47 protein-coding genes and 2 pseudogenes are annotated in these 49619 nt (G+C 42.4%); 27 read left to right on the top strand and 22 right to left on the bottom strand.

Annotated elements, in window-relative coordinates; genetic code table 11:
• Positions 1-226: 226 nt before the first annotated feature.
• Positions 227-475 (top strand): hypothetical protein, encoded by a 249-nt coding sequence (locus tag V7K62_RS31430; RefSeq protein WP_334871135.1) that lies wholly within the window; start codon positions 227-229, stop codon positions 473-475.
• Between the two features lie 244 nt (positions 476-719).
• Here V7K62_RS31430 and V7K62_RS31425 read toward each other — a convergent pair whose 3' ends face one another.
• Together V7K62_RS31425 and V7K62_RS31420 are read right to left on the bottom strand one after the other, a co-directional pair.
• The gene (locus V7K62_RS31425; protein WP_334871133.1) at positions 720-1595 is read right to left on the bottom strand and encodes an SMP-30/gluconolactonase/LRE family protein; all 876 of its coding nucleotides are present in this window, start codon (positions 1593-1595) and stop codon (positions 720-722) included.
• 114 nt (positions 1596-1709) lie between these two features.
• Entirely contained in the window at positions 1710-2315 is a 606-nt protein-coding gene (locus V7K62_RS31420; protein ID WP_334871131.1) for an SMI1/KNR4 family protein, read from the bottom strand.
• Between the two features lie 81 nt (positions 2316-2396).
• Between V7K62_RS31420 and V7K62_RS31415 the strand changes: the two genes are divergently transcribed.
• Entirely contained in the window at positions 2397-3122 is a 726-nt protein-coding gene (locus V7K62_RS31415; RefSeq protein WP_334871130.1) for a Uma2 family endonuclease, read from the top strand.
• A gap of 264 nt (positions 3123-3386) precedes the next feature.
• Here the strand turns inward: V7K62_RS31415 and V7K62_RS31410 are convergent, their stop codons facing one another.
• Positions 3387-4325, bottom strand: a complete 939-nt coding sequence (locus V7K62_RS31410; RefSeq protein ID WP_334871129.1) for an NAD-dependent epimerase/dehydratase family protein — start codon at positions 4323-4325, stop codon at positions 3387-3389.
• Between the two features lie 246 nt (positions 4326-4571).
• On the opposite strand from V7K62_RS31410, the gene V7K62_RS31405 reads away from it, so the two are divergent.
• The 6 genes from V7K62_RS31405 to V7K62_RS31380 all read left to right on the top strand — a co-directional run bounded on the left by V7K62_RS31405 (position 4572) and on the right by V7K62_RS31380 (position 10835).
• Complete coding sequence (locus tag V7K62_RS31405; RefSeq protein WP_334871127.1) at positions 4572-5714, top strand: glycosyltransferase; 1143 nt, start codon at positions 4572-4574, stop codon at positions 5712-5714.
• A 111-nt stretch (positions 5715-5825) separates the two neighbouring features.
• The gene (locus tag V7K62_RS31400; protein ID WP_334871157.1) at positions 5826-6581 is read left to right on the top strand and encodes a sugar transferase; all 756 of its coding nucleotides are present in this window, start codon (positions 5826-5828) and stop codon (positions 6579-6581) included.
• A gap of 504 nt (positions 6582-7085) precedes the next feature.
• A complete protein-coding gene (gene gmd / locus V7K62_RS31395) occupies positions 7086-8165 on the top strand; it encodes a GDP-mannose 4,6-dehydratase (protein WP_334871125.1) in 1080 nt (359 codons plus the stop codon).
• Between the two features lie 23 nt (positions 8166-8188).
• Positions 8189-9133 carry a GDP-L-fucose synthase family protein gene (locus tag V7K62_RS31390; RefSeq protein WP_334871123.1) on the top strand — a complete coding sequence of 315 codons (945 nt, stop codon included), beginning with the start codon at positions 8189-8191 and terminating at the stop codon, positions 9131-9133.
• A gap of 77 nt (positions 9134-9210) precedes the next feature.
• Complete coding sequence (locus V7K62_RS31385) at positions 9211-9786, top strand: 5-formyltetrahydrofolate cyclo-ligase (RefSeq protein ID WP_334871121.1); 576 nt, start codon at positions 9211-9213, stop codon at positions 9784-9786.
• 38 nt (positions 9787-9824) lie between these two features.
• Entirely contained in the window at positions 9825-10835 is a 1011-nt protein-coding gene (locus tag V7K62_RS31380; RefSeq protein WP_334871119.1) for a catalase family protein, read from the top strand.
• Positions 10836-11063: 228 nt separating this feature from the next.
• On the opposite strand, the gene lpxD is transcribed toward V7K62_RS31380, so the two are convergent.
• The 4 genes from lpxD to V7K62_RS31360 all read right to left on the bottom strand — a co-directional run bounded on the left by lpxD (position 11064) and on the right by V7K62_RS31360 (position 14410).
• Positions 11064-12116 (bottom strand): UDP-3-O-(3-hydroxymyristoyl)glucosamine N-acyltransferase, encoded by a 1053-nt coding sequence (gene lpxD / locus V7K62_RS31375; RefSeq protein WP_334871117.1) that lies wholly within the window; start codon positions 12114-12116, stop codon positions 11064-11066.
• Positions 12117-12596: 480 nt separating this feature from the next.
• Positions 12597-13835: an NAD(P)/FAD-dependent oxidoreductase gene (locus V7K62_RS31370; RefSeq protein WP_334871155.1), complete on the bottom strand. Its 1239-nt coding sequence runs from the start codon at positions 13833-13835 to the stop codon at positions 12597-12599.
• A 51-nt stretch (positions 13836-13886) separates the two neighbouring features.
• Positions 13887-14051 (bottom strand): rubredoxin, encoded by a 165-nt coding sequence (gene rd, locus V7K62_RS31365; protein WP_334871115.1) that lies wholly within the window; start codon positions 14049-14051, stop codon positions 13887-13889.
• Between the two features lie 164 nt (positions 14052-14215).
• Positions 14216-14410 carry a hypothetical protein gene (locus V7K62_RS31360; protein WP_334871113.1) on the bottom strand — a complete coding sequence of 65 codons (195 nt, stop codon included), beginning with the start codon at positions 14408-14410 and terminating at the stop codon, positions 14216-14218.
• A gap of 420 nt (positions 14411-14830) precedes the next feature.
• Here V7K62_RS31360 and V7K62_RS31355 point away from each other — a divergent pair, with 420 nt between their 5' ends.
• Entirely contained in the window at positions 14831-15388 is a 558-nt protein-coding gene (locus tag V7K62_RS31355) for an SRPBCC family protein (RefSeq protein WP_334871111.1), read from the top strand.
• A gap of 104 nt (positions 15389-15492) precedes the next feature.
• Here V7K62_RS31355 and clpB read toward each other — a convergent pair whose 3' ends face one another.
• The 4 genes and pseudogenes from clpB to V7K62_RS31335 all read right to left on the bottom strand — a co-directional run bounded on the left by clpB (position 15493) and on the right by V7K62_RS31335 (position 19070).
• On the bottom strand, positions 15493-18111 hold the full coding sequence (gene clpB / locus V7K62_RS31350) for an ATP-dependent chaperone ClpB (protein ID WP_334871109.1): 2619 nt from the start codon (positions 18109-18111) through the stop codon (positions 15493-15495).
• Between the two features lie 198 nt (positions 18112-18309).
• Complete coding sequence (locus V7K62_RS31345; protein ID WP_334871107.1) at positions 18310-18510, bottom strand: hypothetical protein; 201 nt, start codon at positions 18508-18510, stop codon at positions 18310-18312.
• 21 nt (positions 18511-18531) lie between these two features.
• A pseudogene (locus tag V7K62_RS31340) lies at positions 18532-18654 on the bottom strand (HNH endonuclease); the annotation flags it as partial.
• Between the two features lie 53 nt (positions 18655-18707).
• Positions 18708-19070, bottom strand: coding sequence for a hypothetical protein (locus V7K62_RS31335; protein WP_334871105.1), 363 nt, complete (start codon positions 19068-19070; stop codon positions 18708-18710).
• 169 nt (positions 19071-19239) lie between these two features.
• On the opposite strand from V7K62_RS31335, the gene V7K62_RS31330 reads away from it, so the two are divergent.
• From V7K62_RS31330 to V7K62_RS31285, 10 genes and pseudogenes are all read left to right on the top strand, one after another.
• On the top strand, positions 19240-19623 hold the full coding sequence (locus V7K62_RS31330; protein WP_334871103.1) for a hypothetical protein: 384 nt from the start codon (positions 19240-19242) through the stop codon (positions 19621-19623).
• A 37-nt stretch (positions 19624-19660) separates the two neighbouring features.
• A complete protein-coding gene (locus V7K62_RS31325; protein WP_334871101.1) occupies positions 19661-19915 on the top strand; it encodes a TIGR02450 family Trp-rich protein in 255 nt (84 codons plus the stop codon).
• Positions 19916-20599: 684 nt separating this feature from the next.
• The gene (gene bchL / locus V7K62_RS31320; protein WP_196528135.1) at positions 20600-21466 is read left to right on the top strand and encodes a ferredoxin:protochlorophyllide reductase (ATP-dependent) iron-sulfur ATP-binding protein; all 867 of its coding nucleotides are present in this window, start codon (positions 20600-20602) and stop codon (positions 21464-21466) included.
• A 32-nt stretch (positions 21467-21498) separates the two neighbouring features.
• The gene (locus tag V7K62_RS31315; protein ID WP_334871099.1) at positions 21499-22287 is read left to right on the top strand and encodes a DUF5331 domain-containing protein; all 789 of its coding nucleotides are present in this window, start codon (positions 21499-21501) and stop codon (positions 22285-22287) included.
• A gap of 176 nt (positions 22288-22463) precedes the next feature.
• Entirely contained in the window at positions 22464-23867 is a 1404-nt protein-coding gene (locus tag V7K62_RS31310) for a ferredoxin:protochlorophyllide reductase (ATP-dependent) subunit N (protein WP_334871097.1), read from the top strand.
• A gap of 155 nt (positions 23868-24022) precedes the next feature.
• Positions 24023-24283 (top strand): annotated as a pseudogene (locus V7K62_RS31305) (DUF4160 domain-containing protein).
• Positions 24284-24286: 3 nt separating this feature from the next.
• On the top strand, positions 24287-24580 hold the full coding sequence (locus V7K62_RS31300) for a DUF2442 domain-containing protein (RefSeq protein ID WP_334871095.1): 294 nt from the start codon (positions 24287-24289) through the stop codon (positions 24578-24580).
• Positions 24561-24740, top strand: a complete 180-nt coding sequence (locus V7K62_RS31295) for a hypothetical protein (protein ID WP_334871093.1) — start codon at positions 24561-24563, stop codon at positions 24738-24740. The genes V7K62_RS31300 and V7K62_RS31295 overlap by 20 nt, the downstream gene beginning before the upstream one ends.
• A 75-nt stretch (positions 24741-24815) precedes the next feature.
• Positions 24816-25043 (top strand): hypothetical protein, encoded by a 228-nt coding sequence (locus V7K62_RS31290; RefSeq protein WP_094328416.1) that lies wholly within the window; start codon positions 24816-24818, stop codon positions 25041-25043.
• Positions 25033-25449, top strand: coding sequence for a putative toxin-antitoxin system toxin component, PIN family (locus V7K62_RS31285; RefSeq protein ID WP_334871090.1), 417 nt, complete (start codon positions 25033-25035; stop codon positions 25447-25449). Before V7K62_RS31290 ends, V7K62_RS31285 begins: the two co-directional genes overlap by 11 nt.
• A 24-nt stretch (positions 25450-25473) precedes the next feature.
• On the opposite strand, the gene V7K62_RS31280 is transcribed toward V7K62_RS31285, so the two are convergent.
• Positions 25474-26634 (bottom strand): hypothetical protein, encoded by a 1161-nt coding sequence (locus V7K62_RS31280; RefSeq protein ID WP_334871088.1) that lies wholly within the window; start codon positions 26632-26634, stop codon positions 25474-25476.
• Positions 26635-26760: 126 nt separating this feature from the next.
• Between V7K62_RS31280 and V7K62_RS31275 the strand changes: the two genes are divergently transcribed.
• Positions 26761-27051 (top strand): hypothetical protein, encoded by a 291-nt coding sequence (locus V7K62_RS31275; RefSeq protein ID WP_334871086.1) that lies wholly within the window; start codon positions 26761-26763, stop codon positions 27049-27051.
• Between the two features lie 169 nt (positions 27052-27220).
• On the opposite strand, the gene V7K62_RS31270 is transcribed toward V7K62_RS31275, so the two are convergent.
• Both V7K62_RS31270 and V7K62_RS31265 read right to left on the bottom strand, forming a co-directional pair.
• On the bottom strand, positions 27221-27553 hold the full coding sequence (locus V7K62_RS31270; protein ID WP_334871084.1) for a XisI protein: 333 nt from the start codon (positions 27551-27553) through the stop codon (positions 27221-27223).
• Positions 27541-27957, bottom strand: a complete 417-nt coding sequence (locus V7K62_RS31265) for an element excision factor XisH family protein (protein ID WP_334871082.1) — start codon at positions 27955-27957, stop codon at positions 27541-27543. The genes V7K62_RS31270 and V7K62_RS31265 overlap by 13 nt, the downstream gene beginning before the upstream one ends.
• A 242-nt stretch (positions 27958-28199) precedes the next feature.
• Between V7K62_RS31265 and V7K62_RS31260 the strand changes: the two genes are divergently transcribed.
• Complete coding sequence (locus V7K62_RS31260; RefSeq protein WP_334871080.1) at positions 28200-30812, top strand: U32 family peptidase; 2613 nt, start codon at positions 28200-28202, stop codon at positions 30810-30812.
• A 4-nt stretch (positions 30813-30816) separates the two neighbouring features.
• Here the strand turns inward: V7K62_RS31260 and V7K62_RS31255 are convergent, their stop codons facing one another.
• Positions 30817-31431, bottom strand: a complete 615-nt coding sequence (locus V7K62_RS31255) for a Uma2 family endonuclease (protein WP_334871078.1) — start codon at positions 31429-31431, stop codon at positions 30817-30819.
• Positions 31432-31867: 436 nt separating this feature from the next.
• On the opposite strand from V7K62_RS31255, the gene V7K62_RS31250 reads away from it, so the two are divergent.
• Both V7K62_RS31250 and V7K62_RS31245 read left to right on the top strand, forming a co-directional pair.
• A complete protein-coding gene (locus V7K62_RS31250; protein ID WP_334871077.1) occupies positions 31868-32644 on the top strand; it encodes a class I SAM-dependent methyltransferase in 777 nt (258 codons plus the stop codon).
• A gap of 54 nt (positions 32645-32698) precedes the next feature.
• Entirely contained in the window at positions 32699-33247 is a 549-nt protein-coding gene (locus V7K62_RS31245; protein WP_334871075.1) for a hypothetical protein, read from the top strand.
• Positions 33248-33326: 79 nt separating this feature from the next.
• On the opposite strand, the gene V7K62_RS31240 is transcribed toward V7K62_RS31245, so the two are convergent.
• On the bottom strand, positions 33327-34484 hold the full coding sequence (locus tag V7K62_RS31240) for an extracellular solute-binding protein (protein ID WP_334871073.1): 1158 nt from the start codon (positions 34482-34484) through the stop codon (positions 33327-33329).
• A gap of 356 nt (positions 34485-34840) precedes the next feature.
• Between V7K62_RS31240 and V7K62_RS31235 the strand changes: the two genes are divergently transcribed.
• A complete protein-coding gene (locus tag V7K62_RS31235; RefSeq protein ID WP_334871071.1) occupies positions 34841-35212 on the top strand; it encodes a hypothetical protein in 372 nt (123 codons plus the stop codon).
• Between the two features lie 347 nt (positions 35213-35559).
• A complete protein-coding gene (locus V7K62_RS31230) occupies positions 35560-37521 on the top strand; it encodes a di-heme oxidoredictase family protein (protein ID WP_334871069.1) in 1962 nt (653 codons plus the stop codon).
• A 139-nt stretch (positions 37522-37660) separates the two neighbouring features.
• Here V7K62_RS31230 and V7K62_RS31225 read toward each other — a convergent pair whose 3' ends face one another.
• The 4 genes from V7K62_RS31225 to V7K62_RS31210 all read right to left on the bottom strand — a co-directional run bounded on the left by V7K62_RS31225 (position 37661) and on the right by V7K62_RS31210 (position 41470).
• Positions 37661-38251 carry a PEP-CTERM sorting domain-containing protein gene (locus tag V7K62_RS31225; RefSeq protein WP_334871067.1) on the bottom strand — a complete coding sequence of 197 codons (591 nt, stop codon included), beginning with the start codon at positions 38249-38251 and terminating at the stop codon, positions 37661-37663.
• Positions 38252-38803: 552 nt separating this feature from the next.
• Positions 38804-39976, bottom strand: a complete 1173-nt coding sequence (gene cobT / locus V7K62_RS31220; RefSeq protein ID WP_334871065.1) for a nicotinate mononucleotide-dependent phosphoribosyltransferase CobT — start codon at positions 39974-39976, stop codon at positions 38804-38806.
• Between the two features lie 38 nt (positions 39977-40014).
• Positions 40015-40755: a DUF2232 domain-containing protein gene (locus V7K62_RS31215; protein ID WP_334871063.1), complete on the bottom strand. Its 741-nt coding sequence runs from the start codon at positions 40753-40755 to the stop codon at positions 40015-40017.
• Between the two features lie 13 nt (positions 40756-40768).
• Entirely contained in the window at positions 40769-41470 is a 702-nt protein-coding gene (locus V7K62_RS31210; RefSeq protein WP_334871061.1) for a Crp/Fnr family transcriptional regulator, read from the bottom strand.
• 772 nt (positions 41471-42242) lie between these two features.
• On the opposite strand from V7K62_RS31210, the gene V7K62_RS31205 reads away from it, so the two are divergent.
• Both V7K62_RS31205 and V7K62_RS31200 read left to right on the top strand, forming a co-directional pair.
• A complete protein-coding gene (locus V7K62_RS31205; RefSeq protein ID WP_334871059.1) occupies positions 42243-46328 on the top strand; it encodes a hypothetical protein in 4086 nt (1361 codons plus the stop codon).
• A 348-nt stretch (positions 46329-46676) separates the two neighbouring features.
• On the top strand, positions 46677-47330 hold the full coding sequence (locus tag V7K62_RS31200) for a sugar transferase (RefSeq protein ID WP_334871057.1): 654 nt from the start codon (positions 46677-46679) through the stop codon (positions 47328-47330).
• Between the two features lie 38 nt (positions 47331-47368).
• Here the strand turns inward: V7K62_RS31200 and V7K62_RS31195 are convergent, their stop codons facing one another.
• Both V7K62_RS31195 and V7K62_RS31190 read right to left on the bottom strand, forming a co-directional pair.
• Positions 47369-48205 (bottom strand): carbohydrate ABC transporter permease, encoded by an 837-nt coding sequence (locus V7K62_RS31195; protein WP_334871055.1) that lies wholly within the window; start codon positions 48203-48205, stop codon positions 47369-47371.
• A gap of 187 nt (positions 48206-48392) precedes the next feature.
• Positions 48393-49298, bottom strand: coding sequence for a CoB--CoM heterodisulfide reductase iron-sulfur subunit B family protein (locus tag V7K62_RS31190; protein ID WP_334871053.1), 906 nt, complete (start codon positions 49296-49298; stop codon positions 48393-48395).
• Positions 49299-49619: the final 321 nt, after the last annotated feature.

Here is a 49619-nt window from a genome sequence, read left to right as displayed (position 1 = left end):
ATAAGCATTAATTATATACTTAGTAGTATATAGTACTTTGAAGTACGTAAACTTGATTAGCGATCGCTCTTGGGAAAAAACTTTTTGGTTTACTGAGTATTGTAATTCAGTGGTCTGATGAAGATAAAAAGTACATTGTCAGCCTACCTGAGTTTGGCTCCTATGCACACACTCATGGAAATACCTACGCGGATGCTCTCAATAATGGTGAGGCAGTGCTGGAACTTTGGAAGTCTCTTTAAACTCGGAAGTTGCACCTTTGAACTCGGAAGTTGAGCCTCTGAACTCGGAAGTTGAGCCTTTGAACTCGGAAGTTGCACCTTTGAACTCGGAAGTTGAGCCTCTGAACTCGGAAGTTGAGCCTCTGAACTCGGAAGTTCCACCTTTGAACTCGGAAGTTGAGCCTCTGAACTCGGAAGTTCCACCTTTGAACTCGGAACTTCAAGAGCAAAAGTTCAAAACTCGGAATTTTTAGAATTCGCAAACAAATAAAGAGTCAAGTTGAACAAATATGAGAGGCAATTTAGAGGACGTTTGAAAAGTCCTCTTGTTGGTATCAAAACATTTTAGATCCCCCTAAATCCCCCTTAAAAAGGGGGACTTTGATTCCGGTTCCCCCCTTAAAAAGGGGGGTTAGGGGGGATCTAAAAGTGCCTAAATTCACACCAAAACACTTTTCAAACATCCTCTTAGCGCCTCACCTTGACACAGCTACTACTTTATTTCTCAAAATCATAGCTAGGTAATCCAGTAACGTCAGTTTGGAGAGCAAACAAATCACCTGAGTAGAAACTTTTTTCTATCTCCCCTTGGCTGAGTCCAACTGAAGCAGTGGTAATGTAGAGTGTTTGCAAATCTTCGCCGCCAAAAGTACAACTGGTTGGTAATTGCACAGGTAAATTTATCCTCAATATTTCTTCACCCTTAGGGTTAAAACGAATCACACACCATCCATCCCACATGGCTGACCAAATATTTCCTTGACTATCTATCGTCAAACCATCTGGATAGAAAGATTCATGAGTTAAATCAATAAAAATCCGGCGATTAGTCATGCTAGCCGTTACTGAATCAAAGTCGTAAGCATATATTTTCTGCTGAGGAGAATCACTCAAATAAAACGTTTTTTCATCGGGACTCCACCCCAGACCATTAGAGATAGTCAAACCCGTTTCCATTACATGCAATGAACCGTCACGATCGTAGCGATAGAGGCTAGCCTGGGGTTTTTCTAAAGAACACATTGAGCCGAACCAAAAACGTCCTTGAGAGTCACATTTGCCATCATTCAGACGGTTATCTGACAGATTTCCTTCAATTTCCAAAATAGGAGTAACTTCACCTGTCTGGGTGTTGAGGAATGCCAGGTGATGACGCAGTGCCATAATTAATCTATCTTTACCTGCTGTTGCGATCGCGCCTACCACATCTCCCACATCAAAAAACCTGTTTTCCCGCGTAGCAGGATTGAACTGATGCACTCGATAGTTAAAAATATCGACCCAGTACAGTAGTTTCCGGGTAGAATCCCACATTGGCCCTTCACCCAAGCGGGCACGAGCTTCTAGAACATTGTGGAGTGGATATTGTCCCATAAGTAGTTAATTTAAAGATTAATTATAAGTATATATTTTTACTTAGTCTCTGCTTAGTCTCTACTATTTAATTATTGGTTTAACTTAATAAATTCTGGATTTTATACTTTATTATCATTCTTTTGATTCTAAACCATTTTGATGATAATAATTCGGGTTGAAACTTACTATAATTTTTTCTTCTAAATCATAATTACATTCCAAATCTCTATCTTCATCTAAAAAATAAGCACTTTGTTTATAGCATTCCGTAACTATTAAAATAAAATCTTTAATACTTTGACAAATTATATATAAGACATCATCTTTAGGAGTCCATACAACTGATTGATCGTCTGACAAAGTTCTGACGCAATAGTAATCACCTCCGCTACCGTATAAAAAAGGAATCATATCTGGTTGCCATCCCCAACAGTCTGGATTTTTATGTACGCTATGCAAAAGATTTATAACGCTATCTACTTTATCAATTTCGATTAAATCGTATCCAGGAAGTAAATATGTAGGAAAATCAAAATTTTTAGGAAGTTCCAAATCATATCCTTTAACACATGAATATATGGCGATTAAACCTTCAGGAATTGGATGAGTTGTAATGCTATTCTGAATTTCATCATCTAGTAAACCTTCTTTTAAAACAGCAATGTATCCAGGTCTTTGTTTTTCAATAATTTCTAGGAGATTTCTGAAATATTGTTGAATATTTTCGCGAACGTTCATTTTCAAAAATTTGTCTTTTGATTTTAGCCAAACCTTTGCCCCGATCCGTTAACTTAAAGTTAGTCGGTCAGGATTCCCCTTATGTACCAAACAGACCCGCCGCGCCCTCCAAAAGAAACTCTACCTACAATGTACGATCTTCCCAGTGAATACCCGGAGGACTCTGGTTTGCCTGACGAATTTCACCTTTTTCAACCCCAACTTCTGCGCGAAACCTTCTATCCACCTAACTATCCAGCAGAGGAGGTTTTTGTTGCCACCGACTTAAACCTTTACTATGACCTCCGGCATACACTGTGGTACAAACGCCCGGACTGGTTTGCTGCTGTGGGAGTTTCGCGTCTCTACGAACAGCAAAACTTGCGTCTCAGTTATGTTATCTGGCAAGAAGGGGTTGCTCCTTTTGTAGTGGTAGAATTGCTTTCTCCTGGCACTGAAAAAGAAGACTTAGGACAAACTCTGCGGGAGATTAACCAACCGCCAACCAAATGGGAAGTTTATGAGCGGATTTTGCGAGTTCCTTACTACATTGTGTTTGACCGCTACACTGACAAACTCCAAGCATTCCAATTAGTTGCAGACCGTTACAGCGAATTGGATTTGAGTACCCCACGGGTCTGGATGCCGGGTTTGGAACTGGGCTTAGGGCTTTGGCAAGGTTCTTACCAACAAATTGAGCGATTGTGGCTACGTTGGTATGATGCATCTGGGAATTGGCTTCCCACTCCCGTCGAACGAGAAAGTCAACGCGCTAACAGATTAGCCGCACAACTGCGAGAGTTAGGCGTTAACCCTGATGAGTTATGAAGATGCAAAAAGCATCAGTCAACTTAAGAGGATGTTTGAAAAGTATTTGGCTGTGATTTTAGGCACTTTGATCCCCCCTAACCCCCCTTAAAAAGGGGGGAACCGGAGTCAAAGTCCCCCTTTATAAGGGGGATTTAGGGGGATCTAAAATATTTTGATACCGACAAGAGGACTTTTCAAACAACCTCTAAGCGAAACGGGCGAATTCTATTCGCCCTGGCTACTGCACAGCGATGTACCCTTAATACCCTTAAACATTTTTACTCACAACGCTTGTAAAATCTCGTCATCTACAGAGAAATCAACATCAGCTTTATCTTTTGCATTAGCCAAATAGTCATTTTGCAGAGAGTCTTGTAAACCAGAAATCAAATCATATTCAGGATGCCAGTTTAATTCTGTTTGCGCTTTATTCACCGAAGCAAAGAAATGCTGCACCCGCATCGGAAAAGCTTTACGCTTGCCAAAATCAAACTTTTTCGGGTCGTAATGAACGATTTTTACAGCATCGGGTGATTTACCAGCCGCCACAGCGCTAGCACGGGCTAAACCATCAAAAGTGACAAAGCGATCGCCAGAGATATTATAAATCTCTCCTATGGCTTGTTTATTGCCCAAAACCTGAGTCATTGCTAGTGCCAAGTCTTTTACATGACCTAGCTGGGTGATATGCAAGCCATTTCCGGGGATAGGAATGGGGCGATCGCGCACAATTCTGTCAAAAAACCAGCCTTCCAACTCATTATAATTACGAGGCCCGTAAATATAAGTAGGACGAATGGAAGTAAAAGGCAATCCCAATTGAGTCAGATAAGCTTCTGTTTCATGTTTACCCTTATGGCGACTTTTAGGATCTACCAGATCGCCTTCTATGTGGGGTAATTGGTCAGATTTGAGATACACTCCCGCAGAACTCATATACACAAAATGTTGCACTCGGTCTTGAAAAATCTCTGCTAGTGGTTGAGTATCAGTAATTTCCCGTCCATTATTGTCAAAAATGACATCAAAATTTTCTTGTGATAACTTTGCTTTTAATTGAGTAGCATCCGTGCGATCGCCTATAATTTGTCCTACTCCCTGTAAAGAAGGTGCTGGCCGATTCCCACGATTGAACAGCACCACCTCGTGTCCTTGTTCCACTAATAGCTGAGTCAAATAGACACCAATGAACCGAGTACCACCCATAATCAGAATTCGCATAAATTCACCCTTTCTATATCAGTTTTCATCAAGGGAGTAGGGACTGGGGACTAGGAGGATAAAGAGAATAACCCATACCCAATCCCCAATCCCCACCCAATCCCCAATCTGAGATTATCAGGTTGCAGCATCCATCTGGAACCTATGAGGAAAAGATTCCGTCCTATGTGGTAATCTGGGGCGCTTCCCTTTAATTAATCACGTCATCAAGTTAGCCTTTGTATTTTCCATTTATTCAAGTTAGCTGTGCCCTTGAAATATGCTCTGGTTCATGAGTGGTTGACACCCAAAGCCACCGGTGGTTCAGAACTCGTTGTCCGAGAAATTCTGAATCACATTGATGCTGATTTGTATGCTCTCATCGATTTTGAATCCAGCAATCCTGAAAGTTATCTATACAATCGTCAGATTGGCAAGACATTTCTCCAGGACTTTCCCTATGCCCGCAACGGTATACAAAAATACTTGCCTTTGTGGCCCTTGGCAATTGAACAATTTGATTTGCGGCATTATGACGTAATTCTGTCTTCATCCCATGCTGTTGCCAAAGGAATCCTTACCACTCCCGAACAGATGCATATTTGCTACTGTCACAGCCCGATGCGCTATGCCTGGGACTTAACCTTTGATTATCTGCGCCACAGCAAAGTGGGTAGTGGTTTTGCTGGGTGGGTGACGCGATATTTATTACATCGTTTGCGCCAGTGGGATGTATTGAGTGCCAATCGCGTTGATTACTTCATTGCCAACTCGCAGCATACAGCTCGGCGGATTTGGCGTTGCTATCGGCGAGAAGCAACAGTCATTTACCCACCCGTGAATATTGCGGAATTTCCATTTCTGTCTGAGAAAGAGGACTTTTACCTGACAGTTTCCCGATTAGTGAGTTATAAGCAAATATCCTTGATTGTCAAGGCTTTTAATCAACTAAAACGACCATTAGTAGTCATTGGTACAGGAGATGAAATGAACAAGATTCGCGAGATGGCAAACTCCAACATCCAAATACTGGGATGGCAACCCGATAATGTGGTAAAAAAATATATGTCTAGGGCTAAGGCGTTTGTGTATGCAGCTTGTGAAGATTTTGGGATTGCCCTAGTGGAAGCACAGGCTTGCGGCACGCCAGTAATTGCCTACGGTGCAGGAGGTGCTTTAGAAACCGTGCGAGATATCCGCTCTTGTGGGGATACAGGGACAGGTATATTTTTCAGGACGCAAACAGAGGCGGCTTTAGTGGAGGCAGTAGAAAAGTTTGAAGTTTATAAGGGTTCGTTCAGTTCTGAGTATATGCGATCGCACGCCGCGCAGTTCTCACCGCAAATTTTTGCAGATCGTTATTTAGATTTTGTAAACTTATGCAACGAAAAAAGACCATTTTTGCAATGATGGTCTTAATTAATGTCTTATTTTTTTAGGCTTTTGGCAATTTCCCCCAGAAGCACCTCATTTTGGCTTTAATATTGGGACTATGTGTGGTGTGGATTATTAAGGAGTATGATGACTGCCCAGAGCTCACTCCTCTCCGGCAAGCGAGGCGTAAGGCAAGACACTAGAGCGTCTACGCGTTTCTTAAAACGCGGTCAAAAAACAAAGACGCCAAAAGTTAAGCCCAAAGGTTTATCTTTTCAGGGTTTAAACGGAGAGTTTGCCAAACGACTGTTCGATATAGTGTTTTCGCTGTCGGTATTAATTTTGTTCTTCCCCGTCTACTTAATTTTGACCTTGCTGATTGCCTTTAGCTCAGAAGGGCCAATTTTTTATGTCCAGGAACGGGTAGGGAAAAATTACAAAGCGTTTAATTGTATTAAATTCCGAACAATGGTAAGCAATGCGGACGAAATCCTCATGCAAATGATGGAAACATCGCCCGAGTTGCGACAAGAATTTGAGAGCAGTTTTAAGCTGAAACAAGACCCCCGGATTACCAAAATTGGCCGATTTTTGCGAATTACTAGCTTAGACGAATTTCCCCAGTTCTGGAACGTTTTAAAAGGGGATATGAGTGTAGTCGGCCCTCGACCTCTGGTAGCAGAAGAACTGCCAAAATACGGTTATCACATTGATGAGATTTTAACAATCCGTCCAGGAATTACTGGTTTGTGGCAGGTGTCTGGGCGTAATGACATTCCTTACCCTCGGCGAGTCCAAATAGACCTGCATTATGTCAAATTTAGGAATTTATGGCTTGATTTATGGATCATCTTGAAAACTGTTGATGTGGTAATTCTGCCCAAAAATAACGGGGCATACTGAGTAACTACTTAGGGTGGATTCTGTGGGGCAGTTAATGCCCCTAAGTACCAATTCTTTCCCTAAGACTAAACAATTATTTATCTTTATTTATATAGTTATTTATAATTTGTGCCTTTCTACTTAACTCAAACTTCTCTGAGTGTATATCTGTAGTTCATTTTGCCTTGATGCGGGATTTTTGCCAGAAATCTAATTTCAAATACCGATTTTATTAAGTCTTCACAAAACCAGAGAGATATGAAGCTTTGACAAAAAAACAACGCACATAAAAATACTCTCGATCTATCTGGTAAAAAAGAAAATATACATAATTAAACAATCTTGAGCTATCTCAGGTTGGGCTTACGTGTTAAATTACTTTTTATTAAGTATATTTATTTACGAAAAAAGTCTTCTAACAATAATAACTCGTAGGTTTCCCATTAGGCAATTCAGCAATTAGTTGCTAGGTTGTATCAGATTAGCTGTAACTTTTTAATCAAAGACAATAAGGGATACTTGAGCATGACGCAACAGAAGCGAGCGTTGATTACTGGTATTACTGGACAAGATGGTTCATATCTAAGTGAGTTTTTGTTGGAACAAGGTTATGAGGTTCATGGGATTATTCGCCGGACTTCTACCTTCAACACAGACCGCATCGATCACATTTACGAAGACCCCCACAAAGAGGGAGTGCGGTTATTTCTTCACTACGGTGACTTGACTGATGGTACGACGTTGCGGCGCATTTTAGAAGAAGTTAAGCCAGTAGAGATTTACAACCTCGGCGCTCAATCCCATGTTAGAGTCAGCTTTGATTCACCAGAATACACGGTGGATACTGTAGGAATGGGAACGCTGCGTCTCTTGGAAGCAATTCGAGACTACCAACATCGTACCGGAATTCAGGTGCGATTTTACCAGGCGGGTTCTTCAGAAATGTACGGTTTAGTACAAGCAGTACCTCAAACTGAGACAACGCCCTTTTATCCCCGCAGCCCTTATGCTTGTGCGAAAGTTTACGCCCACTGGCAAACTATAAATTATCGTGAGTCTTATGGTTTGTTTGCTTGTAACGGTATACTTTTTAACCACGAGTCACCCCGCCGTGGTGAAACATTTGTAACCCGCAAAATTACTAGAGCAGTGGCTGGTATCGTTGCTGGTAAGCAGAAAAAAATTTACATGGGTAATTTAGACGCCAAACGAGATTGGGGCTATGCGAAGGATTATGTTAAAGCAATGTGGGCGATGTTGCAGAAAGACCAGCCAGACGATTACGTAATTGCTACTGGTGAAACCCACTCGGTGCGGGAGTTTTTGGAACTGGCATTTAGTTATGTGAATCTCAATTGGGAAAATTATGTAGAGTTTGATGAGCGTTACCTGCGTCCATCGGAGGTAGAGTTATTGATTGGCGATTCTACCAAAGCACGGCAGAATTTGGACTGGGCACCATCAATAACCTTTGAAGAATTAGTTTCCTTAATGGTAGAAGCAGACTTACAAGCATTGGGTCACACTTCACCCAATGGAAACGGTTCACAATTTCCAGATGATATTGCGACTATTCGTCAAAAACTGGGCGCTTTCCACTTCTGATTCGGATCACAGAGGATAAAAATATGACCGCCTTAGAACTAAAAAATAAACGCATTCTTGTCACTGGTGGGTCGGGGTTTCTAGGTCGTCAGGTGATAGATCAACTCTGTATTGCAGGGGCTGATCGTGAGAAGATTACCATACCGCGATCGCACGATTCCGATTTGCGTGTCTGGGAAAATAGCCAACGTGCAGTTGACCAACAAGACATAATTATTCACCTAGCAGCTCATGTCGGTGGTATCGGTTTAAACCGTGAAAAACCCGCAGAGTTGTTCTACGATAATTTGATCATGGGAACCCAGCTAATTCATGCTGCCTATCAAGCTGGAGTAGAAAAATTTGTTTGTGTTGGTACAATCTGCGCCTATCCTAAATTCACTCCAGTGCCATTCAAAGAAGATGATCTTTGGAATGGCTACCCAGAAGAAACCAACGCCCCTTACGGAATTGCAAAAAAAGCGCTTTTAGTCCAATTGCAATCTTACCGCCAGCAGTACGGTTTTAATGGGATTTATCTACTGCCAGTAAATTTATATGGCCCGGAAGATAACTTTGACCCTGAAAGTTCCCACGTGATTCCAGCATTAGTTCGCAAAGTTCACGAAGCCAAAATTAAAGCAGAAAAGCAACTTCCAGTTTGGGGTGATGGCAGTCCCACCCGTGAGTTTTTGTATTCAGAAGATGCCGCGCGGGGGATTGTTATGGCAACTCAATTATATAACGAATCGGAACCAGTTAACTTGGGAACTGGTTATGAAATCTCCATCCTTGATTTAGTAACTCTAATCTGCGAATTGATGGAGTTTAAGGGTGAAATCGTGTGGCAAACTGACAAGCCTAATGGTCAACCCCGCCGTTGTTTAGATACTGAACGCGCCCAGAAAGCCTTTAATTTCACAGCTCAGGTGAGCTTTGAGGAAGGGCTAAGGAATACCATTGAGTGGTATCGTCAACACGCTGCATAACAATGTACTGGTGAATATAAAGTGATACAAGCTGGGCGATACCCAGCTTATTTTTTTGACGATATAAATAAATTTTTATGGACAAAGTTAATCATCAACTAAATAAAGCACAACTGCGCCGCACTCTACTCAAAACACGTCAATCAATGTCCGTTGGAGAATGGAGAGAAAAAAGCGATCGCTTATGCTCTCATTTACAAAACTCTACTTTGTTCACCCAAGCAAAAACAATACTCGCTTATTTCAGCTTTCGTCAAGAACCTGACCTTAGTCCACTATTTGCCAACACCAAATACCGTTGGGGATTTCCTCGCTGCATTGATAAATCCTTATGTTGGCATATTTGGACACCTAACGATTCTGTCCAAAGCGGCGCTTATGGCATTACTGAACCCTACCCCGACGCTCCAATCTTAGATGCTGCTGAAGTAGATTTGATTCTTGTCCCCAGTGTAGCTTGCGACTATCAAGGATATCGCCTCGGTTATGGCGGTGGATATTACGATCGCTTGCTCAGTTTACCGCAGTGGCAGACAAAGCCGACTATCGGAATTGTCTTTGATTTTGCCTATTTGTCCCAAATACCTATTGAACCTTGGGATAAACCACTACAAGCTGTTTCTACAGAAACCGGATTGACTCGGAAAGGTTGAAGGATTCAGGATAATGAAGACATCTCATAAAATGTTTTATGACTAATCCAACCTCATCTACCACTGAGCAGGAAGCAATAATCGACGAGATTATAGCGAGTAGTCTCCAAGCTCAACAAAAAACAGGCCCAGACCTCCGCCAAATTCATAGCAAAAGTCATGGACTTCTTTGGGGAGAGTTCATTATTGAACCCAATCTTCCTGAAGACCTGAGAGTAGGTTTATTCAAAACGCCCCAAACCTATCCTGCGTGGATTCGCTTCTCTAGTGGTGGTTCGCCTGAAAAACGTGGTAAATTCCACTCCGATAGCCAGCCTGATGTTCGTGGTATCGCCATCAAGGTGATGAATGTGGACGGGCAAAAAGTGCTGGATGATGAAGAAAAAACTCAAGATTTTATACTCAACAATTATCCTACTTTCTTTACCAAAGACGTTCGTGATTATGCTGATATCTCCAAAGCAGGTAGTGGAGGACTTACCCCAGAACGGCTGGAAGAACTTGGTTACGCCTTTGTTATCTTGCAAAAAATTGTCAGCCACAAGGTAGGAAATCCACTTTTGATTCAATATTGGAGCATGGCTCCGTTTAAATTTGGTAGTCGTATTGTAAAATTATCTGTCAAATCTCAACAGCCTGAACAACCACCGGAAATACTTCCAGAATCAGAAAATTACCTCCGAGAAACGCTGGTAAAATATTTGACTGAAGAAGGTCGAGAAGCGTCTTTTGATTTCCTAATTCAGTTTTATGTAGACGATGAAAAAACGCCGATTGAAGACCACGTTCAGGAATGGCAAGAAGCAGATTCACCGTTTATTAAAGTTGCAACTGTTCGCATTCCTAGTCAGACATTTGACTTGGAAGAACGCAAACGCTTAGATGAGGGTTCGCTGTTTTCCCCTTGGCATACACTGTTAGAGCATGAGCCTGTTGGAAGTGTAAATCTCTCTCGCAAGAGGCTTTACAGCGAACTTGCAAAGTATCGACGAGAACAAATTGCCCAACGCTTGCGTGAACCACAGCCTTATGTAGCGGTTGAAGATTAGCTACTGTGAATTTGCTTAAAACAGCAAGATAAACTTTTGAAAGCTGTGTGTACAAAATCTGACTTTATACCAATTATATCTGATTAGTGAAAATTGAAAGACTAAGATTTCTGACTTTTTAAATAAGTCAGGAATCTGGTTTTTCAAGAAAACAGAATGGGACGTGCAAAATTCACGCCCCACAAGAGTTATTGTGAATTTGGTTATGCAATTTAGATAACTTTCAGCTTAATCATTGCTATTTTTTAATTTACGTTGCAATTGTTTTAGCGATTGATACATATCTGGTAGGCGACCATAAACAGCACATACCTTGAGATATAGTTTATGAGGAATGGCTGGAGTTCCAGAGACAATTTCTCCTGCTGCAACATCGTGTAAAATGCCAGTTCGAGCCGAAGCGATCGCCCCATCACCAATTTTCGCTTGATTGGCAATTCCTACTTGCCCAGCTAGGATTACCCGATTCCCAAGTTTTACAGCGCCTGCCATCCCAGCCTGACCGGCGATCGCACAGCCGGCACCAATTTGGCAACCATGAGCTATTTGCACTAAGTTATCAATTACTGTATTGCGACCTACCCGTGTTTCTCCGACGGCTGGACGGTCAATGGCGGTATTGCAGCCAACTTCCACGCCATCTTCTAAGACTGTATAGCCAGATTGTTCCATTTTGAACCAACCAGTCCGGGTAGGAACAAAACCAAAGCCTTCTGCACCAATGACAGCACCACTGTGAATGACGCAATCTGCACCGATGCGGGTGCGTTCGTGAATGGTACAGTTGGCGTGTAAGGTGGTGCGATCGCCGATTTTGGCATCTGGATAAATCACCACATTCGGATGAATGATTGCACTGTTGCCAATTTCCACCCCTTGTTGAATCACAGCATGGGGGCCAATATAAACATCACTACCAACTTTTGCGGTGGAGTGAATCACAGCGGTAGGATGAATTTCTGGGATGGGGCGATATGGTTGGTAAAAAAGTGCGATCGCTTTGGCAAACAACAGTCGCGGATCTGAGGTCGCTATCCAGACAATACCCCTTTCCTGTGCAAGCACCTGTAATTCTTCGTCTTGGGGCAAAATTAAAGCACTAGCATTAGTATTGCCGATAAAAGACGCAAATTTTGCACCTTCTACGTAGCTGATAGTACCGTTGCTAGCTTCATCAATGGCTGCTACCCCGGTAATTTCTGGGTCATGGTCTGGGTGGCTAGTCAGGCTATGATTGGTGGCGGTGTCACCAAATTGGCGGAGGATTTCGCTGAATTTCATTGTTGGGTGTGTTCAAAATTGATCTACAAAGGATGGTAGCTTTATTTTTGCCACTTTGTACTAGCGAGATAATTAGTAATTAAGATAGAGATTATTCATCATCCAGAAAATTCGACGTTTTGAAATGATTAATAATATACAAGAATTAAGAGAGCGCTTGCTCGGCTACTGAATTACCTAAAATTTTGTCTTCAACATTTCTCATCTTTGCCAGGATATCTGTTGGGTTGCTGAAGATGACGACAGAGGAGGGCATAATGCTCGTAATCTGAAAATTTCCTCAAATAAGCATAATTCCTATCTTTACGAAACAAGGTTGGAGACAATTGTACGGCAAACTCAAGAATTAGATACTCTGTTTGATTCATGACTATCCTCTATCAATTGATAAGTTCGTAGTAAGGATTTTAGTGCTTAGAAGATAAGGACTTTAGTCCTTACTACGAACTCCCTTAAGCTGTCATAATCCCTGTAGCGAGACTAGTCGCTAGTCGCCATTGCTATCCCTGCTAAATACCCGGTTGTCCAAGCACTTTGGAAGTTAAACCCACCGGTGACGCCATCAATATCTAAGATTTCTCCGGCAAAATAAAGACCAGGAATTAATCTACTTTCCATCGTCTTGAAATTGACTTCTTTAAGTTTGACGCCGCCACAGGTAACAAATTCTTCTTTGAAGGCTCCTTTACCGTTGATTAAATATTGTCCCTGAGTGAGTTCTTGCACCAATTGATTTAAGGTTTTACTAGATATTTCTGCCCAACGGTCTTCTGTGGTAATGTTTGCACGGGCAATGATATATTGCCAGAGACGATGGGGTAGATCAACGCCGCGATGCAATGCGATCGCTTTCTTTCCCCATTCATCCTTAACTGCTAAAACTTTTTCTCGCACTTGTTCTTGTTGCAAATTAGGCAGCCAATTAATCAATAATCTGGCTTGATAGCGGCTTTCGTGCAGAACTCTCGCACCCCAAGCAGAAAGCTTTAGAACGGCGGGGCCACTCAAACCCCAATGGGTAATTAGCAATGGCCCAGTTTGTTGTAATTGGGATTTTCCACCCGCAGATAACCGCAATTGGGCAGGGTTAACGCTAACTCCAGCCAATTCCCTCAGCTTTTGATCGAGAATATTGAAGGTAAATAACGAGGGTACTGGCGGTTCAATTTGATGACCTAACTCTCGGACAATTTTATAACCCACAGGGCTGCTGCCGGTCGCCAGAAGTAAGCGATCGCATTTAATCGGATCTCCCGACTTCAGAAGAATTTCAAACCCCCCATCTGCTGCGGTTTGTTTCACCGAAGTTACATGTGTACCGATACGGAGTTTTACCCCAGATGTCGCCACCGCTTTAATCAGACATTCCACAATGGTTTCTGAAGAATTGGTGACAGGAAACATCCGGTTATCAGCTTCAGTTTTGAGATAGACTCCACCAGCAGCAAACCAAGCTACTGTGTCTTGAGGCCCAAACCGAGTCAAAGCACCCCGCAAAGCTTTTGCACCTCTGGGGTAATTTTGCACTAACTCCTCAGAGTCAAAGCAAGCGTGAGTAACGTTGCAGCGTCCGCCACCAGAAATTAACACTTTCGCTAGGGGTTGGCGACTAGCTTCCAGTAAAGTAACTTGGGCATCAGGATTGGCTTTAGCACAAGCGATCGCACCAAAAAATCCCGCTGCCCCACCCCCAATAACTACAATTTGTAACGGTAACAATTTCAAAAATGTCTCTTTTACAGCACCTACTCTCTAGGCTAGCTGTTATTTTCACTCTTCATCAGGTTCAAAGTCGTCTTTTGTCGCACCGCAAGTTGGACAAGACCAATCTTCTGGTATATCTTCAAAGGCTGTTCCCGGTGCTATGTCGCTATCTGGATCGCCTTGTTCTGGGTCATATATATAGCTGCAAACAGTACATTTATACTTTGCCATGTTCGTTTCCCCTCGTAAATTGTTGGCGTTGCTTCCCTATTAAATACTTTTGGCAGTGAGTCAAAATAAGCACGCTACAATTCTTAAACGAGACTACGGCATGAGAATCATCAAATAAAGGCGTGTACCTTTGGGGGAAATTTCTGAGATTATAAGAAATCAGATTAAAAACGCCACCATGTCCTTTGGGCGTAACTGATAATCCCGATCGCGATCGCCCCAAGTAGCAGTAGCCAAATAATTCCACCTGGAATAAAAGTGAGAATACCAAAGCCTCTTAGTACCCAGACGGCGACGCTAATGCCGAGAAGGATACCAAAAATCTGGATTAATCTACGATTTAAAGAAGATTGATTCACCTAATTTTCCTCTCAACTCAACAGAGATTACACTTGATATTGATAATTAAGATATGAAGTTACGATGAAGTTGCAGTTTCATCAGAAATAACACGTAAAAATCGAGAGATACTATCCAAACATGGGGGTAAGCTACTTGATATTAAGTCGTGTTTGTGCCATTCTAGCTGTTAACAACGCAGTTTTTCATCTACAAGTATTACTTTCAGAAAACTCACTTAAGTATTAATTATGTTAATTGTGATAAGAAACACAGTTTTTACAGTGAAGTGACTGAAATAATTAGCAACAAATCACCTTTTCCGGAAAAGATAAGTATTAGACTGGAACTAATTTAATGGGTTGGATCTAAATCAAGTTTTATGGCTTGTAGTTTTAACTCCATTTAGGTGGATGAGTTGAGGAGTAACTTAAATCATTATGTCTGCGTCTTATATATCAGATTCAATTATTGCAGGTTCAGATATGGCTTGGAGTCAAGACAAGCAAAAGTTGCTGGTACAAGGTGAAATTTTGGTAGAAACGCGATCGCACAAGACATCGGGTGGCGCGGTGACAGCCTGGATGTATGTACCGATGGTGCGATCGCACGTTTGGCAGCAATTAACTGATTATCCCCGCTGGGTGCAATATTTTCCCGATATCACCAAGAGCGAGGTAATACATAAAGGTGAAGTCAAACGTCTGTATCAAGCAGCACAAAAAGCCTTCTTCTTTTTCACGGCTCAAGTGGAAATTTACCTCAACGTTGTAGAAGTGCTGGGGCAGCAAATCCAATTTCGCATGATAAAAGGGACTTTTGAGGACTTTAACGCCAATTTAGAACTAAAAGATTGTGGTAATGGCACAATACTTGCTTATACTGTGCAAGCTACACCTCTGATTCCAATTCCATCTATTTTTATTCAACAAGCGATGAATTTTGAGTTGCCTGCAAATATGCGTAAAATGCGACAAGTTATGTGTAAGACTGAATAAAAAATTCAGGCATTGCTGATAGGATTTTCACTTTACATCTAGATAATTCAAAAACCCGCTCTCTGTCAGAAAACGGGTTTTTGTGTGTGATTTGTGAGGTGTAATTATCCGGTAAAGACTTCAGCTGGTAAGCGGCTAAAAGAAAGACGCTCATTCTGCACATCAACAAAGATGGTATTGCCGTCGTTGAATTCGCCCCGCAAGATGGATTTAGCAATTTGAGTTTCTAACTCGCGCTGAATCGCCCGCTTCAGTGGACGCGCCCCATACACTGGGTCATATCCTACTTCGGCTAAAAAGTCAAGTGCAACATCCGATAGTTTTAGGGATATTTTACGATCGCTAAGTCTTTGTCGCAATCTTTCCACTTGCAATAGCACAATTTGCCGCAATTCCTTCTTATCTAAACCGTGGAAGATGATGATTTCGTCAATCCGGTTCAGGAACTCTGGACGGAAGCTGTTTCGCATCGCTTCCATTACCCGACGGCGCATTTCGTCATAGTGGGCGTTATCCCCGGCGACATCAAGAATGTACTGTGAACCGATGTTGCTAGTCATGATGATAATAGCGTTCTTGAAGTCTACCTTATGACCTTGGGCATCAGTGACGCGACCATCATCAAGAATTTGCAAGAAGATATTAAATACATCGGGGTGTGCTTTCTCGATTTCGTCAAAGAGAATAACTGAGTAAGGACGACGCCGAATCGCTTCTGTAAGTTGTCCGCCTTCTTCATAACCTACATATCCTGGAGGCGCACCAATTAAGCGAGAAACGGCGTGTTTCTCCATATACTCAGACATATCGATTCGCACCAGCGCATCTTCGCTATCGAACATATACGCCGCCAGCGCTTTCGCCAACTCGGTTTTACCCACACCCGTAGGCCCAAGAAAAACAAAGCTAGCGATGGGACGATTCGGATCAGCCAATCCAGCCCGCGATCGCTGAATTGCATCCGCTACAGCTGTGACTGCTTCATCTTGTCCAATGACGCGGCGGTGCAGTTCATCTTCTAAATGCAGCAGTTTTTCTTTCTCAGATTCCACCAACTTGCTGATCGGAATTCCTGTCCATTTAGAAATAATTTCGGCAATATCAGCTTCTGTTACTTCTTCCCGTAATAGTGATTTACCACTTCTTTGAGTGTTTGCTAATTCCGCTTCTACTGCTTCCAATTGACGATGCAAACTGGTTAAAGTGCCGTATTTCAACTCAGCAGCGCGGTTAAGATCGTAGTCGCGTTCTGCTTGCTGAATCTCTAAGTTAACCCGTTCCATCTCTTTTTTAACGGACTGAATTTTGTCAATGATATCTTTTTCTGATTGCCATTGAGTATTCAGTGTTCTTTGTTCTTCCTTGAGATCAGCAATTTCTTTTTCCAGTCTTTCTAGACGTTCACGAGAAGCTGCATCACTTTCTTTTTGCAGCGATAGCTTCTCCATTTCCAATTGCAGAATCTTGCGGTCGATTTCGTCGAGTTCTTCTGGTTTAGAGGTAATCTCCATTTTTAGTCTAGCGGCGGCTTCGTCTACCAAATCAATTGCTTTATCAGGGAGGAAGCGATCGCTAATATATCGACTCGACAATACGGCGGCTGCAACTAAAGCACTATCAGAAATCTTTACCCCGTGGTGGTTTTCATAACGTTCTCTCAACCCGCGCAAAATCGAAATACTATCTTCGACACTGGGCTGATCCACATAAACTTGCTGGAAGCGTCTTTCCAGTGCGGCATCTTTTTCGATATATTTGCGGTATTCATCCAACGTTGTCGCCCCAATGCAACGCAATTCGCCCCGCGCCAACATCGGTTTTAACAAGTTACCCGCATCCATCGCGCCTTGAGTTGCACCAGCGCCGACAACGGTGTGAATTTCATCAATAAATAAAACAATATTGCCGCCAGATTCAGTAACTTCTTTTAATACTGCTTTCAGGCGTTCTTCAAATTCACCTCGGAATTTTGCCCCCGCAATTAAAGCACCCATATCTAAAGAAATTAGCTTGCGGTCTTTGAGAGATTGAGGTACATCACCCGCAATAATCCGCTGTGCTAATCCTTCGGCGATCGCAGTTTTACCAACACCCGGTTCACCAATTAGTACAGGGTTATTTTTGGTGCGGCGAGAGAGAATTTGGATAGTCCGACGAATCTCATCATCCCGCCCAATCACTGGATCTAGTTGACCTTTACGGGCGGCTTCTGTGAGATCACGCCCGTATTTTTCCAGTGCTTCGTATTTGCCTTCTGGATTTTGGTCGGTCACTTTTTGGCTCCCCCGAATTTGTTTAATAATATTTTTTAGTTTGCTTTCGTCTAAACCGAATTCTTGGAATAAAGCTTTGCCAAAGCGGTCATCTTTAGCGTAAGCCAGCAATAAAGGTTCAATAGAAATATATTCATCTTGAAACTCCTTGCGATATCCGTCTGCTCGATCTAGAAGTGTATCGAAGCTGCGTCCTAAGTAAACAGAAGTGCTGCTACCGGATACTTTCGGCTGACGTTGGAAAAATTGTTCAGTGTAATCGCGCAGTTTTTGGAGGTTGACATCTGCCTTGGTGAGAATCCTAGTTGCTAGACCATCTTGTTCTAGCAGCGCTTTCATCAGGTGTTCACTTTCTATCTGCTGTTGTTGATATTGTTTAACAATATCCTGACTATGGGCGATCGCTTCCCAGGCTTTTTCTGTAAATTGGTTAGGATTAGTAGGTTGCATAGGCTTTTGGAATAAGGAACCGCATTAGACACCCTAAGAATGCCTTCCCGTAGGGTAGCTAAGGAAAGAAAATTTTTGCTTACAAGGTTATTGTAAGAAAATGGCAGCGATCGCCTAGATCGGTGTTCACGTCTTGTAAAAGTCGTATTTTCCCGTAGTTCCCATTTCCTATTTCCTATTTATTGCTGTGCTGTACGACTACGGAAACAAACCCAAGCGAATCCATAATTGTCGGGCTGCCATTTGAGAAGCACTGTTCATCTCCAAATATTCGATAGTGACTTTTCCAAGGGAAGTAATGCCTATAATCTTGCCAGATTGAGTATCAACCTGAAAATGCTCACTCCACTTATCCTGTCTGGGATGAAAGAAACTAACTTCAGTGTTGGAACCAGGCATAATGCCACTAATACGAGTTCCTTTACGGAGATTGCACGAGCGACACGCAAGAGCTAAATTTGCTTCGTCATTTTCACCTTGCCAAGAGAGCGGGATGATATGCTCAACCTCAAATGGAAAATTAAAGATTAGTTCAGGGGCTTGGCAGTATTCACAACGATGGTTGGCTCGTTATGCGATCGCACCGTAATACCGATTCACAAACTCTCTTGCTGTATCAATGCAGCTGTTCGGGCTGTTGCTGCTCTTAATTCTGCCTCAACCAAAGTATCAAGTTCCGCTTGTTGCTCTGGTGGCAATGCTTGCCCATGATCTCGTGCCGACCGCCATAAACTCATCAATTCCGATAACCGTTTTTGTTGTTTAGCACTGAAAAAGGGGTCAGGGCTAAAATTTTGAATGACAAGCAGTGCGCTGAACTCCGTTTCACCCAATTGAGTAGTTAACGCATGTAGGGCTTGCCCCGCAGTTTTGCCAACAGAGTGCTTATCCCCTGCAATGGCGCGATAAGTTTTTTCACCATCAGCATCAAAGATTGGCAAGATTGCTACTGTAGTCATGCTTGGAGTTGGGAATCCTTTGCCTCAAATTATAGCTCTACGCGACCCAACGATTGAACTCACCGGAGGCGATCGCATCTTAACCACTCCAAGTACCATTCATCTAGAACCTTGCCCCCACCATTATCTTCCTGTTCCCACACAGAGTTACCATAATCCCAGGTAGTGGATGCTGAAAATGATTGACCCCTACGACTTTGAAAATGATGACTTTGACTTTGAGGATGAGGATTTATTGAAAATAAAACCCATCAGCCAAATGACTGAAGGGGAAAAGCTACAGAGATTTAAGCGGTTTTTTGATAGCAGCAGCCGTGCTATGTTGCAAGACTGTCTATTTCGCATCGTCAATTACGAAGATGGTACGGGTACGTTAGAAATTCTTTGCCCTAATGAAGTTGTAAGGCAACGACTTTCCAAGAAAAAGCGCAAAATTACCAATAACATCAACACCTGCTGGAGCCATATCAGATGGTTTTCGCTATGTGTCCAGCAAGATAGTGAGTTGGATTGTCAGAAGTTTACCCGTAATGGTGATTTGCTTCGATCTTAGCTGGGGACTAGGGAAGCAGAGGAGAGACAATTGACTAATGACAAAAAAACAAAAATTTCCTTACCTAGTTGGTTCTAAGTGGACGGCACAGCAAAAAGTTGATGGCTGGCGGCACTTCCAAGTAGTCAACCGGAAAAATCAGGCTAAGTGGGTTTACGCCGAAATGGTTGCTGCTTGCGATCCGAAAGTCCGTTTCTGGATAAATGCCAAATTATTACAAGATAACTCCCAGTGGCAAGCTGGCTGGCAAACATTACAGGAAATCCACGGGCTTGAAACTGAGGTGTGCTGATTGCCCTAAGTAACCTCGTAGCCTCGTTCCCAGTCTCTGACTGGGAATGCCCCTCATTGAGGCTCTGCCTCGTAATATTTGGCAATTTAATAATTTTTTACAAAACCAGAGTAACTTACTCTCAAGCAGCAATTAAACGGTCTTGGCTACCGACTGAAAACTGGCAATTTATCTGCGATACCTTCTCTACGAGACGCTACGCGTAGCTTGCTTCCACGTTCGCGGAGCGTGCCGTAGGCAAGTGGTACGGTGAGCTACGCTAACGCAAATTCCAGTAGTATTTCCAGCATCAGGCTGCATATACCTCTCTTTACCCTTGACCCTGCGCCCCAATGCCTTGAAAACAGGTTGTACTACCATCAGCTAATTCGATAAAAAGCATTCAAAAAAGCCGAATTCAGTTTTTTGTATTTTGTAACTATTTTTATAAAAATAAGTAATAAAAACTGTTTATTTATGGTTTTTAGAGCTAATAAAGTCTTTAAGCCTCATAAAACCCCAAATAAATCTAATTGTGATTTAATTCATCGGATAAGACCGTTTTCCAAATTAACAGCCACTTTCTTTTCTAGGTAATTTGCCCAATAATGACATCAACAGACCTCATGCATCGCCATCTCAGGACAGGTGAAGGCAAATGTTTGAGCCACAAGTTTGATAAAAAGCTATAAGAGGCAAACAACAGTGAAACTAGCAGTCTACGGAAAAGGTGGTATCGGCAAATCCACAACTAGCTGTAACATATCAGTCGCCCTAGCTAAACGTGGCAAGAAAGTGCTGCAAATTGGCTGCGATCCCAAACATGACAGCACCTTTACCCTGACTGGGTTTTTGATTCCCACAATTATCGACACCCTCCAAGAAAAGGACTATCACTACGAAGATGTCTGGCCGGAAGATGTAATTTACAAAGGCTACGGCGGTGTGGATTGTGTAGAAGCTGGTGGCCCACCTGCGGGTGCTGGGTGCGGTGGGTACGTAGTCGGTGAGACCGTAAAATTACTTAAAGAACTCAACGCCTTTGATGAATACGATATAATTCTTTTTGACGTTCTGGGTGACGTAGTTTGCGGTGGTTTTGCAGCACCACTCAACTATGCAGATTACTGCCTGATCGTTACAGACAACGGCTTTGATGCTTTGTTCGCGGCTAACCGGATTGCTGCTTCAGTCCGGGAAAAAGCTCGAACTCACCCACTGCGTTTAGCTGGGTTAATTGGCAACCGCACCTCCAAACGCGACTTAATTGAAAAATATATAGAAGCAGTGCCCATGCCAGTTCTAGAGGTTTTACCTTTAATTGAAGATATCCGTGTTTCCCGTGTGAAAGGGAAAACTTTGTTTGAAATGGCAGAGCAAGATCCTTCCCTAGACTACGTTTGCGACTACTATCTCAACATCGCCGACCAAATTCTGGCGCGTCCCGAAGGTGTTGTACCTAACGACACACCAGATCGAGAGTTGTTCTCTTTGTTATCCGATTTTTATCTAAATCCGGGTAAACCCCAGGTTCCTAATTCAGAAGAGGAACTAGACTTGATGATTGTATAAATCACCAAGTTCTCAGGATGGGGGACAATAATATGGCTTTCTTTGACAGCTTTACCGATTCAATAAAGCAAAAGTGGTTGCAATTTTTCCAGAACAATCGGGACTGGATTACTCTGCACATGGAAGTGGAATCAGTCTACACCCCTGATGGCGGGAAGCGACCACCTTCTTACCTCATTCTGGGAGTTCTTAACGCCCTAGAGCCAAAACTAGCGCAGTTAATGTTGCCCTTTGCCAAACTCAATCCTGATGCGGATACGCTGATTCAAGTGCTGGATTTGCATTTTGACCCAGATTTAGCTCTCGGTAATCGCTTCCTCGTCAACCCAGACGTAGAGAGATACGTAGAAGAAGCAGCAGCGATCGTTGACGAAAAGCCTGAAGATGAAACATTGACACATTCTCATACAAATGGCTTTGCGTCGGTGGCGGTAGTTCAAGAGTTCACAATAGTGGATTCTGACGATGAAAGCCTGGAAATCAGCGAGTTGGAGGAAACGGAAAATGGCTTTGGCGATATTTCCTTAACCAACGGACACAACTCAGAAGCTGAGTCTCTCGAAAGCTCTAGTTTAGAAGCAGATGGGTTTGGGGAAATTGCCTTCGATACAACAGCTGCAATGGAAGTAAAGCTAGATGAAGACGAGGCGCTTGAAGATAGTCCACTAGATGAGAATGCGTTTAAAGACGTGTTGTCAGATGTTTGGGGTGATGAAACAGCTTTGCAAAAAGCTGAAGAAAGTAACGATTTTTTGGGGGAAGAACTGCCAGCAGGCGTTTTTGATGAATCAGAAATTGCCCGCCTCTTCCCCAACGCTTAATTATTGCCGTTCTTCGCAATTTTAAGTTTTAGATTTGGGGTTTTGGATCAGGAATTAGGGAAATTGTCGTTGGACAGAGGATACTTTTTTTGTCCCAGTCTTCAATCCAAAATTATCAATCTAATATCTAAAATTGGTTGAACTGCCATTAAATATCAAGGGGAGAAAAAACCAAAATGACTGTCGCTCAACAACCAGAAGCTTTAAGCTTTGAATGTGAAACGGGGAATTACCATACCTTTTGCCCAATTAGCTGCGTGGCGTGGTTATACCAAAAAATTGAAGATAGCTTCTTTTTGGTGATTGGGACAAAAACCTGTGGCTACTTCCTGCAAAATGCGATGGGGGTGATGATTTTTGCTGAACCCCGCTATGCAATGGCAGAGTTGGAAGAGGGCGATATTTCGGCACAACTGAATGATTATGAAGAGTTAAAGCGGTTGTGCTTACAGATTAAACGCGATCGCAATCCGAGTGTAATTGTCTGGATTGGCACTTGCACCACGGAAATTATCAAAACAGATTTGGAAGGTTTAGCACCGAAGCTAGAATCTGAAATCGGTATTCCCATCGTTGTAGCGCGGGCAAATGGTCTAGATTACGCCTTCACCCAAGGGGAAGACACTGTGTTAGCTGCTATGGCTAACCGTTGTCCTGATAAGGCTCCGGTGGCGGAAACAGAGAAAATTGAACGGAATGCGATCGCAAAATTGCTCAACTTCGGCAAGAAGAAAGAAGATGTCGCCCAAGATGAATCTGAGTACGTAGATCATCCACCCTTAGTTCTCTTTGGCTCCCTTCCCGACCCCGTAGTTACTCAGTTAACCTTGGAACTGAAGAAACACGGCATCAAAGTTTCTGGCTGGCTACCTGCGAAGCGCTTCACAGAATTGCCAGTACTGGAAGAAGGGTATTATGTCGCTGGTGTCAACCCCTTCCTCAGCCGCACAGCTACCACCTTAATGCGCCGCCGCAAGTGTAAACTGATTGGCGCACCCTTCCCCATTGGTCCCGATGGCACCCGCGCTTGGATTGAGAAAATCTGCTCGGTGTTCGGTATTACTCCCAAGGGTTTGGATGAACGGGAAGCACAAATTTGGGCAGGCTTGGAAGATTATGTGAAATTGATTCGCGGTAAGTCTGTATTCTTCATGGGTGATAACTTGCTGGAAGTTTCCCAAGCAAGATTCTTAATCCGTTGTGGGATGACTGTTCACGAAATCGGCATTCCCTACATGGATAAGCGCTATCAAGCTGCTGAGTTGGCATTGTTGGAGAAAACTTGCCAGGAAATGAATTCACCCCTGCCAAGGATTGTAGAGAAGCCGGATAATTACAATCAACTTCAGCGAATTTATGCGTTGAAACCAGATTTGGTAATTACTGGTATGGCTCACGCTAATCCATTGGAAGCACGCGGTATTAATACAAAATGGTCTGTGGAGTTCACTTTTGCTCAAATTCACGGCTTTACGAATGCGCGTGACTTGTTAGAGTTGGTGACTCGTCCGTTGCGTCGCAATAATAATTTGAAAGATTTGGGTTGGGATAAGTTGGTGAGAGAAGAAGCGAAGATTTAAATTTGAGTTTGGATTGAGCAACAGCATTATGATTAAGGCGAACCCAAAAAGTTCGCCTTTTTTTGTCTTACAGAGGCGCAAAGTGAGAGCTACTATAAATAGTTACAATCAAGTAGATATAGCTGAATAGACAGGATAATTTAGGAGATGATGTGATGCCTGAAATTTGCCGTTTTTTAGGGATTATCATTACTATGTACTATAACGACCATCCACCTCCTCATTTCCATGTCCGCTACAATAAACAAAAGGCAATTATTGATATAGAAACCTTATCAATTTTATAAGGCAAACTCACTCCTAGAGTTCTTGGTTTAGTAATTGAATGGGCAGCTATGCACCAATCAGAACTTAGAGAAAACTGGCAATTTGCAAGACAAAATAATCCCTTAGAAAAAATTCAACCATTAGAGTGAATTATGCTTAAAGACATTATAGAAGTTATTGCTCACGATAACTATCAACTATATTTGAAGTTTGAAGACGGAAAAGAAGGTATTGTTGATGTTAACCAGTTAATCGAATTTACAGGAATTTTTGAACCTTTAAAAGATTTAAACTATTTTAAAACTGTTAAACTTAACGCTGAATGGGGAACAATTCACTGGGATAATGGCGCAGATTTAGACCCAGATGTTCTTTATTCTGTGGTTACTAACCAATCTATTCCCACCTATAAAAATCTGGAAGAATATGAAAAAAGTTGGAGTTAAAACAGAAGCAATTCCAGAAGTCGGTGATTTATCAAAGCCTAGTAATTTTTTTTCAGTAACTAAATTAGATGATGTAGCAGGTTGCTTAAAATATCCAGGAAAACCTAAAACTCTTGAGGATATGGATAATGCAATTCGCCAAGGTGTAGAGGAATCATGATTTAAAAGTAGAAAACTGGCTCAAACCTGATTAAAAAAGCTAACAAGTTTCTATTCCCTAACTCCAGAACTCACCATGACTCAAAAAACCTATCAACTCCCCCTAACCTTCGAGCAAATTCTTAATCTTGTCCTACAACTTCCCGCACAAGAACAAGAACAACTTATTCAAGAAATAAAGAAAACCTCTTCAAATAATAAAGATGAAGATTTACTTAGTGTTTTTGACAGAATCGGCAGAAATGCTCAAGCCAAAGGATTAACCGAAGAAACTCTAGAAGAATTACTCGCCGATGAATCATAAACTAATTGTCATTGACACAAATGTTTTACTTAGTGCTGCTCTAAGTCCTAATGGAACAGCCCGTAAAGCCCTAGATAAAGTCTATAAAGAATTCAAAATTGCTCAAAGCGATAAAACTTATCAAGAATTAAACACACGAATTTACAAACGTAAGTTCGATAAATATATCTCAGATGAAGACCGACAAGATTTTTTGGACATAGTTAAAAAATACAGTCAATTTATAGAAATAAAATCTCAAATAAACACCTGTAGAGATCCAGATGATAACAAATTTTTAGAACTTGCTAAAGATGCCAATGCAGAATTTTTAATAACAGGAGATCAAGACCTTTTATCACTCAAGAGCCTAGCCAAATCTCAAAACCAGATTATTACTCCCAGAGACTTTCTTGACCTTGATTAATTCATCTTTAATCCTGTAATTAGTTCAGATGGAAGGCTGTAACTCTAAAGGTTTGGATGGAATAATGTACATTAATTCTGCGCTGTCTGGTTTAATTTCTGTAGATGGAGTTAATTTAAGCCAGTCATGAAAGCTGATTCCTAGTTGAGATATTGCTTGTACTTCTGTTTGGTAAGATTTAAAACGGCAATGGGTTTCTATTATAGATTCGACCGCTTCCATAACTTTGGGAAGACGTTTATCTGCTTCCTGTTTTAAATCCTTATGATCTGGGCCGAACCAACCTCCTTGAACTTCATCACGAGTTAAAATGGCTGGCGGTAGTGAATCTACCCATTTATATGTAGAATATAACTCTTGTCCCATTTTAAATAAGTTCTCACGTTGCATCTCAAAAACAGCATTTTCATCCAAAGTTGGGTCAATCCATTGGTAAATTCGCGTTAGCCTACGCAAATCTATCTGACCTTTGTAACAAGGCTGTAAGTATGCTGCTGGGTTAGAAGTGAGTACAATGCCAATATATTTTTTAATCCGTGAACGCAAAACTTTTGCTCCTTCTTCAAAGCGGCGAAGTGCTGTATCGTGTTCTTCTAATTCTAAATAACAACGAGCTTCAGCTAGGTAGGCTAAAGATAAAGTCAGCAGATATTCATCGGCAATTTGGCTTTTTTGCTCAATTTCGATATCGGTGTATTCAGCATAAATATGCTCTGCTTCTAAAAAGCGGTTAATAGCTTGTAGGGCGCTGCTTCTACGATTTTCAGTTTTGGTCATCGTAAAGGCATTAGTTGCTAATTCGATTGCAGCACGAAAATTAGCATAGAAACTAAGGTCGATTTTACGGTTAATGTTATTTAACAGTTTTTGTGCTTGTTGTAAGCGTTTTTCTAATTCCTTAAGCCGTTGTGCTATCACAGCAAAGCCGATAACTGAGACACCCAGGTTAAGTATACTGACTGCACTAGTTACCTGCAAAATTCCTTGAGTTACTTGCAGACTTCGCCCAAGTTCGTCTAACTGTTTTCCACTAGAATTATTTGCTCCCTGCTCCCGTAACCAACTAACGATTTGTTTTGTATTTACATTTCTAATTACACCCCCAACTCGTTCAAAAGTTCCATCTGCCAATCCTTTGACAATCCAATCAGCAAGCATAAAGGTTGCTGTCACTGGTAAACTCATAATCTTTTCCTAGTTGTTAAATTATCAGCAGCGCTATATCTGGCAAAAAATCGCTTGGATTCTCCGCAGCAAATAACCGCGCTTTACTCAGTATTCCCAATTTGAGTTCTATTCTCTCTAATAGCGATGTCTACGACGGGCTACGCCTACGCTCTTTTTAACGAACCGCCCACGCTAATAAAGAAAAGCGATCGCTCAAATTCATCTCACTCAAATACAGTTACAATATGCTGTAAATATGCGAAAATTTTCGTACAAGTCATTATGCTAGTTGAACCACCATCTGAAGAAGACGAAACTACCTATCTTCTGAAATCAGAAACTAACAAAAAACATCTAATCAAAGCTTTAGAGAATGTAGAAAAAGGTAACTTAATTTTTTGTAATTTAGATGAATATGAAAAAATTATATTTTAAACACAAACTTATAAAAGTGAAGAATATTGATTATTTTGACTTTTAAATATCATTATTAATAATAAAGCTTATTGAGGTGGAGATATTATTTTAGTTAAGGCGATCGCTCTTTTTAACCAGAGGACGTAAAGCAAAACAAGAGAGCGATCGCTATTTTTAATAAATTCAATTAACTAACAGCAAAATCTGTATATTTACGCACAGAAGGTAACTGAAAACCTAAAACAATATCCTCTTTTGGGACACCTAATTCAACCAATTCATTAGCAATTCCTACCTCTGTCCCATCTTGCTGAATCCAGATTTTCTCGTCAATAATATCTAGATGGAGAACAGGGCCATATATGCGGTCTTGATCGCGCCAACCTACATAAACTAATTGATAACGATCGTGTTCTGTATCAAAAATCGTCTGTGCTTGAATGCGATTATCCCAAACAGTACTAGCGTGTTGTTCCAGCAAAATCTTAATATATTTTCGATATTCTTCTAGCTTTGCCATTCTGCAATCGCCTCCTGTTCAATATTATAAATTAGTAAACATAGCTGATTAGTTTTAATTACAGATTGGATAAATGGAAGGATAAAAAACTCATTGTAAACAGTACTAGGAACCGCTAAATATAAAGTACGATTAACTTCTTGTTTTTGTAAAGCAATTCGGTAAATGATAAATTGTCCTAATGCAGCATAAAATTCTGTGATTTTTGACGGACTTAGAAAACTTTTAATTTCAACAGCTATTTTTTGCCCTTGTTTTTCGGCTGCAATAACTTTTTCTGCTCCTAAATCAACATATAATTCAAGGGTTCCTGCCTGGAGAGCATAAGGATCGGGAGTGATTAACCAGCCATCTTTCTCAAGTGCTGTTTTGACAACTGTATGAAAGACATCTTTAGCAGACACAGGTTTAATTCCAATTTATGGCGGTGCTTGATTTAAGAATTTCCATTTTGTTAATACATTGACAACCTAGCGAAACTTTTTTTAACTAAATTTAATATAGTTCTGTTTCTTTTCGCCTGTCTACTTACTCCAGATGCACAGGAGAAGAGGATTGAATGAACCGCAGATGAGAAAGCGATCGCACCATCCCCCACCAACTTAGATAAAATCACTATGGTGCTAGTTAACCCTCCCTAAATCTAATGAAAAGCGATCGCCCTTCTTCCCAACCTTCCCTTCAACGTCCTGAACTACTCGCGCCCGCAGGTAATTGGGAGTGTGCTAAAGCTGCTGTGGAAAATGGGGCAGATGCGATTTACTTCGGTTTGGATCGGTTTAACGCCAGAATGCGGGCACAAAATTTTACTGAGGCGGACTTACCCCAATTGATGACATTCCTGCACCGTCGGGGCGTAAAGGGTTATGTCACTGTCAACACACTAATATTTCCCAAAGAACTAGCAGAAGCACAGCAATATCTCCGCACAATTATTGCAGCTGGTGTGGATGCGGTGATTGTTCAAGATATTGGTATATGCCGTCTCATCCGTCACCTGTCTCCTGATTTTCCCATCCATGCTTCCACACAAATGACGATCACCAGTGCGCCTGGGGTAGAATTTGCGAAATCTCTTGGCTGTCAATTGGTGGTGCTGGCGCGTGAATGTTCTCTTCAGGAAATCAATAAAATTCAACAGCAGATTGCCCAACAGGAAACCTCGCTGCCCTTGGAAGTTTTTGTTCACGGTGCTTTGTGCGTAGCGTATTCCGGTCAGTGTTTGACTAGTGAGGCTTTAGGTGGACGTTCTGCTAACCGAGGTGAATGTGCCCAAGCTTGCCGGATGCCCTACGATTTAATCGCGGATGGGGAAGTTGTGAATTTAAAAGAGCGCAAATATTTACTCAGTCCTCAAGACCTAGCAGGGTTAGATGTTCTGCCCGATTTGGTGAAATCAGGAGTAACCTGTCTCAAAATTGAAGGTCGCCTGAAAGCTCCAGAGTATGTTGCTAATGTCACCCGTGTTTATCGGCAAGCTTTGGATAGTGTAATGACGGAATTGGAAAGACCTAACCCCCTAACCCCCTTCCCTACAAGGGAAGGGGGAATAAAAGCTCCCGTTTCCGCTTCAGAGACGGGCTGGGGGAGAGGTCAATCAGACCAAGAACACTACAACTTAGAAATGGCATTTTCTCGCGGACTCTACACGGGTTGGTTTGGCGGGATTAATAATCAGGAATTAGTTCATGCCCGCTTTGGTAAAAAGCGCGGCGTTTATTTGGGTGAAGTTACCCGCATTCACAACGAACAGGTAACAGTCAAACTGGAAGCGCCTGTAAAACCAGGGGATGGAATTGTATTTGATTGCGGTCATCCAGAGGCGAAGGAAGAAGGCGGGCGAGTTTATGGGGTGGTTTCCAAAGGTAAGGAAAGTGTGCTGACCTTTGGTCGAAATGACCTGAACTTACGCCGAGTGCATATAGGCGATCGCATTTGGAAAACCAGCGATCCAGAACTTGATAAGCAACTACGTCAGAGTTTTGCTGGCGAGAACCCCCAATTTCAGCGTCCCATTAATGTAGAAATTTATGGAGAAGTTGGTCAGGTGTTGATTGCGATCGCCCGCGATAGACTCGGTAATATTGTACAGGTGGAGTCAGGAATTTTACTGGTTGAAGCGCACACCAAACCCCTAGATACAGATCGTTTACAAGAACAATTCGGTCGTTTGGGTAACACCCCTTTATCTTTGGGAACGCTAACCAACCACCTCAGCGGTTCTATCATGCTACCTGTAAGTGAGTTGAACCGGATGCGGCGGGAAATCGTCGCACAGTTGGAAGAATTGCGGAGTCAACCCAAACGCTGGCAATTACGTTCTGATGTCTCTTTCCAAAACTTACTCCCCTCCTCATTACCCTCATCTCCCACCCTGCGGGAAGCTAAAGCTACATCTCCTTCACTCATCGTCTTGGTACGAAACCTCAAGCAACTCCAAGCCGCCCTCAAAGCTGGTGTTGAAACACTGTACTGTGAATTTGAAGATCCCCGTGCCTACCGAGAAGCCGTGCAAATGGTGCGCCAACAAAAGCAAAACTCCCAACTCCCCACAATTTGGGTTGCACCACCCCGAATTACCAAACCAGGGGAAAACTGGATTTTGCAGCAAGTACGTGCTTGTGAAGCAGATGGCTATTTGATACGGAACTATGACCAACTGCAATTCTTTGCCGCAGACCGTTGTATCGGAGATTTTTCGCTCAACGTTGCTAATCCCTTAACAGCAGATTACTTTCAGCAACATTTTGGTTTAGAAAGGCTGACGGCATCCTATGACCTGAATATTACCCAACTTCAAGACCTGCTCACCAGTTGTCCACCCCACTGGTTTGAGGTGACAATCCATCAGCATATACCGATGTTCCACATGGAGCATTGTGTTTTTTGTGCCTTTCTCTCGACGGGTACAGATTACACCAACTGTGGACGACCTTGTGAAAAGCAGGAAGTGAAATTAAAAGACCGTGTAGGCAGCGAACATGTTATTAAAGCAGATGTAGGTTGTCGCAATACTGTATTTAACGGCACTGCTCAAACGGGAGCCGAGTACGTACAGCGTCTGATAGAACTTGAATTAGGTAACTTTCGCATCGAGTTTGTAAATGAGACACCTGAACAAGTGAGTAAAACAATACATTGTTATAGTCAATTATTGCGAGGTGAGATTACAGGTTCCCAACTCTGGCGCGAGTTGAAGTTACAAAATCAGCTATGTGTAACTCGTGGCCCTATGGGAATATCACCATTACGGTCATAATTGATTATTCTGAACGCCCAGCTTGAAAAATCTGTTCGGCGGTCAAGTTTAGTTCTGGGAATGTAGGGGATATGATGCGGTCATTTCCCCGAAACAGGTTAACTTGATATTCACCGTCCACCAAATAATAAACCGAAATAGTTGGTTGTTTGGGATTACCTATGTACCTTCTACCGCCCAAAGCTAAATAATCAGTAATCCAATATTCAGGAACGCCGAAAGTTTCGTAGTCAACTAGTTTGTGTGCATAATCATCTTTCCAATTAGTACTGACAACTTCAATAACTAAGGGAACCGACGCAGCTTGAGTAACCGTTGAAGACTTTTTCCACATCGGTTCTGCTGAAAGATTCTTTTGATTTATCACTATCACATCAGGCGAATAACCTGATTCTTTTTCAGGAATTTTAACTAGTGCTTGCTTGGGTATAAGGTAGGGGAGACTCAGCCGTTCAAATTCTACGTTTAGTTTTTTAGCTAAAAAACCATTAATCTCTTCATGATCTCCTACTGGCTGCATTTCAACAATTACCCCATCGTGTAGTTCATAGCATCCGCCATCTGGCTTCCAATTCAGGAATTCTTCAAAAGCGATCGTTTTTGGTAAGGCTTGAAACATCACACTTACTCCTGATGATGATTCAGAGTTTAGCAAATTATTTGGTATTACTCACTTGACACTCAGATCCCCAACTTATTTAAGAAGTCAGGATCTAAATCGACATAAAACCTTGGGAGATAACGCCAAAACGAGTAATCTGGAGGATTTGACAAAATTTTGTATCTATTCAAAAGACCTCTTGCAAAAGTCCCTAACACCCCACCCCCAACCCCTGCCCGATGCTTTGGGGAGGGCAGCGTTTGCTTTACTCAAATGCGGGGTGGGGTTCTTTATTTTTGATTTATGCAAGAGGTCTTTTGAAGTCGGGTATCTTCTCTGTCACGAATGATTTATGATTGCTATATCGATTCTCGACTTCTTAAAAAAGTTGAGAATCTAACCACTACAATAAAAATGTTTTATTATATTAAATTAAAAACCACCATACTTATTTATGAATAATATTTCTACCAGCAATAATTGGGATACTTCCCTTTACGAAGATAAACACGCCTTTGTCTGGCAGTATGGCGAAGACTTACTGAAATTACTCAACCCTCAGCCAGGAGAATCGATTTTGGATCTTGGCTGTGGGACTGGACAACTCACAGAAAAAATTGCCCAAACTGGGGCTGAAGTAATGGGAGTTGATCATGCACCTGCGATGATAGAAAAGGCAAGACAAAACTATCCCCATATTCGCTTTGATGTTGCTGATGCTAGGAACTTTCAAGTAGACAAGCCATTGGATGCTGTGTTTTCCAACGCTGTACTACATTGGGTAAAAGAAGCAGATAGCGCGATCGCTTCCATACATAAATCCCTAAAACCCGGAGGGCGTTTTGTCGCAGAATTTGGTGGTAAAGGGAATATAAAGGCGATCGCCACAGCTTTATACACCGCTTTAGAGTCCGTTGGTATCCCTCAAGCACAAGTAGAGAATCCTTGGTATTACCCTAGTATTGGTGAATACACCAGCCTCCTGGAACATCAAGGCTTTGATGTCATTTATGCTATCCAGTTTTCTCGTCCAACTCCCCTGGCAGAAGGAGAAGCTGGCATAGCAAACTGGATTAAAATGTTCGCCAGCACTTTCTTCGCCAGACTTTCACCTGAGCAACAAATAGAAATAATTCCCGTCGTCGAGGAATATCTGAAGCCAACACTATATCAACAAGGAACTTGGATAGCAGATTATCGAAGAATTCGCATCGTTGCCATTAAACTTTAATTTGTGCGAATTTTAACTTGTGCCTTGATGACGAACTATGAATTAGTATTAGTTATGCATATACCTAAATTGTGCGATGCCTGCGGCGGGCTGCGCCAACGCCAGACATCGTTTTCATTACTACTAACCATTACCCTCACAGCTTTACTAGTCCCGCCCTCACTAGCGCAAACCCCCTCAATACCGTCGCCTTCTACTGCGCCTTTAGAACTAGACTTATTAACCAAGCCAAAAGACTATGTAATCACAGCTAACACCATTCATCCAGAACGATTAACCGTTCCCAGTTTATGGTGGGCACAACAAAACTCTGAGAAAAAGCTATTGGATAATTGGATAGCATATCCAGCTTCTGACAAAGAACCTGCACGAGTAGACTTGATCGTGAATCAGCAAATTTGGAGCTTACTAGAGTATGTAGAGCGCTACGACTTCGTAAATCGCTTGGGTAGCGCTGCACGGAACTTTGGTTACAACGTCCGGGTATTTAATTATCAAAAAGAACCCTTGGCAAACTACACTTGCAACTTTAGTACAAGTCCAGCTTTATGCAGTATCCAAACGACTGTTAAGAACAAGATAGGGTTACAGCGTTCTTTCTAAGGACTGGGGACTGGGCACTAGGGGAGATAAGGGGGACAAGGAGAAGAAGCATACCCAATGCCCAATGCCCAATGCCCAATTAAACCTTAATTTTGGCGAATAAAGACTCGTATTGTTTTATTGCTGATGGGGGTAAGGGAAGTAAAAATTCACTTTTATCGAAAATGTTGCGATCGCTCTGTAAGAGGCTCCATAATGGTTCTTGGATATCGGAAGTGGCAATATTTGTAGAAATTGGCGAATTACTTTTAGTCAGCACCGAAATTTGTTTAGCTGTGCTTGCTTGCCAACAAAAATCAATCCATTGATCTGATAAAGTACCTTTAGTAATCCCTGCGGGGCGTACCCATAAGTCCGCCCACATTGCTGTTCCTGACTGGGGGATAACTGCGGCAAGTTGCGGATAACGTCCCAGAATAGGCAATACATCGCTTGACCAACCAACCGCTAGCCAAGTGTCTTCCATAATTAAAGGTTCCAAATAGTTATTGGAACTGTAGAACTTCACCTGTTGGTTTAATATCTGTAATTCCTTTTCCAAGTCTGGTACTTGGTCAAGATTGTCTGTATTATAGGATTTTCCTAACTTCTTTAAGACCAAACCAATAACTTCTCGTGGTTGATTGAGTAGGGAAATACGCTGCTGCATTCCATCTCGCCACAAATCACTCCAATCTTTGGGCGTCCATCCCAATTTTCGCAACTTGTCACGGTTATAAACAATTACCGTGCTACCCCACCGGTAAGGCGCACCCCACACCTTCCCTTGAGCATCCAAATTACCTTGGTCGTTGCGCGTTACCAGTTGTTTCCACCTTTCGTCTAAAGTAGACCACTGCTTTAATTGGTTTCCCTGTACCTCTTGAAGTGGTTGAATCAATTTCTGCTCAATAGCTGCTTTTAGCCAGTAATCTCCCAATGTCACTAAGTCTACGTCGGCCGCTTTTTGACCTTCCCTAAAGGGTATAAAGCGACGCCATCCCTGCTCATCAGTGGTCTTTGGCTTCTGCTGCCAATTTTGTAATTGCTGAAATAAATCCTGTATATGCTCAACTGGAGCAAACTTTAACTGCACCTGCTGCTGCAAACCTTTGTGGAACTGATTCACCACCTGACCAGGTATAGAACCTTTTAATAACTGTACTTTTAGTTGCGTCTGGTTGTTTCCACCACAGCCAAAAAGCAGTTGTGAAAGTGCCAGTGTGCTTGTACCTAGCAAAAAAGACCGTCGATCCATTGATTTTGGATTTGAGATTTATGATTATACCTAATATTAAGCAGAGATTCACCAGTGGCTGACTAGCTGAAAAAGTGGAGTTGGAGAATTATCGGTATTTTTTCTTGATAATACCGATAAATTAGAATATTTGACTCAAATTAGCGAGTTTTTTGGCAAATAACTACCTAAAGATTAATTTTTCTCCATAATTTTCCTTAGTGGTACTTATGGTGAAACTTTACTTGTATTTAGAAGTAATAATTTAAATCCCGGATTTCCATCAAAAATTATCAATACTTAAATAATCCATAAGTATCGTTAAGGTTGAGAGTAAATTGAATAACATAAAGAAAATCTACGGATAAAGGTATTAAATGGAGCTATTACAGCAGCAGATCCTGACTTTAAGCCAAAAACTGGATGCCCTGTGCCAGGTAATTGAGCAGCTTGATGGTAAAGTTACTCAAGCTTTCTCCGAGTGTTCTTTAGCGAATACACAAGCAAAGAATAATGATCAACAAAATGGCGCTGCTGGGGGCTACCAGTTCAAGGGACGTAATAATTTCAATCCAGAAATGGAACACAAAGATGTGTTGATAGATGGTATTTATCTAGACATGCATCGTCAAGCTGGAGATAACATAACACCAGAAATTCAAATACAACGACTGACAGCGCAATTAACAGCAGCGTACAATCGCATTGCTGCTTTAGAAGAACAATTACTTAGAGAGAGAATTCATTAAATTTAACCTGAAGTTCAACTAGTTAAAAAAAATAGTTAGATATAGGGAAGACAAGCCTTTAGGTTCAATGTCGAGTGATGGTGTTATGGGCATAGACTTAGATACAAGTAACTAATTCAGTCATCAGATTGATAAAAAAGTTAAACACACTATTACATATATTTACGTAATAGTGTGATATATCTACCTATAGATTTTTAGTCAATACCTCACTGACTGTGAAACAAAAAAACAACAACCCTAAGACTGGTGTCGTTAGGGTATTGTATAGTTCAAAAACGAAGATTTTCTTATTAATCTGCGTTTTTGTCATTAGTGTTTTTAGCATCTTGTTATCAAATTGGTTGATGACAAGCCAAACAGCTTTCGCTAAGATTGACCTTTTGCAACCTGCTCCTACTCAACCGTTAGGCTATTACGACTATTTCGGCAAACTACTTAGCCCTCAAGAAGCAGCGGCAGTAGTTGTAAATAAGGGACTCAATTCTAATGACCCCATTTCCTATCAAAGGGTAGGGGCAGTTAAAATTACTCAGGAATTAATTGCAAAAGGTGAAGATATATTCTTCAACCGTAAGATTGGAGACACATTTGGTTTGCAAGGGGTATTTGGTTTTGCACAGGGCTTCACTAAGATATCGAATGAATTAGGTGTAGCGATCGCTAGTTTGCAAGGTCAGCCAACGACAAACCTAAAAATTACTCTCCAGAAGGATTTAACTATAGGTAGTCGAACTTTTCTAAAAGGGACTGTCATTAATACAGGTTTAAAAATTTTAAAGGGACAGAGTGTTGCACTAGGAAACACAGCTGGCGGCGACCTTACTTGTGCGCTTTGTCATGCAACCCTTTCCAATGGTAAAGTCATTTCAGGAGTACCTAATGGGGAACTTGCCATCGCTTTGTTTATTGCCTTGGCACCAAATTCAGCCGCAGGGTTTGCGCGGTTAAACTTTAACCCCTTAGACCCACAATACAAAGGCAATGGTAAGACTATTATTGACAGTAAAGGCAATAAGGTAGAACTAGCTGATCCTGAGAAGTTAGAAAAAGCCTTCGATGATGCAGTGCTAGATGTACCTTTCGGTCATTTCGAGAGTTCACCGGATGGTATTAGAAACAGTACTCAAATTCCCAGTCTCTTCACGTTTAAAAATCATCCTTATGCAGCATCAGGAGATGGAGCCGTTGGCCCGTTTGCTGGACTCAGCGCTCTTAATAATGGTGTTCACTCTTCAGAAATTAATCTGTTGGCAGCCGCTCAACTCAGTGCAGATACTCTTGGTATTGATCCAGAGGTTTATATTGGGACATTTCTGCAAAATGCTACCGTTCCCAGCCTACGTTTACCAGAAGGAGCAATAGTAAAACCCTCTGAATGGCTGCGGGGGGTAATTGCACCGAATCCTACACAAGCAGAATTAGAAGACCAAATTCCTACTCCTGGCACAGGAACTTACCCAAACCTCCGTCCTAGTTTGTTTACTTACAATGGTTTAGTTTTCAGCCCAAATACTCAAAAGCCAGGTGATATTGCGAGTGGCCCTTTCTTATTTGCTGAGAATGCTATGTCTGCTTTCCAAAATAGCTTAGTACCACCTGCCAACCAGACTTCGGAAAACTGGCAAGCGCTGAACAACAATTCTGTTAAGCGTGGCGCAAAAATATTTGAGAAAGCCAATTGTGCAACTTGCCATATTCCACCCTTCTTCACTGACAACAAAATTCATCCAATTGATGATATTCGTACTAACCCAGCTCGTGCCCAATCTCGCTTGGCGCTGAATAAATTGTTAGTACCACCCAAGTTATACACTTTTAACACTCCAGTTCCCATACCTGCTAATGCTGAAGTGCTGGATGTCCCAACGCAGGGTATTTCCGATACTCCCACAACTCTACCCAAAGGTATATTGCCAAAAGGCGGTTACAAAACTACCTCCTTACGTGGTCTTTATGTAAGCGCACCATATTTGCACGATGGTGGTGCAGCAGTACGGGCAGGAAGCCTGAAATTTGACTCAAATGGTAGTTTCACGGTTGTTAACAAGAGTGGCTTAGGGCTTTCTGGCACTCTCAGCCAAGGTATACCTGCTGATGCAGCTAGCAGCTTGCGTGCTTTGGTTGATCGTGATCTTCGTGCCTTAGTTGTGAAGGCTAACAAAGCTAACCCGGCTTTAGTGCGTAGTAACCTTGATGGCACAGGTCATTACTTCTACGTAGATAGACAGTCTGGGTTTAATTCCAACCAGCAAGCAGACCTAATTAATTTCTTGCTGGCACTTGATGACAATCCTGGAAGTTTTTAATAAAGCTGCGGCTGACATTATATCTTAATACCAAGTCGTCTAGTGATACATCATGAACGCGACTTGGTATTACTTTAAGTAAGAGTAAAATGGCAGGCACATTTATAACGCAATCGAGATTGGAGATGCACTACGAACCTTACAGATAGATTCCTTTATACGGCTTCTTCTGGGAAGCTACTGCTTGCTTTCGCTTCGTCCACCAGCCAAAACCAAGAGCGACCAATGAGCCACCTACTGTGTAGGGTTCGGGAACAGAACGTGGGGTGACAACACTGAAACTGCCATAATCTACATCACTTGAAAGCTCTGAATAACCTTCATCGAAACTACTGTAGAATACGTTAACATTGCCATTTCCATCTTCTCCGCTTCCAGAAACCAGGTAAGAAAAACCGTTCTGGGTTAACAGCGGTGTACTTTTATTTAAAAAATTATCATTGATTCCGTATGTACTTGGTGAAAGCAGCCCGATGATTGTCTCTGTAATTCCTTGGGCTGTCCTTGTCCCAGTTATTGCTGTGATTGTGTAATTGTTTTTTATAGGATCTAGATCGGTGGTTGTAAGAGTACCGCTAGCGGAAATTGCTGTACCATTTGCTTCATAACTAGGAAAAGAGTACTGAAAATCAAATAGTTGTACAGCTTGGGCCGGAGAAGATGCACCGACAGCAGTAAGACCTATAACAGCACTGGCGGTAGCAATACCAAGATTATTGACTAATTTCATCAGATAATTCTCCTGAAAAACTAGAAGGTAAACAAAGCTGCATATAGCAATCCTATTTGATTTACTCTCCACTTAAAGGCTCAGATCCTCGACTTCTTGAAGAAGTCGGGGTTATTTTTGTTCCCTGCACGGATTTCTATAGTTCAAATTGCTAGAAAGATGCTCTTATATCATGTACGCATAATTAGTTATGATTCCGACAGTCATTGCACCCCACACGCCAGATGCTCCCAAGGGGAGACCCCAGACGCTCTCTACGAGACGCTGCGCGAACGATGACTCGCTACCGCTTCGCTATCGCTTTTAGCGTCTCCCCTTCTCCCAAAGGGAGAGGCTAGCGCCAAGGGAGAAGACCGCACTGGCTCCCCTTAATCCCCTCCCCGCTCTTCGGGAGGGGAGACAAAACGTAGCTTTGGCGGGGAGGGGTTCTTCGGGTTTAATAAGTAATCAAGCGGACATGATATTACGTACAGACACGCAGAAAAGACCACTAAAAGATTTTACTACCTAAAACCGTCCCTCTCCGACTCAGAGAGGGACAGACTTTAACCTTTAGTTCAAGGCAGTACTTAGCCGTTCAAGTTGGGCTTCAATGGCTGCCAAAAGTTGGTGTTGCTGCCAATCTTGGCTCAGATGGGCGGCTATGCAAGCGGCTCCAGCACCCATACCTTCTTTCACAAAGCCCTGCTCATAAGCTCTCAGTTGGGGATAACGAGAATCAGCAAAGCTCAGATGAGTTGCGAATAGGGGAGGCGTTCCTCCACTCTCAGTTAAGCTGCTTTTTCCTAAGTTAAGGGCTAAGTCAACTGTAGCGCCAGTAGGGTCTTCTGCCACCCAGCGGGTTGTGCCTACAACTACTGCTTCTGGTTGCCATGATAAGGCGTAAGTTTGAGCGATCGCACTCATCAGTGCATAAACCGCCAGCATTTGCGTCCCACCAGCCAGCATTACACCACAACTACGGCTAGCTGCGATCGCCATCCCAGCTACCACCACTTGCATCGGATCACCCACGGCGGCGACGAGTTGTAGGGGATCTATAGAATTTTGGATTTGAGATTTTGGATTTTGGATTTGAGATTGGAAGTTTATCTTCTCCAGTCCAGCTTGCACTAGTGCCCACTTTTGCGCGTGGTTACAAACAGGGTGACTACTGTTAACTTTTCCGGCAGCATCTATACCCAAACCAGTTAAGATTGCCAGGGCAGTTGTAGTACCTCCGACGACGCACTCACCGACAATCAGATACCCCTTTTGAATATTAGCGGCTAGGCGTTCTCCCCAAAGTAGCCCTTGTTTAAACAAATGGTGTACCGTTGTAATTTCCATAGCAGCACCTCCACTTAAACACTTGGCAGCCATACCACCCAAATCAATTACTGGCACAGCAGGAGGCTGGGGTAAGCCAGCATTAAATAAATGAACTGGTATCTTTAGTGACTCCAGTACAGCGCGAGAAATCAGTACAGGTGAAGCCCCAGCCGCCAATGGTGGTAGGGGATATTGGGCTTTATGTTCTGGGCCGTAATACAAAAACTCGGCATCGGCACAAGCTGTATATTTCCGATCCTCTGGAGTGCGACCAGCTGCTGAAATCCCTGGAATTAAACCAGTTTCAGTAAATCCTAAAACACAAGCAAATACGGGTAGACAACCACGATACATTCGTAGCCATTGTTCACCCTGTTCTTTTTGGGTATAAATACTAATTTGGGTATTGGGCATTGGGTATTGGGAACTGACAAATGACCAATGACAAAGAACTATCCTTCATAATCCATCAGGACTTGTACCCAGTGTGGTGGGCGGGGAATAGGGTTGCCCAGGCGGTCAAAAAGCAACCATGCTGCTAGGTGTACCACAAAAAGGTAGATAAAATTGTTGAGTATAATTAGAGCGATCGCTCCCACTTGAATCAAAAATATGCTGGGACTCACTAACAAACTCAAGTTAAAAAATACCCACTCAATGAACTCAGTCACCTGGGTAATCACATAAATCCACAGGTCTTCACCCGACAAAACAGACAGCAACCACAGCCTAAAAAACACTCCTAAAGTACCCAATAGCGTACCCAAAGTGATAGAAACAATCCAGGGAACACGACGGCGATACCACGTCGCGCCCAAAAGCACGCCCATGAACCCGTAGGGCATGACAAACAGCAAACTGCGGGCTGGCCCCATCAGTACCGTCAGCAGTAACCCAGAGGTGAGTGCTGCCATCCATGCCGCACGTTTACCCCAACGCAGATAAACTAGAGCGATCGGCACCGGAAAAAATATCCGCAAAACTGGCCCCAAGGGAAAGTAAAAATTAATAAACCAAATTAAGCTAGCGGTACTGGCTAAAAATGCGGTTTCCACCATCCTCAAGGGCGCATCAGCCTTGATTTGAGGAGGCATTAACTGCTGTTCTTTATCTAACCAATGATTCTGAGGAGTTGGAGATTCAGGGGATGGATCTTCCTCCGGCTGATCTGGGAGAGAATCTAAAATACTCATATCTGACAAGTTTTTAAACGATCATTCTTTCTAAGGCTGACAAATCGGGAATACAAATAGTGTCTTGATCCCGTTTAATCAAGCCTTTTTTTTCTAGCCTTGTCAACACTCGTGTCACCGTTTCCCGCGCCAGTCCGCTCAAACTACTCAATTCCCGATGAGGTAAATTGGGGATTTCGGTGCCGGTTTGCCCTTTTTTTCCCTGTCCTTCTGCCAAAAATAACAACGTATCTGCCACCCTTGACTGGCTATCAGATTCCCGCAACCGCAATCGGCGATTTACTTGCCGCAAACGTCGTGCCATTAGTTGCGCTAATCGAACTCCCGCCAAGGGTTCTATCTGAAGTAACTTGACAAAATCCTGAGCAGGCATACTACCAATTACCGTCGGGGCTAAGGTAATCACATCCGTGGATCGAGGTGCTTCATCTAGCGCCGCCATTTCACCAAACAATTCACCTTTGCCAATAATATTCAGCGTTACCTCTTTTCCTTCCAGATTGTAGGTGCGAATTTTTACCCATCCGTCCATAATAAAATACACAGAGCCACCCCAGTCATTTTCCAGCAGAATCACCTGATTAGCTGGGTGAGTGCGGGTGACAAGATGGATGAGGGCTGATTCCACAGCAGTTTCTGGCAACCCTTGAAAAAAGGGAGCGGAGGTGATCATCCAGGAATTAGCCTGTGCTTGCAAGCTATATCGATCTTCCATTACGACATCTTTAATTCAAGCTGTTATGTACACACAACAAACAAGAGCGCCATTTTTAGCCTAAGCTATCATTGCACAGCTCCCTTTCAAAGAAAAAACTAAACTATGCTACACAAGAAAGCGGCAAGAAAGTTTTTCTAAATAATCTTTACCTATAAGTTTAAACGGGGTAAAAGTTTTGCAAAAAGTAGTTTATAGCCGGCGGTTGTATTGCTTAGGGGCTAGCTGCACTGCAAACTTGATTAGTTATGAATATAGGCAAACAACATCAATGATACTAAAGAGAGTAAATTATTGCTCAGGTATTTTAGCGATTTTCAAAAATAGGCAACCAATGACTTGCAAAACTAAGCTTCTCGAACAAAGGCTGACTGAAGAGGACAAGGGGAGGGGGAGACAAGGAGAAATTATCTCCCCCTCCCCTTGTCCTCAGAGTTTCAGAGCCACTGAATTCATTTATGCAGAAGAATAAAAATTATTCCCTTGATTGCTTGCAACGAGGTACTCTAAGTCCTTATTTGAGAGCAACTAGATTTATCTATGGGGTTTTCCCCTTGTTCCCCGATCCCCTTGTTCTCTTCGATGATTGAAGATTGCCACGACTCCCAGTAATCCATAACATAATGACAGTCACAAGTCCAAGCAGCGACTTTTGCCACTCAAAATTTATCCTATGGTCGACGCTACGCGTAGCAAGATCCCCATAGGGGTATGGTGATTGTAAAGTAATTGTCACATTAGTTGACAGAGATTTCTACATAAGGTAACAAAAGTGACTTTTAGTACAGATGAAATTTCAAAGCTGATCGCAGAGATTGACAACTTACTTGCCAGGGGTGGCAAGCGGCTGTCTAGATTTCTGTCTGGTCAGGCGCAAGAGCCGAAAGAAGTTTTAGAGCGAATTCGCGACTTCTTGGTGAGGTTACAAGAAAAAGAAGCATTAGAGAGCGGCATCCCAAATCAGTCTTCTGAAGAACCGCGTTCGCCTTTGTTAACAAAATTTATTGATCGCGATCATAACCAGTATCCACTACCGCAGCTCGAACCCAGTCAGGAACAGAGTACTGTTGGCGCAGGACAATTAAAAAACGAATTTTCGAGATTGATTCAGCCGTTGCGATCGGAATTAGAATTGCTCTTGCAAGAACGAGCCAGCCTCATACAGGAAATTCGGCAGCTAGAGCAAAGGCGATTGCAAAACTACTCCCTAGCGCAGCAGTTGACAAACCAGGAGCAAATAATTACCGAGTTTTTACAGGTACTTATGAGTCGCCTTGTGCCAACTTTAACACCATTGATTGGACAGACGAGAGAAAATTCCGCCAGTTCTTCAGGAGGAATTAATTACGCAACCTCTGCAACTCAATCTTTATTAGAATCCCCTGACGGTGTAGAGCGGTTAACCCAGCTGGCCAGGGAGTTGGATCAACGCCTATTATCACTAGATGGGACGGTGAATGTAGTCTTTGAAGCACTACAGCGCAATATTAATACCTATTACGAATCCCTGTCGCAAGCACTGGCAAGAATGCATAGCAAGGGGATGCAAGGCGAACAGCTAATGGCCAGCTTTCTCAACAATTTGACCCAGCATTTGCAGGAAGAATCCCCTAGTTCCCAGTCATCTTTGCTGGGAGTAGAATCTGAGACATCACCATCATTGGCTGAAGCAGCCGAGATCGCTGCTGGAGTTGCGCCCCAACCCTTGGAACTTATACAGCCAGAAACTTCATCTCCACTGACAATTAATTCTGAGCAACAGGAGACTACCCTCACTGAGGATCTAGATGCAGTGCTGTTGCAGCTTGGTTTAGACTCATCTGAATATTCTCAAACCCCGACCGAATTACCGCAAGATATTTCTACGGTAATTGGTGATGAAGTAGACCAACTTTACGCCAGTTTGTTTGATGCTGGTGATGTTAATAATCCAAGCCTCGATGTTCCCACAAATGACTTATCTGCTTCTACAGCCTCTCCATCACCGTTGAATATCGCACAGACCCCACCTGTCCCTCCAACTGTACATTCTGCGGTTGTAACACCAGATACGGGTCTTTCAACCCAAGAGACTTTAGGAGAAATCACAGATTCATCAGAGCTACAGGAAGAACTATTTTTTGAAGAGGATACTGACCTAGACTTACCTCTTAGCTTCTCTACTCCACAAATAGACAGTTTGCCAGTACAAATCGGCACTCAGCCAGATAGTATTGATACAATTAATACCCTAACTGACCTATTGCCTGATGCAGATAGTGAAGTGCAACTGCTGGAAGTATCATCTTCTGTGGATAATGCCACAACTATAGCAACTGACCTATTGCCTGATGCAGATAGTGAAGTGCAACTGCTGGAAGTAGGGTCTTCTGTGGATAATGCCACAACTACAGCACCAGTGACTCCAGAAGTAGCAGAAATTTCGTTGGCAAAAGCTACTGCAAGTATTGCCACATCGGAAGTATTAATTAACAACGATCGCTCAGAACTGTCTTCAGATAACTACATTGCGGCTTCACCCCAGGAAAACTTGCTTTCTATTGAGTCAAACCAGTCTCCAGCCGTACCAGATATTTCTTTAGATGAAGAACAGTTACAGCAATTAGATCGGGATTTAGCTAATTTTGATCAGCAGCTAAATTCTGAGTCGCAGCCAGCTACCAACTTGGATATTTTCTCCGAACTATTTGATAACACTCAAGACACAATTCCCACAACTTCCCCTGAAAATCTCCAAATAGCAGAGAATACATCAACTGCTGCTTTCTCCAGTTTGGCAGTTCCCCAAGTAGAAACTGAAAAAAAAAAGGAAGTCACAACTCCTGTTCAAGAAAGTTCTTTACCTCCAATTTCCAACTCCATAAATAATCCAGAAGTTTCGCCCAATGTTCTAGAATCAGTCTGGTATTTAGGAATTGATTTAGGTACAACAGGAATTTCCGCCGCATTATTAAATCGCTCGACTTTTGTTGTACATCCTATCTACTGGTCAGCAGAAAATCCGCCGGGAACAAGTTCCTTTCAGCAATCGTTTCGTTTACCAACAGAGGTTTATCTGCCTACAGCTTCTGTACCCCACAGTGAAAACGAAACTATCGAAGCACATGAGCAGACAGCACCTGCGGCTGTTGCCCAAGATAAAGTGCCCGATCGCTCGGCTACTCCTATAACACCAAGATCGACAGCAGATCCGACGAAAAACAATCTCTACTCGGCGCAGTTGAAGCCCTATCTACAAGTAGCCATTCCCTATAAGAGTGAACGACAGAAATGGGAACCTGTTTTGCAATTAAATGAATTTTCGGCAGGGCCTTTGATTTGGGTTGTGCGATCGCTCTCTAAGTTACTATTAACCCTCAAATCCGAAAAAACAAGTACCACCCCTAGTTTAATGGCTGCCGCTGTTGGAATCAGCGAACAAAATTTTCCCCAGATTATCAATCATATTGCTGGTGTAATTTGCACCTGTCCATCTAGCTGGTCGGAACAATACCGCTTTAACGTGCGGGAAGCTTTACTCACTAGCAAACTTATCCAACATCCGCAGCAAGTCTTTTTTGTCGAAGAAGCGATCGCTAGTCTACTCCCGGAACTCGATGCTGCTAATGGTGAGCAAGTAAAATTAAGCGATGCTCAAGGCGATCATCCGGTAAAAACTAGCGAACACCCCATTGTTGGCAACACCCTTGTGATTAACATTGGGACAACTGCCACAGAAATGTTGCTGGTGAATCTACCAGAATCCTTGCAGCAATTGACATACAATGATTTCATGCTCCATAGTTTTGCTTATGCTGGCAAGGGAATTGAACAAGATATTATCTGCCAGCTGCTATTGCCACCTAAATCTCGGCAATCACGCAGAGAAACACCAAGCGATGCCAGCGGCGGGCTACGCCTACGCAAAACTACCACGAGTAATCCTTGGCAATGGCAACCCTCAATTCCTGGTTTAGACCAAATGCGTTGGCAGACTTTAGGGTTGGAAGAATTAGAACTACCCAGAGTCGGAGAACCAGATATCACCGCTCGAATTCGTCTCCAGCAGCGTCTAGAAAGTTCTCTACTGGGACAGGCGGTATTAGATGCGGCACTAGCCCTAAAGCTGATTTTGCAACACCAAGACTCTTTTACCCTAGAATTAGCCGATCAGCGGTGGGTTTTGCAGCGACGAGACTTAGAAAGCCAGGTATTTATTCCCTTTGTCCGCCGCCTGAACCGAGAACTTAACAAGTTATTGGTAGCTCGTGGCATCCCCACAGAAGCGATTAATCAAGCTATCCTGACTGGTGGAGTGGCTTGTATCGGGACGGTGAACCGCTGGTTACGGCAAAAACTCCCCAGCACTAAGATTATTCAAGATTTATATCTCGGCGAAAACGGCGCTCCTAATTGCAGTCGGGTTGCTTATGGTTTGGCGATGCTACCTCTACATCCCCAGATTTTAGATATACCCAGGCAACAATACACTGATTATTTCTTGTTTACAGAATTGTTGCGACTGCTACCAGACCGGCCCTTATCTTTCGGTGAAGTTATCCAGTTATTTGAGGGTCGCGGGATCAATACTCGCACTTGTCAGCAACGGCTGCTGGCTTTTTTGGAAGGTGAACTGCCTTCGGGTTTGATACCTTCAGTCACAGAATCAACTTGGCTTACCCAGAGTTCGCAAGAAAATCCTGAGTATCAGGCGATCGCCACAGCACCACTTTTTGAAAAACAAGGGAGTCTCACTTATCGTCCCAATTCCCAACAATTGTTGTCTTTGCGTCGCTATCTAGATGCGATCAAGGCTAGTAATCAGCAATCACTGGAGGAACCATATACGGTGAATTTCGCCTTAGAGGTTCATCATTGAGGCTAGTATATTACGCTAGAAATAATCATCCTACTCAAAATTCCAAATGCTTACGTTATGAGCATTTGGAATTTTGCAAAGTACTACTGGTACTCCAGGAAAGTAATTTTTTGGATGTGTATCGTAGTAGTATCTTTTTTATTAGATGGAGAAAATACTGTAGATTTACAATCTATCGCTTTAATTGAAAGATTCTGTAAATTTTGGGTTTTTGGTTTTTATATTGGTTAAAATTTGTGTACATTAACACTCAGTGGTAGCGACAACAGCAGTAAAAATCGCCTAAAAATCATGTCTATGTCTACACTACTAATTTAAAATATCCTACTAGAACATAAGTTAGCCCTTGTGAATAATCTTTATCTTTATTCAGTTAATTGTTTGCAACAGCCTTCACACCCGTCAACTTTAAGCGTGAGAAAACGATTAATTGACATTGTTGGAGCTATTGTAGGGCTGATTGTTACCTTTATGGTAGCAATTCCTGTAGCAATTGCTACCTTTATTCATGAGCCAAGTCCAATATTTTATTCCCAAATTCGCTGTGGTTTGAACGGAAAAACTTTCCGCATCTGGAAATTCCGTTCCATGATCGTCGATGCGGATAAATTCAAGCATTTGGTTGAGAACCAAGCTAAAGGTCACATCTTTAAATCTGTTGACGATCCTCGCATTACTCCTGTGGGTAAATTTTTGCGGTGTACTAGCTTGGATGAATTCCCTCAATTTTGGAATGTTTTGTTAGGGGACATGAGTTTAGTTGGTACTCGTCCACCTACTCCTGATGAAGTCAACCATTACGATCTACACCACTGGGATAGATTGCGAGTCAAACCAGGCATTACCGGAGAATGGCAAGCTAATGGGCGTTCCAGCATTATAGACTTTGAAACCATTGTCAAGATGGATATAGATTATCAACGCAAGTGGTCTGTAACTTATGACCTGAGTCTGATTATTAAAACTATTTGGGTGGTATTTAAAAAGACTGGTGCTTATTGAATTGAGGAATGGGGAATGGGGCATTGGGAGAGAGATTTTTATCCCTTGACGCCGCTACCTGTTTCCGTGGGTACGATATAACGTTGTAAAAACAGAAATAGTAATAATACTGGGGCGATCGCAATCACTGAGCCAGCAGCTACCAACCGCCAATCAAGAGAAAATGTCCCTGCTAGCTTTGCGACTCCCAAGGGAAGAGTATATAAATTTTCGTCTTGGATGACAATTAAAGGCCACAAAAAGTCACTCCAAGCACCAATGAATACGAAAATAGCTAAAGTTACCAGTGCAGGGCGAACTGCTGGTAACATAATATGCCACCACAAACCTAACTCCGAACTGCCATCCATCCGGGCGGCTTCTTCTATCTCTTTGGGGACACTCATGAAAGCTTGACGCAACAGAAAAATACCAAAGGCAGAAGCTAAACTCGGAAAAATCATCCCTAAATAAGTATTTCTTAAACCCATCTGGACTGTCAAAATATAGAGGGGAATCATCACGATTTGGAAGGGAATCATAATCGTAGAGACGATGGCTACAAAAATCCAGTCTCGCCCGACAAACGACAATCTAGCCAATGGGTAGGCAGCTAAAGCGCAAAACAGTAGATTTAAGCCGACAGTCAGCACTGACACCAAAGTACTGTTATACAGGTATTGTCCAAAAGGTAGAGAGTTCCACACACTAGAGAAGTTATTTAGTGTAGGTTGACTGGGCAACAACTGTGGCGGCGACTGAAAAATATTTTCCGTAGGCGATTTTAAGGCTGTACTAATTAGCCATAGTAGAGGAAAGAGCATCAATAGTGCGATCGCTCCCAATAGCGCATATATTAGCAGAATTTGCGATCGCGATTTTTTCCAGTTCAGCATTTTATAGAAATTTATTGCAACCTTCTTGATAATGCTACAACTTGCTTTAAATATTTTGCACTTGCTCAAATATTTGTTTAACCCACATTCTCCGCATACGAGTTAATTGCAGACGATTTATTTTTAAAGAACCCCACGCCACAGGCGGGGTGGGGTATTAGGAGACTTTTGCAAGAGGTCTAATAAACTAAAATCCTAATTTTTCCAGCACTGGCTTTGTGGAAACAATGTGGCGTTCTAAACCCAATTCTTTGGGACTAATCCCAAGTGCTAAAGCAATCAACTGGGGTAAATGCAACACTGGTAAACCTAGCTTCTGTTCAATCACCTTTTCTACCTCTGGCTGACGCGAATCTAAATTTAAGTGGCACAGAGGACAAGGCGTAACTATACAGTCAGCACCAGATGCTAAAGCGTCCTGAATATGCATCCCCGCCATCTTAAAAGATTGGGTAGTGGCATAACTAGAAAGTGGCCAACCACAACATTGTGTCCGCCCTCGGTAATAAATTGGTGTTGCACCCACCGCCCGAAACATATTTTCCATCGCTTCCGGTTGGAAGGGATCATCATCAGGCATGGATTTTTGGGCGCGGAGGAGATAACAGCCATAAAAAGCCGCACATTTTAATCCAGTTAACTTCCGGGTGACACGTTTGGTAATTTCCTCTAAACCGTAATCTGTCACCAAAGCGTAAAGAAGATGTTTAACGTCAGTACTGCCGCGATAAGGTGAACAACCTTCCTTGTGCAGCAAGCCATTAACCTGTTCAATGTAGACAGGGTTAGAAGTCTTACATTCTTTCAGATGTTCGTTGACGTGACCGATAACACCTTGACAAGTGCTGCAATGGGTAAGTAAGGGCAGATTTAATTCTTCTGCTAGGGCAATATTTCTGGCGTTAACTGTATCTTCTAGCAGTTGCGAATCTTCTTTAAATGTGCCAGAACCACAGCAAGCAGCTTTTTTAAGTTCAACCAGTTCAATACCTAGTGCTTGGGTAAGCGCTTGAGTTGACTGGTAAAGTTCCCGACAGGCCCCTTGGGCAACACAACCGGGGAAGTAAGCGTATTTCAGGGTGTGAGATACCATAGAAGTATGTTTGGGTTAGAGCGATCGCTCTAAACAATAACTGTTTTATCATTCCTTGTTAGCATCAAAGTTCTGATGTTTGACGTTTAGCGACCCTTTAACCTAGACAGTTAAAGGGTTGCAGCATCCACATATTCTTATTGCTAGCAAGGCTGTAAATACTGATCGAGACATTGTAAAAAATTTTAGCAATAATTGAAAAACCAAAGCATTTACACGGTATCGGCGATGGCGTCATCTCCTCCACTGCCCAAGTGTTAAGAGAAAACTTACCCGATTCTTTTTAGAAATGGGAGAGGTTTTCTAGCAGAAAAACCCTTG

It is taken from the genome of Nostoc sp. (assembly GCF_036917935.1).
Taxonomy (GTDB): Bacteria; Cyanobacteriota; Cyanobacteriia; order Cyanobacteriales; family Nostocaceae; genus Nostoc.
Note: the sequence above shows the minus strand (reverse complement) of the source record. Positions and strands in the feature narration are given on the sequence as shown.

What these genes read in the sequence shown, in the direction of transcription:
- V7K62_RS31425 (WP_334871133.1), bottom strand. Translation starts at nt 1,595, where the DNA reads ATGGGACAATATCCACTCCACAATGTTCTAGAAGCTCGTGCCCGCTTG.
- V7K62_RS31420 (WP_334871131.1), bottom strand. Translation starts at nt 2,315, where the DNA reads ATGAACGTTCGCGAAAATATTCAACAATATTTCAGAAATCTCCTAGAA.
- V7K62_RS31415 (WP_334871130.1), top strand. Translation starts at nt 2,397, where the DNA reads ATGTACCAAACAGACCCGCCGCGCCCTCCAAAAGAAACTCTACCTACA.
- V7K62_RS31410 (WP_334871129.1), bottom strand. Translation starts at nt 4,325, where the DNA reads ATGCGAATTCTGATTATGGGTGGTACTCGGTTCATTGGTGTCTATTTG.
- V7K62_RS31400 (WP_334871157.1), top strand. Translation starts at nt 5,826, where the DNA reads ATGACTGCCCAGAGCTCACTCCTCTCCGGCAAGCGAGGCGTAAGGCAA.
- gmd (WP_334871125.1), top strand. Translation starts at nt 7,086, where the DNA reads ATGACGCAACAGAAGCGAGCGTTGATTACTGGTATTACTGGACAAGAT.
- V7K62_RS31390 (WP_334871123.1), top strand. Translation starts at nt 8,189, where the DNA reads ATGACCGCCTTAGAACTAAAAAATAAACGCATTCTTGTCACTGGTGGG.
- V7K62_RS31385 (WP_334871121.1), top strand. Translation starts at nt 9,211, where the DNA reads ATGGACAAAGTTAATCATCAACTAAATAAAGCACAACTGCGCCGCACT.
- V7K62_RS31380 (WP_334871119.1), top strand. Translation starts at nt 9,825, where the DNA reads ATGACTAATCCAACCTCATCTACCACTGAGCAGGAAGCAATAATCGAC.
- lpxD (WP_334871117.1), bottom strand. Translation starts at nt 12,116, where the DNA reads ATGAAATTCAGCGAAATCCTCCGCCAATTTGGTGACACCGCCACCAAT.
- rd (WP_334871115.1), bottom strand. Translation starts at nt 14,051, where the DNA reads ATGGCAAAGTATAAATGTACTGTTTGCAGCTATATATATGACCCAGAA.
- V7K62_RS31355 (WP_334871111.1), top strand. Translation starts at nt 14,831, where the DNA reads ATGTCTGCGTCTTATATATCAGATTCAATTATTGCAGGTTCAGATATG.
- clpB (WP_334871109.1), bottom strand. Translation starts at nt 18,111, where the DNA reads ATGCAACCTACTAATCCTAACCAATTTACAGAAAAAGCCTGGGAAGCG.
- V7K62_RS31345 (WP_334871107.1), bottom strand. Translation starts at nt 18,510, where the DNA reads ATGCCTGGTTCCAACACTGAAGTTAGTTTCTTTCATCCCAGACAGGAT.
- V7K62_RS31335 (WP_334871105.1), bottom strand. Translation starts at nt 19,070, where the DNA reads ATGACTACAGTAGCAATCTTGCCAATCTTTGATGCTGATGGTGAAAAA.
- V7K62_RS31330 (WP_334871103.1), top strand. Translation starts at nt 19,240, where the DNA reads ATGCTGAAAATGATTGACCCCTACGACTTTGAAAATGATGACTTTGAC.
- V7K62_RS31325 (WP_334871101.1), top strand. Translation starts at nt 19,661, where the DNA reads ATGACAAAAAAACAAAAATTTCCTTACCTAGTTGGTTCTAAGTGGACG.
- V7K62_RS31315 (WP_334871099.1), top strand. Translation starts at nt 21,499, where the DNA reads ATGGCTTTCTTTGACAGCTTTACCGATTCAATAAAGCAAAAGTGGTTG.
- V7K62_RS31310 (WP_334871097.1), top strand. Translation starts at nt 22,464, where the DNA reads ATGACTGTCGCTCAACAACCAGAAGCTTTAAGCTTTGAATGTGAAACG.
- V7K62_RS31300 (WP_334871095.1), top strand. Translation starts at nt 24,287, where the DNA reads ATGCTTAAAGACATTATAGAAGTTATTGCTCACGATAACTATCAACTA.
- V7K62_RS31295 (WP_334871093.1), top strand. Translation starts at nt 24,561, where the DNA reads ATGAAAAAAGTTGGAGTTAAAACAGAAGCAATTCCAGAAGTCGGTGAT.
- V7K62_RS31290 (WP_094328416.1), top strand. Translation starts at nt 24,816, where the DNA reads ATGACTCAAAAAACCTATCAACTCCCCCTAACCTTCGAGCAAATTCTT.
- V7K62_RS31285 (WP_334871090.1), top strand. Translation starts at nt 25,033, where the DNA reads ATGAATCATAAACTAATTGTCATTGACACAAATGTTTTACTTAGTGCT.
- V7K62_RS31280 (WP_334871088.1), bottom strand. Translation starts at nt 26,634, where the DNA reads ATGAGTTTACCAGTGACAGCAACCTTTATGCTTGCTGATTGGATTGTC.
- V7K62_RS31275 (WP_334871086.1), top strand. Translation starts at nt 26,761, where the DNA reads ATGTCTACGACGGGCTACGCCTACGCTCTTTTTAACGAACCGCCCACG.
- V7K62_RS31270 (WP_334871084.1), bottom strand. Translation starts at nt 27,553, where the DNA reads ATGGCAAAGCTAGAAGAATATCGAAAATATATTAAGATTTTGCTGGAA.
- V7K62_RS31260 (WP_334871080.1), top strand. Translation starts at nt 28,200, where the DNA reads ATGAAAAGCGATCGCCCTTCTTCCCAACCTTCCCTTCAACGTCCTGAA.
- V7K62_RS31255 (WP_334871078.1), bottom strand. Translation starts at nt 31,431, where the DNA reads ATGTTTCAAGCCTTACCAAAAACGATCGCTTTTGAAGAATTCCTGAAT.
- V7K62_RS31250 (WP_334871077.1), top strand. Translation starts at nt 31,868, where the DNA reads ATGAATAATATTTCTACCAGCAATAATTGGGATACTTCCCTTTACGAA.
- V7K62_RS31245 (WP_334871075.1), top strand. Translation starts at nt 32,699, where the DNA reads ATGCATATACCTAAATTGTGCGATGCCTGCGGCGGGCTGCGCCAACGC.
- V7K62_RS31240 (WP_334871073.1), bottom strand. Translation starts at nt 34,484, where the DNA reads ATGGATCGACGGTCTTTTTTGCTAGGTACAAGCACACTGGCACTTTCA.
- V7K62_RS31235 (WP_334871071.1), top strand. Translation starts at nt 34,841, where the DNA reads ATGGAGCTATTACAGCAGCAGATCCTGACTTTAAGCCAAAAACTGGAT.
- V7K62_RS31230 (WP_334871069.1), top strand. Translation starts at nt 35,560, where the DNA reads ATGACAAGCCAAACAGCTTTCGCTAAGATTGACCTTTTGCAACCTGCT.
- V7K62_RS31225 (WP_334871067.1), bottom strand. Translation starts at nt 38,251, where the DNA reads ATGAAATTAGTCAATAATCTTGGTATTGCTACCGCCAGTGCTGTTATA.
- cobT (WP_334871065.1), bottom strand. Translation starts at nt 39,976, where the DNA reads ATGCCCAATACCCAAATTAGTATTTATACCCAAAAAGAACAGGGTGAA.
- V7K62_RS31215 (WP_334871063.1), bottom strand. Translation starts at nt 40,755, where the DNA reads ATGAGTATTTTAGATTCTCTCCCAGATCAGCCGGAGGAAGATCCATCC.
- V7K62_RS31210 (WP_334871061.1), bottom strand. Translation starts at nt 41,470, where the DNA reads ATGGAAGATCGATATAGCTTGCAAGCACAGGCTAATTCCTGGATGATC.
- V7K62_RS31195 (WP_334871055.1), bottom strand. Translation starts at nt 48,205, where the DNA reads ATGCTGAACTGGAAAAAATCGCGATCGCAAATTCTGCTAATATATGCG.
- V7K62_RS31190 (WP_334871053.1), bottom strand. Translation starts at nt 49,298, where the DNA reads ATGGTATCTCACACCCTGAAATACGCTTACTTCCCCGGTTGTGTTGCC.